This is a genomic window from Idiomarina baltica OS145 (genome assembly GCF_000152885.1).
Lineage (GTDB): Bacteria > Pseudomonadota > Gammaproteobacteria > Enterobacterales > Alteromonadaceae > Idiomarina > Idiomarina baltica.
This window is the reverse complement of the sequence record NZ_CH672405.1, coordinates 276,981-334,651: the sequence shown is the minus strand read 5'-3', so window position 1 is coordinate 334,651 and position 57,671 is coordinate 276,981. Positions and strand designations below refer to the sequence as shown.

Below are 57,671 nucleotides of genomic sequence, written 5' to 3'. Positions count from 1 at the left end.
ACCCTAGGAGTTATCCTATTACTGTTAAGCAACTTGCAGGTCTCAATGATACCGAATCTACCGGGTTCTAAGTAAATAGTAAGTATAATAATTAATATGGCCGAGCTTATTTTGGATGGATTAGGAATTTATATTGAGTGGGGTAATTGAATGAAAATATCTTGGTTTTTAATACTGACTGTGCTCATTCATAGCTCTTTTGCCTGTGCTCCTGTGGCTGGTACTTTCAGTCAGTCTTCAATAAAGAGTGCAGGAGTTGCGTATGACTTAGTCTTAGAAATTGAGCGTGAAAATCAAGACTTAAATAAATCAATATATGATAGTAAACAACAAACACAACCTCATATTAGTTGCATTACTGGTTATAACCTCTTAATTTCAGCCGTGCCTGTTATTTTGGCACCCAACTCAAACTCGGTAGGTTTTGACCAAAGCCTGACTCACCAACCCCCTGTACCTCCACCAAACGCGTAACCGTTAACTTAGACTTTTTAAAACCTATAAGTTAATGGAGAAGCAACATGAAGTATTTATACTTCGTGGCAGCCTTTTGCTTAGGTGCGCTAGTGCCTGTGGCGACGGCTGCGACGACAGATTTAAAGCTGAAAGAAGCGTTACAAAAAACGATCAAGAATAACCCTGAGTTACTGGAGTATGATTATAAAATACGAGCTGCAGGAGCACTGATAGAGCAGGCTGAGTTTTCAGCGAACCCAAGGGTATCTGCGGAAATAGAAAACTTTGCCGGCTCAGGACGGCTAGAAGGTATCAGTAACTCAGAATTGACCGTATCCTTTTCTCAGCTCATAGAGTTAGGGGACAAACGGCAGTTACGAGTTAAAGCTGCAACCGAAAAAGAGAAAGCTCAGCGAGCAGAGTTTGAGTATCGTCAAATTGAGGTTTTGGCAGAAACCACACAGCGTTTCTATGACATTTTAAAACTTCAGCAAGTCGCGCATACCAGCGAGCGTCAAATTCAGCGAACTGAGCGACTGATAAAAGTGGCACAGGAGCGTGTAGAAGCTGGCGCGGTGCCTAAATCCGAGGTTATTCGCATTAAATTACAGTTAGAGCGCCAATACGCTTTCTCTGACGAGTTGAACGGTAAACTGAAAAAGCAACAAGCTGAACTGGCTTCAATGTGGGCAGGCGAGCTCAATTTTACGCGCGTCTCTGGAGACTTTACTTTTCCGCTAAGCCTCCCGGAAAAAGCCAACGTGTTATCGGCTGTTAATCGGGCGCCGGAGTATTTGCGTTTACTGGACTCTGAGCAACTTCTACAAGCGCAAGCCAGAGCGTTAGCAGCGGACTCAAAGTCGGATATTACCGTTGGTGTCGGGGCTCGCTACAATAATGAGTTCGATGATGTAGGTTTAATCGTCCAGGCATCGATGCCATTGCAGTTCACTGACCCTAACGTCGGTCGCATAAAACAAAGCCGATTACTGCATCAGTCTAACCTGGCGCAGCAAAAACAGGTTCGGCAGCAACTAAAATCACTGGCTTTATCGCTAGTGCACAGTTTGCAAACTCACCAAAGTTATCTGCAAAAGATAAATCAGCGACTGATGCCATTATCTGAGCAATTACTTGAACAGACTCAACAGGGTTACGCACGCGGAACGCATTCTTTGTTGCAAGTGTTAGACGCGCAAACGGAGTTAGCCAAACTCGAGTACGAAAAAGTTTCTCGGAAACATGCGATTTACAGCGACATCATCGAATTAGAGCGCATGACCGGACAGCCGTTTTTAGGAGTACAACAATGAAACTCAACACATTGATTACAATTATCTGCATTGCCAGTTTTTCACTGCCCGCATTGGCTTATGAGAAAGAACACGAAGAGCATGAAGCACCCCATACCAATTTAAGTGATGCAGCAATAGAAAACGCGAAATTAACGTTGGCAACAGCGAGCGCTCAAAGCATTCGAGTAAAGCAAACAATTTTCGGTGTAATAGCCCCCAATAATAACAATATTGTGCATATCGGAGCGAAGTACAAAGGTATTGTTACGTCACTAAAGGCCAATATCGGCGATGCCATAAAAGCCGGGCAAACTCTGGCTGTTGTTGAGAATGTTACGACAGGCACGGCATTTGAAGTCATCAGCCCAATTAGCGGAGAGGTAACTGCACGTTTTACCAACGTTGGTGAAGTGGTTGAGCAAAAGCCATTATTTGAAGTCCTGGATCCATCATCGGTCTGGGTAGAGCTTTCAGCGTTCCCGGAGAACATTGAGTCGTTAGAAGAAGAGCAAACGACCTATGTGTACGACTTGCATCATCATAAAACCGTCGAAGGAACTGTGTCTTATATCTCGCCACAAATGACTGGCGGACATATTGCACGCGCACTTATCGAGTTGCCCAATCAGTCGGGGCATTGGCGACCGGGAATGCACGTAAAAGCGGATGTCGTTACAGACAGCTTTAACGCGAGCTTGGCGATAAACAATGATGCTGTTCAACGTTTAGAAGATAACCCCGTTGTTTTTATTAAAGAGGGTAATCGTTTCGAAGCCAGGGAAGTTGAGTTAGGCCGAACTGACGGTGAATACACCGAGGTGTTATCGGGTATTGAAAATGGCGAAAGTTATGTCGTTGAAAACAGCTACTTGATAAAGGCTGACATTCTAAAACAAGGCGCAGGCCACAGCGATTAGGGAGAGTAAACAATGATAGATGCACTCATTCGCTTTGCGGTTGAGCGTCGATGGCTGGTGCTTGCCGCAACTTTGTTAGTAGCAGCTGCGGGCGTTTATAGCACATTAAAGCTACCCATCGATGCTGTGCCGGATATTACCAATGTTCAGGTACAGATAAATTCAGAAGCGCCAGGCTATTCGCCATTAGAAACCGAACAACGTATTTCTTATCCGGTGGAAACCGCGATGGCAGGTTTACCAAAGCTGGACTACACCCGCTCGATCTCACGCTATGGGTTGTCGCAAGTTACCGTGGTGTTTGAAGAGGGCACCGATATTTACTGGGCTAGACAGCAAATCAGTGAGCGATTGCAAAAGGTAAGGGGAGAAGTACCCGACGGTATCGAGCCGACGATGGGGCCAATAGCCTCCGGCCTTGGTGAAATTGTTAATTATGTAGTACGCGCGAAAGAGGGGGCTACCAATGCCGATGGCGAGGCGTATACGCCCGAGCAGTTGCGTACCATCCAGGATTGGATCATTAAGCCGCAACTGGTCAAGGTGCCCGGTGTTACCGAGATTAATAGTGTGGGGGGTTATGAAAAGCAATACCAGGTGGCTCCCATCCCCGGTCGTATGCTGGCCTATAAAGTGACCATGCAGGACCTTTTGGCAGCATTGGATCTTAACAATAGAAACGCTGGTGCCGGTTATATCGAGAAAAATGGTGAGCAATGGTTGGTGCGTTCGCCTGGACAGCTTAAGACACTTGATGATATTCGTGGTGTGGTCGTGACAAAACGTGATGATGCACCGGTGCGCGTGAGTGACGTGGCTGAGGTCAAACTGGGAGAACAATTACGCACTGGCGCTTCAACCTCGGGCGAGAGCGAGGTGGTATTGGGCACGGCCATGATGCTTATTGGCGAAAACAGTCGCATCGTTGCACAGAATGTCGCCAATAAAATTGAGGAGGTGCAACGAAGCTTGCCAGACGGGGTGGTGATTGAAACGGTGTATAACCGTACTTCTCTCGTTGATAAAACTATTGCAACGGTCGAGAAAAACCTGTTTGAAGGTGCGGTGCTGGTTATTGTGGTGCTTTTCATTCTGCTTGGAAATGTCCGTGCAGCACTGATTACGGCGTGCGTTATTCCCTTGAGTATGCTGTTTGCGGTAAGCGGCATGGTCGCCAACAAGGTGTCTGGTAATTTAATGAGCCTGGGCGCAATTGATTTTGGTATTATCGTCGATGGTGCGGTCATTGTGGTTGAAAACGCTTTGCGACGGCTTGGAATTGCACAGCAACGCTTAGGCCGGGTACTTACCACTAAAGAGCGCTTAATTGAAGTAACCCATAGTACTCGTGAGGTATTTAACCCTGCGGTATTTGGTGTGCTTATCATTATGCTGGTGTACTTGCCCATATTTGCGTTAAGTGGTGTTGAAGGCAAAATGTTTCATCCCATGGCGTTTACTGTCGTAGCCGCGCTTTTAGGGGCTCTGATTTTCAGCGTTACCTTTGTACCCGCTGCTATTGCAATATTTGTCCGTGGCAATATTAAGCACGGTGAAAACCGAATAATGCGAGCCGCCCGCAAAGTGTATCAGCCGGTTTTACGGCAAACACTGAAGCTTCCAGTTGTCATTATTTTGCTTGGCTTTGGGCTGTTTGCGGTATCAATGTTTCAGGCGAGTCGCATGGGAACTGAGTTTTTGCCACAGCTTGATGAAGGCGATATTGCCATGCAAGCCTTGCGCATTCCGGGGACTGGCTTGCAGCAATCTATAGCAATGCAAAAAGATGTCGAGTCTGTGGTGTCACGCTTTGACGAAGTTAAACTGGTATTCTCAAAAATTGGTACCCCGGATGTTGCGACCGACCCTATGCCACCGAGCGTCGCTGATACCATTATTATTTTAAAGGAGCGTGAGGACTGGCTAAACCCAGAAAAAACCAAAGAGCAACTGGTTGCTGAAATACGAACTGCTGTGCAAGAGCTTCCCGGTAATAAGTACGAGTTCACTCAACCGATTGAAATGCGGTTTAACGAACTTATTGCAGGCGTTCGAGCTGACTTGGGGGTTCGTATTTATGGCGATGACTTGCAAACGCTTAAACGGTTAGGCGACTCAGCCGCCGCAGTCATTCGCACCGTTAATGGCGCTGCTGATGTTCGGGTTGAACAAATGACGGGTTTATCGACACTCTCAGTGATACCTAAGCGTGATCATTTAGCGTTATTAGGCCTAACAGTCGCTGATGTACAGCGAGCAGTTCAAGCTGCGGTTGGTGGAGTTCAGTCAGGGATTATTTACGAGGGGGATAAACGCTTCAAGCTAATGGTACGTCTCGACAAAGAATGGCGTAAGAGCATTGAACAGCTTAAATCACTGCCTATTGATCTGCCTGCCGGCAACCCTGAGCTGCGCTATGTGCCGTTGGGAGAGGTCGCCGAATTGAGTTTGGAAAGTGGACCGAACCAAATTAACCGAGAAAGCAGCAAACGCAATGTTATTGTGAGTGCGAATGTTGAAGATCGTGATTTGGGCTCTTTTGTGGCAGATGTTCAGGATGCGCTAACGACTGACGTTGATTTGCCAGCAGGTTATTGGGTTAACTACGACGGTACCTTTGAACAGCTGCAATCAGCTTCCCAACGGTTGAGTTTGGTTGTGCCATTAGCGCTGCTATTAATTATTGGCCTGCTATACAGTGCGTTTAATTCGCTGAGCAGTGCACTCGTCATATTCACAGGCGTTCCCTTAGCGCTGACCGGCGGGATATTCGCATTAGCGCTGCGTGATATGCCGCTATCAATTTCCGCTGCAGTCGGCTTCATTGCACTGTCGGGCGTGGCGGTTTTGAACGGCGTGGTCATGCTGACATTCATACGGCAACTGCTGCGCGACGGACTGCCATTGAAAGATGCGGTGTTTGAAGGCGCGCAACAGCGGTTAAGACCTGTACTGATGACTGCTCTCGTAGCTAGCCTGGGCTTTGTCCCTATGGCATTTAATACCGGTGTCGGCGCTGAGGTACAGCGACCACTGGCTACTGTGGTAATCGGCGGCATTGTCTCGTCGACATTATTGACTTTGGTGGTGCTGCCAGCGTTGTACTACACAGTGCAGCGCTTTAATGGAACTGCAAAAGCCTAAGTGGAGGCCTTAGCTAATTGCAAAGCACGCCCCGACTTGGGCGTGCTTTTTTATTGCTATATCGATGAGGAAGGTAAGAAGTTTTTGGCGACTCAGTGCTTAGAGTTGTGTCGTTCAGGTAATACTGATGTGTAATATTCTTAAATATATATTATGCCGAGTGAGCCTCAATTGCTAATGTTCCCAAATTGCAATAACGGGAACAAGCAAACCCACTAAAAACGGGCTATTTCCCCCTTTATACCCTCTTAAGTACTCAAAATCACGTTTTACAGCAAAAAAGGAACTCGATCATGGCCGAAGTGCAAGCGGTTAAAGATCTGGATACCGTAAAGCTGATTAGCTACCTTCTCAAACGAACATACGGTCAGCAAATTGCTGATGTTTGGGATGTGGGCTTGAACCTGGCATTACGGATCTCAGATTTACTATCCATAAAATTTGAAAACATTAACGACGAGCGTCTGACCCTAGTTGAAGGGAAGACGTCGAAACAAGCAACCATTAAATTGAACGACAAAGCACGGTCGATTATTGGTCGCATCAAAGAGGAACACCCTGACCATATTTACCTGTTTCAGTCCTATCGCAACCAATGGTCCAAAGGTTTGGACGAGGCCCCGATTAGCCGCCGTTACGTTTCGCGGGCGTTCGCCGCGATAGGGGAGGAAGTTGGTATTAAACTGGGAACTCACTCAATGCGGAAGACCCGAGGTTATCACCTTTACAAGAATACGAACGACATCGCCAGGGTAATGAAAATGCTGCGTCATAGCTCTGAGGCTGTGACGCTGCGTTACATTGGCATTACTCAGGAAGATGTTGACCGTGACTTTGCTGAATTAGAGCTATAGGGGCTGAGTGCCCCTATTTTTTGATCCGGGCTTTGAATTATGCGTTATTAGCAAAACTCAAAATTTCTGGAGAATCATTGGCGTTCGCGACAATTATCTCTCTTTGAGAAGCGATGTTAACGGCTTCAAAGTACGCTTCTTCAAACCCTTTGTCTGTTGGTTTTTCTACTGCCAGCATCATGTTGTGCGGCAACACTATCTGCTCATGTTGTAAGCGAGTGAGTCTGTCTATCCACTGAGCTGCATGTTCGTACGCCGCTAATGGCGTTTTTCGTTCAAACGCAAGGGGGCGTATTACTTTAATACCACTAGTGCATTTTTTAACGAAAGGCAGTTTGAACTCGCCGAGCTTCGTTTCGACTATTTGAGCCTTAAAGTCTCTTATGTTTTCGCGTTTCAACAGTTGACGAATGTTCTGCTCGATAATGTTTTCTCGATACTTTTCGTTCAAGAAGCTTCTTTCGACATAGTGTTCGTACAAGTCGATGAGCTTATCGTCAATGTTATTAACTACTGCAGTGCTAACCCCTCCAAAAGAGATTACGCCTTCTCGGTGCCGGGTTAACTCTTGAAATAACGTAGCAGTAGTTTTTCCGGGCTTGTCCGTTGCGAATTCTTTTAGCCGATTAAGCTCAGCCTCCAGAAGTTCTAATGCGCTGCCAAACAGCCTGCCATCAAGATCCTCAAAAAACTGATTAACACGACCAAAACGCTTTCGTGCTAGTTTAAACTTTATTTTTCCGGTATCTGGAGCACAGACAACTACGCCAACGTTAGCAAACTCTTGGGTTTCAGCGAACGGCATAAAGCGCACAGTGGCATACATGCATAACGTATTCATTATATCCGCTCCCAGAAGTTATCTTCGTTTATTTGGCTTAATGTTAACCGAATCTGCTTCATAAAGTCATCTGTTAGATTCCACTCATCCGGTACGAGCGAGAATATTTCGTCAAGATGGCGAAGACAGTTACTCGCGCGCTCTTGATAAAGTTCTCGAGATAATAAATCTCGCTGTTGTATCCAAGCGTCCATACCGAGGTGATCTTTAGTAAAGTCGCTAAATTCGAAGCTATCATCAAATGCCAAGTTATGATCTAAAGCCCAAAAGTGCTGCTGAGCAGGCTGATAGAATACATTTGGATTGCCACCTTTCATTGACAAAGTTCTATCGGCGTTACGAACCCACAGGTCAAAGAGAAATAAATTTGCCGCGAGTTCCTGACCAAAGTTCATCATTAGTTGATAGTTGACCTCTTGAAGACCCTCTATAAACTCCGAGGCAAACGCGTCGCCTTCACCTAAAGAGTCTTGTGCCTCTTCGTTGTATTTAATGACTGATGAGTCGATGTATGCAATTTTGAAGTTTGGTAACGGCAAGCTAAAACGTTTTGCCAGATGGGCACATACGAATTCAGAAATTAGTTGCCTGTTCGTCGTTCTTTGCCCTTTAACAACGTATTTTTTGCCATCATCTGCGACACATAGAAAGGGCCGAGTGCTGCCTTGCTCTAGTGGCCTAATAATTTCTCTTATCTCAATCATGGGTGGCTTTTGATCCGTTTAACTCACCAAGGTTCTCAGATTATCGGCTAAATCAAAAAATCACAAACGCACTTCACCATTAGGAATTCAATTCGGCGTTATTCTAACCAACGGAAAACTCAAACGTTTCATGAAACAAAGGCAGACAGGTGATTTGGGGAGAAACTCTTTTACCATCGATAAACCGTCTGGGGTCAACCATGACAAATCCAAAGAATTGCAGAAAGCGATGAATAAAGCGTGATTCAATCAAAACTGCGAACTTGTCTCTATCCGACATGTATTCTTCCTCGTAGAGTTCATTGAGCAAATCAGGGAATGCCTGAATCATCTCATCCACGAGGCGTTGTTGTGACTCATGATGCTGAAGCCGCCAAACCATGAATAACCAGAACTGCTGCAGCGGGATTTCATCTTCCCAAAGGTCAAAGTAACCCCAGTTGTATTTATAGACCGCTGTTTCTAACATCATTGGGAAAAACGATTCCAAGCCAGTTTGCTGGTATTGGCGTTTAGCCCAGGCAGAGACGTGAAACTTATTACTTTTTAGCTTAAAAATACCCGTTATTTCAGCAAGAATGCGGCAGTAATGCAGGGCGTTAAACTTGTCTTCATTAGCACCTGCAAATTCACTAATGCTGATGGCCCGCTCGAATGGAACAACAGCAAATTCGGGTAAAAATGCGCTGGCTTCTTTGACTAGCGCCGCCGGGAGGTTCCCCTTGGCGGTCGCCTTAATCTGCCCACCGTTAGCTAATGCGGTCTCCAGCATCAGTTCTAAATAACGCATGACTGGGCTGGTACTTAAATCAGGTGGCGTATTTATCGTGATGCCGTCTAACTCGGAAAAAGGAGCATAAAGCCAGTTATTTACTTGCCCGGGCGTCAGACCGCAGAAGTCTTTGTGAGGCGTGTTATTAATTTTATTGGATTGGTGCTCGACGATAACATTCAGCTCGTCCATTGAAAGATCAGGATTCATCGCTAACATCTGCTCGATGTTATCAACAAAGTCAGCATGCTGCTTACCAACAGTACTCATACAACAACGCTTATATTTTTTGCCGCTACCGCAAGGGCAGGGTTCATTGCGACCGATCTTTGCCATTAGTCGACACCTTATTTAAATTTATTCTGCCTACCCATTAAAAATCCGCCCAGCCATCTGATCTAGCTGGTTCTTCACACGTTCCCAATCCGGCATAACCCGTCCCATTAGCCGATAAAAACGCTCACTATGGTTGTGTTCGGCTATGTGGCAGAGCTCGTGCAATATGACGTAGTCGATGCATTCGCGGGGGGCTTTTACCAACAGTGGGTTTAGGGTGATGCGTCCGTTAGGAGAGCAGCTTCCCCATTGCGTTTGCATGGTGAGTATTCGCAGAGGAGGGCGTTTATCAACCCACAATGCTTGCTCTAAAACGGCGTCTAAGCGCTTGTGGAAGACGTCTTTGGCTCTGACCTTATACCAGCCTTTTAATGCTGCCTTTACGCGCTCAGCTGTGTACTCACGCACGTTGACTTCAAGTTGACCTCGAAGCAGTTTAACACCGGCTGCCTGGTCGGGTTTTATCAGTACTTTGAGTACGTATTGCTTGCCCAGGTAGTAATGACTTTCACCGCTAACATAACGGCGTGGCGTAATGTGCGTTAGTTGTTTACGAAACTCTCGCAATTGCTGATAAATCCAGCGCGCCCGTTTTTTGGCGGCACGCAATACGTCGTCATCAGAGCTATCAACCGGTGCGGCTACTTTTACCGAGCAATCCGGCAACACTTTGATTTTAATTTTACGATCAGGGCTTTTGGCGGCAACGCGATCAAACTCAATCAGCTCGTCGGCGTAATAAAAGCTGAGTTTATCCCCGTATGGCTGATGCTTCTCAGTAACCTGATTAACAAAACGTATAGCAACGTTCATGGCTTAATGACCTAATTGCCCAACACGAACAACCTGCACAATCGCTTCGACAATCTTTTTCGCCTGTTCGATACCGCCGCCGACGGCCTTGCATTCCGCAAAAATCTTCGGCAGTAGCTTTTTGCGAATATCAGCTTCAATGTTATTCGGGTTAATCGAGTTTTCCGCAACGGACTGGCTAACGATGTTATCGACATCAAACGCAATCTCCACCCATTTATCCTGTGCCTGTTCATCCATTACTGTAAACGCCTCGGGTAGGTGCTTTTTGAACACGCCGTAATAGGCTTGCGCATGATGGTTGCCGGTCAACCGTTCAGGGATATCATCCAGACGACGCTCTTGTACCTGCTCCTCAAATTCGCGGAACAGCATGTACTGTTTCAGCGGGTGGTCAAACAGTTTTTCCGCTTCTTCAATAGCTTCACGCAGGAGCTTAGAAAAGGCTTCTTGAGCGTAAGGGTCATCACCGAGCTCTTGTTCAATCATCTTAGTGACACGGGTTTTAATGATATCAGTTTCGTTACGAGTCTTGTCCTCGCTCCAGTCCTCTGGCTCTTGCTTCTGACCCATTTTACCGACTTCGTAGACGCCTTCCGAGTCACGCACTTCGACACCAACGACGTGTTTATTCAGCAATTTTTTCACCTCGTGCGCGTACTCGTCGTAACTGACACGCTCGCCGGAATCCTGTTGCACAGTTTGGCGAAGGCTGGATAACTGTTTAACCGTTTCTTTGTATTGTCGACGGTCCTTTTCGGTAAAGCTCTTATCGTCAAAGAAGGTAGCCGACTGCAGTGCAACTTTAAGGCAAGTGGCAAAGGCTGTGAGTGCTTCGTAAAAGTCTTCGCGGCGTTTTTGGTTTTTATCCACCATCTCACCGTTAATTTCTTCCATGCGAGGCAACAGGGCATGACGCAGGGCTTCGGTGTCTGATTTATTCTTAACACCGTCAAATATCGCCCATAGCTCTTTATAAAGTTGGGGTAGGCGTTTGTACTCGGTACTCATTTGTTGGTACAGGCCATCAATGTCGTCGATGTCGTACCCGCCTTGTGTACGTGAAGCCAGATCCTGATATTCCTTTATGGTGGTATCCAGTTCGGACAGAATGCCGCGATAATCAATCAGTAGTCCAAACTTCTTGTCGGGGTGTAGGCGGTTAACCCGGGCAATCGCCTGAATGAGGTTATGGCCTTTAAGCGGTTTGTCGATATAGAGCACGGCGTTTTTCGGCTCATCAAAACCGGTTAATAGCTTATCAACCACAATCAACAGCTTCAGCTTCGGGTCTTTATCAAATCGCTCGACCAGCTCTTTGGTGTAATTCTGTTCATCAGATGAGCCGACGTGCTCTTTCCACCACTTACTGACTTCTGGCATGGCTTTCTCGTCAACCGAGGTATTGCCTTCGCGGGTATCGGGCGAGCTCATGACTACAGCGGATTCAAACAGCCCGACTTCGTCCAGGTATTTTTTGTACTTGATGGCGGAGGCTTTGCTATCGCAGCACAGCTGGCCCTTTAAGCCTTCATCGATGTTTTTGTCGAAGTGATGGGCGATGTCGTACGCAATCAGCTTTATGCGCTCGTCTGTGCCATACACCTGACCCCGGCGACTGAACTTTTTCTTTAAATCGCCTTTTTGCTCGTCACTTAAACCATCCGTCATACGCTCGAACCAGGCGTCGATGGCGCGCTCGTTAACATCCAGGTCGGGTATGCGCTCTTCGTAGAGTAGGGGCGTGACGGTTTTATCTTCCACCGCACGTTGCATGGTGTACGCGTGAACGATAGGACCGAACTTGTTGGTCGTTTTATCGTCTTTTAACAGCGGTGTACCGGTAAAGGCGACAAATGACGCATTCGGCAGTGCCTGGTTCATGCGAATGTTGTTTTCGCCGCCCTGGCTGCGGTGGCCCTCATCAATCAGCACAATAATATTCGGGCTGTTGTTATAACACTCAGGCAGTTTGGTGGCTGAGTTAAACTTCTGAATCAGCGTAAAGATAATGCGCTCGTTGCCCTTACCAATTTGCTGAGCCAGGCGTTTACCCGAGGTAGCCATGGCCGCCTCTTTGTCTTTCTTACTGGATAACTCGCCGCCAGAGGCAAAGGTCTTCGAGAGCTGGTTTTCTAAATCAACACGGTCGGTGACAACAATGACCCGGCATTGCTTCAGCTCTTCGTGCAAAATCAGCGCTTTAGATAAAAACACCATGGTGAAGGACTTACCCGAGCCGGTGGTATGCCAGATAACACCACCTTCGCGACCACCTTTACTGTTACGCTTTTGAATACGCTCAAGCAAACGCTTGATGCCAAAGACTTGTTGGTAACGACCCACAATCTTGCCAATTTTTTTATCGAAAATGGTGAAGTAGCGGATCATGTCGAACAGACGATCTTTAGAGAGCAGGCTTATCAACAGTTTATCCTGCCCGGTTACCATCAGCTCACCACCAGCAAGCAGGTTTTGATACCAGCTCAGGTCGCGATTGTCCCGGTGGTCGAACAAATGTTGTAGGGTGGCATCATCCAGCGTTTTATTTTTTAGCGCCAGCATTTCAGCATCGCTGATATCTTCTTCTTTCCAGGCGGCCCAGAACTTTTCCGGGGTCTCGACAGTGCCATAACGCCCATCAATACCGTTAACCGATAATAACAGCTGCGAATAGGCAAACAGGTGAGGGACTTCGTCAGGGCGTTGGTTACGTAGACTCTGTGAAATACCTTCGTTAATCGTTGGGCCTTTCTGGCTGTTGCCGTCAGGGCGTTTGGCTTCAATGACCACCAGTGGCAAGCCATTAACAAAGCAAACCAGGTCAGGGCGGCGACTGTCAAAGCCACCGGCACGTGTCACCGTGTACTCTTCGGTAAAGTGAAATTGGTTGTTGCCTGGATTTTGCCAGTCGATGATGGATACAGTCGGCGTGACCTTTTTGCCGTCGATAAATTCAGTCACCGGGATGCCGTACATTAAATGGTTATAAATCGCTTCGTTGGCATGCTGGAGGCCCTCATTCAGGGCAGGACTGCACAGATGCGAGACAATGTTATCAATGGAGTTTTCGGATAGCGGATAGCTCCTACCGGCATAATGAAAGGTACGCTTGCTCAGTAAATCACGTAATACCTCACGGAGTACCACACGGTCTTGCTTGCCACCACGCAGCGACAGCGCTTCTTGCGGCGATAAAAACGTCCACCCCAAACCGGCTAATAGCGTCATCGCCGGTATTTTAGCGGCGTATTCTTCCTGAAATTTGGGGGCAAACTGTTCCATTGTCTTCTCCGCGTAACGTCACCTGATGGCAACAGACGCTTTTTATTATTTTTAAATCAAAAAATAAGCTACCAGATTAAGTTGTTCGGCGAAACCGAACAACTCAGCTCTACTCAGTAGTAAACACAAAGTTGACTACTGCCTGTTCAGCTATTGTCATTCCTGGTTTTGAGATTCGCTGATATCGTTATCGCGTCCAACGTAATCATCCAGTGTTTGACCGTGTTTGGTTTTCCATTCCTTCCAGCCATTTGTAGCACCAAGGACTAAAAGGCAGGATGCCCCACTGGGCGTTTTGAATAGGTAGTCTTTTTGGAAAACGACGTTGTCACCATCCTTAGCCAACACGCCTTTCTCTAGCAGCGAATCACGCTGGGCTATTAAGCGTGGTTGTGTTGTTTTGCGTTTGGGGACATAAGGCGCTGATGAGCCTTTTAAAATAACCATCCCTTCATTGGTGTAAAAGGCTTTGGCATCGACGCCACCGCGCTGACAGTAAAAGACTTCTTCTGTGGCGGCTTCTTCGGCATCGACCAACGCTTCAAAAATAGGATAGCCCAGTGTGGCCAGTAACAATGAGCCGACACGATGTATTTCATCGCAGTCAGCTTTTAATGGAATTGGGGTATGAGGCTTCTGCCCTCGATTACCGTTGACCAATTCGTAGCGACCGCACTGGCGTGCTTTTTCAATACTTAACGACTCAAGGTAAAGCACGTGGGTTTGTGTCAGGTTATTGGTGAGTGAGATTAACACTAACGCTCGTTCCCAGTCCTTCGAGTCATCTTTTAAGTGCTGACCCAAGCGATGCCCGACATCGCCGGACTGACCGATATAAACTTCGTCCTGGTTCTCTCTGCCAACAAGAAAGTAAAGTCCAACCTGATGCGCTTCCTGCATTTTAAGAAACTCACCAATTTGATTACGCGGTACTTCAATTAACCGAACAATTGAGGTGGTGACTTCAGCAACGCGAATCCCCGATGGATCCCCGTTAGGTAAGAAGATTTGGATGGTTCTTGGTTGCTTATCCGTCATGCTGCCTCCTCATCAACTTTCACGCGACGTTTGCCGGTGAGCAGTTGTTGCATTAGGGATTTTTTTTCCTGTTTTAGAATATCAAGCTTAATTTGAAGTTTCAGAGACGCTTTGTCTATCGCGGATAGTACCTGCGAAATTTTAATTTGCTCGTCCAGCTTTCGGGGTATCCAAACCTTCAATTTTTTCAAATCTGACCCATAAAGATGGATGATTGTTATACCTTGAGCTAAAGAGGCTATTTCGTAACGTTTGATATGAGTAAGAACATGAGCCATAAATTGGGACGATAACTTCGAACGTGGTCGTAAGATATTTATATCACCACCAAGCAATACACCATTCTCCAGGATGGCTGTCGCGTTTGCTAAATCGATACCACTGGTAGTAGTAGAGCTTGGTATCAATATGTCTCCTGATTCCGAGAGTTCTGCTTCATTCTTATCAGTTCTACTGTTTACGTTATCAATGACCTCTGCGTAGCGAGTATACAACTCACCGTATAGCACGCACCGATTCTTGCCTGTCGTGCTAATATCGCTTTTTGATAGGCCTTTACCTCGCTTAAAAGTGAACAAGTCATTTAATGTAAAGCATTCCCACTCCCCACCAAACCGCACACCATTCTCATCCAGCAGGCGCTTTTTGCCGGTGAGCAGTTGTTGCATGAGGGCTTTTTTCTGCTGCTGGCTATTGGCGAGCAGTTGCTCGGTGGTGGTGATGGCCTTATCCCAGGTTGAGAGGATTTGGGCTATTTTCTGTTGCTCGGAAAATGGTGGGGCGAGAACTTTAAGCTTTTTAAAATATGGTAACCCGATAGTTTTTATCGTGGATCCAACAGCTTGGCGTTCAAATTCTGGTTTATTCAGCTGAAGCCAATTATATAAAAACCAACTATGTAACGTTTCTTTATTATCGCATATCCAAGCTATAAAGTGCTGGCTGACAGCCATTGGCTCAGCAAGAACCGCACTTTTACCAATGCCTGCATCTCGAGACAATATAACCGTTTCAGCTGGATGCAACTGAGCTGAGCTATTCTTGATGCCCTCAGCGGAAATCTCTTTATCCGTTTCGTATATATACCCTTGATCCAACCGGTAACTATCTGTCAGGGAGACCCACTTAATACCTCCGTTCCAGTATTCAGGGTATGACTTGCTAGGTGTATGGCCACTGCATCTCGTAGCCATTTTGTCTAATAACTCATACCTCCAACGTTTCGGAACTGATGACTCATCCAATTTACGAGCCATAACCCAACTCCTCCAGATATTTTTCCATCTGGCTTTCCAATTCCTCCAGTTCTACTTTTAGCTTTTGGCGCTCTACTCGAACTGCCATCAAATCGATTTCTTCCTCTTCCTCGAAGGTGTCGACGTAGCGGGGGATGTTCAGGTTGTAATCGTTTTCTTGAATTTCCCCGAGTGTTGCCAGGTACGAGTATTTTTCGACGGTTTCGCGGCTGTGGTAGGTATCGACGATTTTCTGAATATTGTCGTCGCTTAGCTGGTTTTGGTTTTTACCGGATTTAAATTCACGCGAGGCGTCGATGAACAGTACTTTGTCATCGGACTTCGATTTTTTGAACACCAAAATAGCGGCTGGAATGCCGGTGCCGTAGAAAAGCTTCTCGGGTAGGCCGATAACGGCGTCTAATAGGTTTTCGTCAATCAGTTGCTGGCGAATTTTGCCTTCTTTCGAGCCTCGGAATAATACGCCGTGTGGTACAACCACGCCCATGCGGCCCCCGCGTTTCGACGAAGACGCGGGCTTCAGTGTTTCTATCATGTGCAGGATAAACGCATAGTCGCCTTTGGTTTTGGGCGGTACGCCACGACGGAAGCGACTGAACTTGTCGTTCTCTGCGTCATCATGACCCCATTTATCCAGACTAAAAGGTGGGTTAGCGGTGACGATATCAAACAGCATCAGGTCGCCGTTTTTATCCAACAGCTTAGGATTACGAATGGTATCGCCCCATTCAATTTTATGATTATCCTCACCATGCAGGAACATGTTCATTTTGGCTAATGACCAGGTGGAGCCAATAGCTTCCTGACCGAACAGGGCATATTCTTTGCTGTCATGGTTTGCGATAACTTTGCGGCCACACTTCATCAATAAAGAACCGGAGCCACAGGCCGGGTCACAAATGCTGTCACCGGGTTGAGGGTCGAGTAGCTCTGCTATCAAGTCGGATATTTCAGGTGGGGTATAAAACTCACCGGCTTTTTGGCCGCCGCTGGCTGCAAAGTGTTTAATCAGATACTCGTACGCGTTACCGATAACATCCAGTGAACCTACGCGACTGGGTTTTAAGTTAAGCTCTGGCTTGGCGAAGTCTTCGAGCAAGTGTCGGAGAATGTCGTTTTTCTGCTTTTCTTCACCGAGCTTATCGGTATTAAAGCTGATGTCCTGGAACACACTTTTACCAGCGTCTTTTAGCTTGGTGCCGTTGGCTTCTTCAATGGCATGCAGAGCCTGGTCTATACGCTCACCATTACCCGGCTCATAGCGACGGTCATAGAGTGCATAAAAGCTAGCATCACGCGGTAACACAAAGCGTTCGCTCTTCATCATCTCTTCGATGAGCTCAGGCTCATCACCATGCTGGGCTACGTATTGATCGTAATGGTCCTGCCATACATCCGAGATGTATTTAAGGAAAAGCATGGTCAGAAGAAAGTCTTGATAGGTTCCGGCATTTATCGTACCGCGAAAGGTGTCACAAGCGTTCCAAAGTGCTTTATTGATGCTGTCCTGGCTAATCGTTGTCATTGTTATTAACGTCCCCGTACAACCTAGTTCTAAGCGTTATTGTCATCCATTATTTGCAGTCATTATGCCATGGAAAAATCTGATGTCACTGCCAGCAGTATGCACTTAAGATCCGAACTCCAGCTTCGTGGAAGGGAGTGCTTTATTGAGAGCGTAATGCATTGACGTGCAAGTTTGTTTTTAATCAGATTAGTTGTTTACGGGCCTTTGTAGTAGCTAACTCTTGAAGTAGCTTTATTAAAATCCCTAGATTCAAATAATAACCTAAACAAAATTTGTGTGGGAAATTTGGGTTGATCATCTAGAAGATTCAATTTAAATTTATTTCATAATTAAAAAAATATAATAATCAGAACATGGATAACTGCAAAGCATGGATCAACGAGTTTCTTTTTACTCGAGAGCTATTTCAAGGTCCGCAAGGCGAACCGTTATATTCTTACCAAGTTACAGCTGACGAATTTCAGAAGCTTATCTCTCTTTTAACTCATGCAAATCTCATTAAACACCCTCCGAAAGGACTGCCACACTATACGGGCGCAGCATTTTGTCTTTTGGTTGCGGAGTATTATCGTCGACAGTACACCGGTGAATATTCAACCAAGCCTATTGAAGACTTGATTTCACAGAAAATATCTCAACAGAATCGTGCTCAGCTCACGCTAGGTGGATTAGCTTTTTGGCGTCGTGAGCCCATAAAAACCGAGAACCGGATATCGTATTTAGGTTCATTGTTTGCTGAAGGAGGGTTGCCATGGCCTCTCTTAAATAGTGATACTCATGGTTTTGGTCGGGCAATTCGTCGTGGTATTGGTGCTTATTATAAAATTGCCGCAATGGATAAGTCGCTAACGTCATTGATGTTAGATAATCAGGAAGAATTACCGCAAGTATTCCGTACTATTCATACTGCTAAGTTACTCTCAGGTATTGTCGAACGCTTAACTAAGCTTACTGAGGCTTACCCGCTGCGAGAGGTGAAAAACCCAGCTGAATATTTGGATGAGCATGCTAAGGGGTGGAATAAAGATTTTCCTATACCGTTAGATATTGAAAATGGGCGACGCTTGATTAACGATTGGTTAATACAAGCAGAGAAGAGCCGTCATCAAAGTGCACTTGAGAAGAAGCGCCAAGCTGAGCTGTTATCTGAATTCACATCAGACAATTATTTTCAATTATCAAACCGTGGTGTCGATGTGACTTCCGAAGTGGTTATCCCGCGGGAGTTAAAAATTAAGCGCAGTGAGCAAGAGATAATATCTACTCGATTTGAGCCGTTAATTTATGAAGGCAACCGACTTATTTTTCGTGGCTCACCGATATATGCTAGCCTCGATCAGAAGCAAGACTGCATTCAGTTAACTTTCAAACGAACACGAGTTGAGGTTAAGCGCAGTGCCAGTGCCGAGCCACTTACTTTTAAATTAGTTTCACATGGTAGTGTTGTTTTTAATCGCACAATTGAAAATAGTTTGCTTGATTTGGATGCTTCGCCTTTGGTTCTTACTGAGCAGGCTGATCGCTGGTACATCGCTGGTTCTGAGTCCTGTTCTATCGCCGAAACGAGTGCCCGTTTATGGTTACCGAAGCAGTGCCAATTTGGTAAAGGTGAATCGGCTGCGAATTTGATTAAGGTCTATGATTTCGGCACATTGTATGAATTGTCGTCGAATGCATTGATTACAAACGCCGATAATGATGAATTTGAGATCCAACTTTGTAAAGCGCAACCACGTTCATTTATTCGAGTGATAGGGCATGAAACCAATTGGTCGACTTTACCGATTACCACCTATTTTGAATTTCCTAAATTGAACTTAAGTGATGACGCAAACTTTGCACTTGAAGATTTGCGCATATTCGTCAATGACAGGCGTGTTTTGAACCTGAACCATTTGTCTAATATTTATGGTCGTGTTCAGTTGGTTATAAAAGACAATTTCGATAAAACACTATTTCGACGGACCTTCGGTGTCGTTCCTCACGATTTAAAGATTCGTACACGGCCAGCTCGATCAGCAACCCCAGCATTTATTCAGTTTATGACCTCGGCTCGTTGCCAAGTAACGCCTAATGTTGCCAATGGCGCAGCCAACTATGTTGTCATTGATGAATTGGATGCCGGCAAATTCAGTTTGACCACGTGCGATAACAAAGCTCCAGTTTCTTTTAACGTGGATGTTTGCAGTGACAAATGTTCTAAACCAGTAACACTTCGTGTGCCATTTCCGGTCGCTGGAGCACGAATTATTACCCCCATGGGTGACGCGTTTGAGGGTACATCACTGCTGCTTGATGGCTTGTTAGGGCATCGGATTCAATTAACCAATAGTAGTGACAAAAGACAGCGTTTTAATATTGCCTTAAACGTTATGTCGAGAGGGCAGGTTAAGTACGTCAAAGATGATGTCGTATTTGTTGATCATTTGCCGATTGAAATTAGTTTGTTTGGCATGCATCGAGAAATTACCAAGTTGCTTGGTAATTTAAGCGATCAAGATGCGGCTGTGCAGTTAGTTATTCAGCTAGGTCAAACGGTTTTAAAGCGGGTAATCATACAGCGTTATAACGCGTATTTGGAACGTGATGGCTATGACCTTGTTATTAAAGACTATGAATGTAATGACATTCGTGCTCCCATTAATTTACGAGCAATTAATATAATTAACCCTGAACAGCATCCGCTAATTATTGAGCCAATTTTATCGGCTGAAACACCCACTGGACGTTATGCAATCGATAAACTGATCAGTTCGAATACAACATGGATCGTTCATTCAGATGCCGATGCTGAATTGAAAGTTCGGCCCTATGTTCAGCCGGGCGACGAGGTGGAAACCTTGGTGGAATCGGCTGATTTAGGCGCTTTAACATCATTACACTCAGCTTGTAATTTCTTTCACCCAATAGAGCGCCCGAACCTTATTCGCGAACAGATCGAAAAAATGGCAGTGGATTATAATCACTCAGGTTGGAACTATTTAAGTATTTTAAAGCGGAAATACGGCCATCTTCCGCTCTCAAGTTTCGAAGCCTGGCGCGCGTTAGGGTGCAATAGTGATGCGCTTGCTTTAGCTGTATTCCGGCTTGAACTTGATTCAATGTTTTGTGAACGCATTAGCGATGAGCTGGCGGTTGTCTGGGAGTTTATTCCTGTGGATACTTGGCGATCAGCGCGAACGTTATTTGCTAATGCGATAATGAAGTTAGGCGTTCCTGAAAGTTACGCGGACATTACGGTCCGAGAGCGCGAAGTTGCACTTAAAGATATCGTCTCGGCGTTTGAGTACTTGACTGACTATATACAGACCGGTGATGTACAAGCCGTTCGTCAATATCCGTACGAGAGGATTATTCCATGCTGGTATCAAGAACTGCGGCGTTTTTTTGCTGAAAACGATAATTGGCCGATTGATTTGTCACATGAGTTAAAAGCATTTGTGATGGCGTCGAGTTTAGGTGATGGCTTCAAGCAAGTATCTAGTATTGGTTACACCGATGCGGTGGTTTATTTGCCGATGTTTGTTGCCTGTATTACAGCCGGTCTAGCTAGTCCGAAAAGTTTAGGTGTGCCAACATCGCAATTGAAATTTGCAGTGACAAATCTGTCTGATTTTGGTCGTGAAATGTGGTTTAGGCCAGTACATGCAGCTACCACCGCTTATTTAATCGCTAATAATAATAACCCAAATTAAGAGTAAATCATGAATTTTTTCCAGGCATTAATTGAACAATCTCAAAATCGGATTAAAGAAGCGACGTTGGGCGTATTAGGTATACGTAATGAAGGCCTTCGCCGGCATATTGAAAAGCAATTTAGCGATTGTTTAGGTGCAGAAGGTAGTTTTTTGGCCAATCCTGTATTTGAACATACATTTGGCTGGACGCCTGGAAAGAAGAGTTTTGCCGAATTGAGCCCCGAATTATTGCATCCGCAATTAATTAAAACGTTGCACGAAGCACCTAAATACGAGTTCGATAAATCAATCAAACCATATAAACACCAAGTTGAAGCTTGGCAGGTGTTAACCGATAAAAAACCGCGTTCAGCGGTAATTACTACGGGGACAGGCTCAGGTAAAACCGAATGCTTTATGGTACCCATTCTCGATGACTTGATTCGCGAACAAAAAGCAACACAGAGCGCATTAATTGGTGTTCGAGCACTGTTTCTTTATCCGTTAAATGCGCTGATTAACTCACAGCAAGAGCGACTCGATGCGTGGACACGCCAGTTTGAAGGCGATATTCGCTTTTGCTTATATAATGGTAAAACTGAGCACAAAGCCAGCAAATCTGAAGTGCGTAAACGCCAAGCGATATTGAAGAACCAAATACTATCGCGTGAATTACTACGAAAAGAGCCTGCTCCGATTCTAATGACTAACTCTACCATGCTTGAGTACATGCTGGTACGTCAAGTTGATAGTCCTATTTTGGAAATTTCAAAGCAGCAGCAGTCGCTACGCTGGATTGTATTGGACGAAGCTCACACCTATGTTGGTTCGCAAGCAGCGGAGCTATCACTGCTATTGAAGCGGGTGGTGAATGCGTTTGGGCGTCAGTCGAAAGATATTCGCTTTGTGGCGACGTCGGCAACTATTGCTGATGCTAATGCAGAGGAAAAGCTTCAGCATTATTTGGCCGACTTGGCCGGTGTTCCTATTGAGCAGGTTTCGGTCATTACGGGTCGTCGAATTACCCCTCAATTAAGCGGTGGGTGGCTAGAGCAGTCAACCCCGTATACACTTGATGACGTAAATGCAATTGACAGCGCTGAGGAGGTATCTGCGTCGCGTTTCAAAGCTCTATCGTCGAGCGCTATCGCGAGTAAATTACGTGCGACAATTCTTGATACTGACAAGCCTCAGCGACTAGATGACTTAGTGGCGAGTGTAGCGCCTTTATTGGAAGGAAAAACGTTGCAACAGCAACAAGTCGAAGTTCTGAGTTGGTTAGACGTGATGACAGGCACGAAGGGCGATAAGCAAGGCGATCCGTTTTTGAAGGTTCGAGCACACTTTTTTCAACGGATGCTGCATGGCTTATGGGCTTGCGTTGACCATAGCTGCAATGTCAAGCCAGCCGAGCTCAATAGTTTTCCGTTTGGAACCGTTTACGTAACAGAGCGCTCACATTGTGATTGTGGAGCGCCAGTTTTTGAAGTCGTATTTTGTAACGAGTGCAGTGAACCGCATTTATTAGCAGCAGATCAACGCGGAAAATTAACTCATCGAGTTTCTCGGGGTGTTGATGAGTTTTCATTGAACATTGAGCAAGATGATGGTGATGACACTCCTGCCGACGATGAAAAAGAAAGCATTTTACGCGGCGTAAGCTCCAATGTTGTGATTGGTGCTGTGACCTCTGAAAACGAACATTATTGTTTGCAAAGCCTTAATAGACAAACAAGCGAGTTCGCTGTTATTGACGATGAGTACATTTCTATAAAAATAGGGGTAGGCGAGATAGATAACTGTTCGGCTTGCGCTAGTGAGACGGATTCAAAAGGTGACTTTTATCGTGGCGCACATTTAGGTGCACCGTTTTACATAACCAATGCGGTGCCGACCGTTCTTGAGTTTTGCCCTGATGCGGACAAAAAAGATTCAAACAAGCGCAGCCCAGAAGAGCTGCCAGGCCGTGGTAGGAAGCTCATTACATTTACTGACAGTCGTCAAGGGACAGCACGAATGGCTGTGCGCATGCAGCATGAGGCTGAACGCTCGCGTATTCGTGGTCTAGTATTTCAATTACTTCAACAAAAGAACCTAGAGTTAATAGGTGGACAAAAAGCTGCTGAAGTGAACGAAAAAATTGAAGATCTTCGCATGGTTATTGCGTACGCAAAGCAATCAAAGCAGCATGACAAAGCAAGTAAAAAAGAGCAAGAGCTCGAGCGACTACTTAACGAACAGCAAGAGCCTCAGACGGTAAATGTTTTATATACCGATTTGGAGAATCGCTTTATAGAGCAGCATGACATTAAAAGTGCCATGTTAAAATACAATAGGTATGCAAACCCGCGATTATTTGGGGATGAAGGTGGACCACGTCGTCTTACTCAGTTGCTGATGATGCGTGAATTTTCTCGTCGTCCAAAAAAGCAAATCAGTACCGAAACCTTAGGGTTAGTTGCTGTTGGTTATGAGGGTCTTGAGCAGGTTCGCAGCTGCCCCCAATTCTGGGAAGAAACCTTTGCGCATAATGCAACCGGTAATTTGAGAGAGCGCTCCAAGCTTACGCTCGATGATTGGAAGAACTTTCTAAAAGTTGCATTGGATTTCTATGTGCGAGAAAACCGCATGATGCGTATGGACGATGACCTACAGAACTGGATGGGCAGCTTGTCGACGCAAAAGTTTCTGTTTTCGCCTAACGCTGATATTCAAGAAAACCCGCGTATAAGAAAATGGCCGCAGGTGCGAACAGCGAATAAAAACCGATTGGTGAAACTACTTGAATTGGCAACTGGCCTTTCAACCGCTCACGCTGAAGACAAGGACAAAATTAACTTATGGCTGATGCGGGCGTGGACGGATCTAACTCAGCATCAAATACTCAAGCAATCTGGCAGTAACGGGTTCCAGTTAGAATTATCATCGTTGAATTTTTCGTTGCCACGTAAGGCTTGGTTGTGTCCGAATACATATCGGCTAATTGACACCACGTTTAGAGGATTAACACCCTACCTACCGCGCAAGCTTACGGATGCTGATTACCGCTGTGAACTGGTTAAGATGCCCGATTTTACCGAGTTATCTTCTCTTGAGTCTGGTATTGCGCAAATTAGGGAAATACGCGAGAAGTTAAATAGTCATCCGACAGTGCGCGAATTGCGCAGTAAAGGGGTGTGGAATAATCTAAGTGATCGTATTGTCGAAGGGGGCTTTTACTATCGTACAGCTGAACATTCGGCTCAGCAGTCGACAAAAACATTGTCAAACTATGAAAATTTGTTCAAGTTAGGTGATGTCAACGTTTTAAACTGTTCAACAACCATGGAAATGGGCGTCGATATTGGTGGCATATCAGCTGTTGTGATGAATAATTTGCCGCCGCACCCAGCCAATTATTTGCAGCGAGCTGGTCGTGCTGGTCGACGCAAAGAGTCACGGGCAATCGCTTATACTTTGTGTAAGGCCGACCCGCATAACCAGCGTGCTTTTCTTAACCCAATGTGGCCTTTTGTGACAGCTATTCCAGCCCCAAAAGTGATTCTGAGTTCGCGTTCAATTGTTCAGCGCCACGTGAATGCGGTGCTGTTAGCCGCGTTCTTAAGAACGTTACCTGATGAGGGTGATCGTACGCGGTTATCGGCAGAGTCATTTTTTGGGGGCGAACCATCAGAATGCGAAACAATGTTGGCATGGATGGATTATTCACGCGACGAGTTTGCCGATGCCGTTAAGTCAGTGATTAATCAAACTAGCCTAGCAGGTGAGTCATTAAGTCAATTAATTCTAGCCGCGAAAGATAAATTAACTGATATTAAAACCGACTGGTTGGAGGAGCGTCAACGCATTCAAGCGTTGTATGATACCTCGACGGATGAGCCGTACAAGCGTGCACTTGCGTTTGAATTAAGTGCACATAACAGTCAGTTTTTATTGAAGGAATTGATTAGCAGCACGTTTTTACCTGGACATGGCTTCCCAACCAATGTGGTCGAACTAGATCATAAAAACATTGAAGACTTTAAAGAAAGCAAACGACAAAAAGAATTCAAAGAGCGCGAAGACAATGTATTTGTAAACAAAGAAAAACCTTCGCGCAGTCTCAACATTGCGTTACGTGAATATGCTCCTGGCGCAACGTTAGTTATTGATGGGCGTGCTTATCGTTCTGAGGGAATTGTGATAAAAGATTTCACAAATCCAGGCAATAATGATGACATTCATTTTGCGGTAGCTTGGCGTTGTGATAAGTGCGGTACAACAGGAGTTCGTGAAAATGCTTATGCCAATAGCCGCGATCTGTGCTGTTCGAATATGCAATGTCGCGCGTTAATTCCCGAGCGTGAAAAGGTGAGCACCCTGCGCCCCACAGGTTTTTTAACCGACTTCTGGAAGCCGACAAGCAACGATATTCTTACTCAGAAGTTTATTCCGGTGGCTGAACCTCGGGTGAGCCTAATAGGCGAACAAGTTACGCTGCCTAACAAAGACTGCGGCTTTGTGCGGTTTGGCCACAACGGGCAAATTTTCCATCACACCAAAGGAGAGTATGGCTACGGCTTTGCTGTATGTTTAGCATGTGGCCGCGCAGCCTCAATGACCGCGACAGATACAATTCCTAGTGAACTGGACGTGCTGAGAGACCACCGTCCATTAGGTGGGGCCGTTGCCGGTGATTTAAAGGAATCTTGCTCGGGAGGACATGTTAAATCGAATATTGCGCTGGGGTATCAAGTACGCACGGACGTGCTTGAAATATGCTTGCGTAATCCGCTGCAACAACAGTGGTTAACAACCAGTGATGAGCACCATATGGTGGCCGATACGTTGGCGGTTGCCATGCGCGAGGTGCTGGCTGAGCAATTAGGTATTTCGCCAAGTGAAATTGGCTTTTCTACGCGCGAAGAACTGGATTTAGAGAATGGTGCGCCCCGAATGGTAATTCAATTGTTTGATGAAGCAAGCGGTGGGGCTGGTTTCGTTATTACTGCCATAGATGACTTGGTCGGTCTATTACGCGCAACTCGCAAACAGCTTGAATGTCCGAGCCAGTGTGACACGGTCTGTTCTCATTGTTTAGCCGGCAATGATTCAAGTGTCGAGCGTTTTGAACTAGACCGTCGGGCTGCTATTGCTTGGCTTGACGAGAGTCAAATTCTTGAACACCTTGAGTTACCACAAGAGTTTACGCAAATTCCTGATGCGGCGTTTTGCTCATCTGGTGTTTTACGTGCGTTCCATATGTTGAAAAATCGCGCCAAACACACGAACGAATCCATTCGCGTCGTTTTACCAATGAATGGCGATACTGAGCGTTGGGATCTCAGTGCAGATGCGTTTCGTTCCTTTATTTTAAATCTAATTACCATCGATAAGGTTAGTGTAACTTTAGCTTTGAATAGCAGGCAGGTATTGGTTAATGATTTGAAACGCACTTTAAAAAACCTTGAGTATTTAGGTGTAGAAATAAGTTACGGAGAGACGGCTGGTCTGCTCAAAGACGTCACCCTAGGATTTCAATTAATAGCAGGCGACAAAACATTCAGCTTGTTAAGTAACTCGGAACGTACGACTGAAATTAACGACGATTGGTTAACCGATGAGCATGCAGTTTGGGTTAGTTCAATCGAGTTCCCCAAATTACAGCTAACGCCTTGTAATACATCTGATTGGGGTAATTATGAAGGCGCTGTTACTACCAAAATCGTATATGTTAAGCAGGAGCTTGATGGTGCCTTATTGCAGTTGCCACTTCGCATGGTTGGCTTACTTCAACGCGAGTTCCCGTTATTATTGGAGTTAATAAAAAACGATACACTGCTCTCAATAAGCTATTCCGATCGCTATTTGAAAAGCCCATGGGCAGTGATGATGCTTATGAGTTTTATTAAGTTGTTTAGTAGGTGTGAGCCGAAGTCAATTGATATTACAGCATTAAAATCTGAAGCGAACATAGAAGGTCGTTTAGTATTTCATGACTGGAGCTTCGATTATGAGCAGCGAGAATTTATGGAACAACTAATCAGCAGAGCTTGCCCTAGTGTAAATGGCACAACCATTACACTGAAAGATAATGCGCAGGAACTGCAACATTCTCGCAAGCTTGAATTGAAATGGACCTCCGGCCGAATCATTGAAGTGATATTTGATCAAGGTTTTGGTTATTGGAAAGCTTTCAGCAAAAGTTATGAAGCGCGTCAGTTCCCTTTCGAAGGTGACTCTATAATCCAAGTAGATACCTCTATGAAACTAAATGAACACTTAGAAATGCGACACTCGGGCAATTGGCCTACAATTATTACATTCAATGAGGTTCTATCGAGCTAGTAGACGGAGAAAGGATGCCTATTAGTATTGGCAGTATAAACACTAAAACGGCTTGTCGAATACTTGGATCGGCTCGTGGCGCTAAATTCGTAAGCATCGGGTAAACCGCGCGAGCGGCCAAGATAACTGTCGCTGGCGCTTTTATCGCTCTGGAAAAGAGATCCCGATAACGGTAAAAGGGCGCTTTTTTAGTGATGAGAATCGCGCTACGCGACAGGCTGCGCAAAAGGGGCTGGGTATTGGCTTTTTACCTCAGTACTCAGTGACTGATTTAATTATGAGTGGCGAACTCAAACAAATCTTAAGTGCTTATATGCCGCCGCCTACGCCGGTCAGTTTACTATTTGCGAGCCGTCAATATGCCAGTTCAGCGGTTAATGAAACGATTAATTTTCTGGAAAAAAAGTTGGGGTGATGTAGTTCGTGACATCGCTTGTTTATTTCTCTGCACTCGCCATTGCTTTAAACATTTCTGAGAACATCGATTGCCACTCAGCCAGTTGTTCTGAACTGAGAGAATCGAGATCTTTTTCGACTTGGTTGAGATCCATAAATGTTGAGCAACCACCTGTTAAATACAAGTTATCTTGAGTTTTATGGGCAAAAATCAGAAATCGGTTGCCAACCTGAGGAGCAGACCCGCCGCACGAGTTCGTCTCGATGTTAGTTTTGATGAAAACAGATGTAGGCATGCCGTTACCTTTCCAGATTTGTTCTACTTTTATTTTTGTCTTGTAAAATGAGGTATACCAGTCACCTGGTGTTTTTTCAGTTTTAAGCGCAACTCCCATGAAAATGGCATCATGTTCGTTAATGACATCGTTAATACTTTTTGCTGTGCTGACACACGAGCAGCCCATCGCAGTTAACGGTGAAAGAGCAATAACGAGTAAAATAATTTTTAGCATGTACGAGAGACCTTTTGGGTGCAGCTGCACTTACAGCATTGACTATAAAGTAACATAGTACTCAGGGTTGTCTCAGAAAACTTCACAAGGCAGGTGTTTTAAGCTGGGATGATTCCTGGCTTTTTTGGAAACCAATGATGAACAGGCTAACGAATAGAGCCATCGTAAATAAGATGGCTCTCGAGGAAGGAGTTATCGATTTTTAACTGGTCAAAGTATGCATAAACATATAGTTTGGAAGGCAGGTCATTAATGTAAAGGTTTATTATAATGGAGTATGAGCTCAAAAAAATCGACGTTAAACAAAGCGCAAAAGTACTTGCTGCTGTCGCATTGATAATCAATTTATTTATATCAGTATTTGGTTTTATTGCTCTCGTGTTCGGTGTTCAGACGACCGTTTCCTTTGATTACATTATTTCAATTTCCGTGCAAGGTTTAGTTTGGAAAATCGGCCTACTGTTGTTATCCCCGATACTGATGTTTATTCTCGCCTACCTGTCATTTGCAGTCGTGTTTTTGCTGTACAACTACGTTGTTAAATATACGGGTGGTTTAAAGCTACATTGGGTAAATGCAGACAATGATGCGTAATTAACGCTACTCATTAGTACGTAATTGGAAAAATCACTGAGGGCGACTTATGGAATCTATTAATTGGGCTGATTTTGAAAAAGTCGATATTCGTGTTGGTACGATTGTCGATGTTCAACCTTTTCCGGAGGCGCGTAGACCTGCTTATAAGTTACAGGTCGACTTCGGTGACAAAATTGGCATTAAAAAGTCGAGCGCGCAAATCACTGACTTATACGCACCGGATGAGCTACTCGGTAAGCAGGTGTTAGTGGTCGTCAACTTTCCACCAAAGCAAATCGGTCCGTTTATGTCGGAGTGTTTAGTGACCGGACTGCATCGAGCAGATGGCTCTGTCGTTCTGTCGACAGTGGATAGAGATGTACCCAATGGGACTCGGCTGGCATAGCCAATGAAGCACACTAATAAGGAAATCAAATGCCACACAACGCTATCAACTTTAAAGAAAAACTAGGTCTGTTTAACGAACAGTGGTCGCCTAAGGTCATTGCAGAGATGAACGACTATCAATTTAAAGTGGTCAAGCTGCAGGGCGACTTTGTTTGGCATGATCATAAAGATACTGATGAGACTTTTATTGTGCTTGCGGGTAAGCTGCGTATTGACTTTAGAGATGGTCATGTTGAGTTATCCGAGGGTGAAATGTACGTCGTACCCAAAGGCGTCGAGCACAAACCCTATGCTGAGCATGAAGCTCACGTGTTGCTAATTGAACCTCGTGGCGTGGTAAATACTGGCGACGAAGAGGATAGTAAAACGGCGGCGAATGATGTTTGGGTTTAGTTAATCACTTTATTTAGATGGCAACCTGCTATGGCAACAGCGTGTTAACCGAACGTTGTGAATTGAGCAATTTTAATCAAGCCTGACAACCTCAGTTGGGTTTTAATGATGACCTGCTGAGGGGGAATGTGCGGTATGACGAACTATCAACGTCGGTTTTTGGATGTGATCAACTACATAGAAACACACCTTGATACCGATCTTGACGTTAATGCGTTATGTCAGCACGCCTATTTGTCTAAATACCATTTTCATCGCCAGTGCTCGGCATTCTTGGGGATGTCTGTGATTAAGCTCGTGCGGCTACTGCGACTTAAACGGGCGGCTTATCAGCTCGCTTATAGAGAAAATGGCAGTATTTTGGATATCGCACTGGCGAACGGCTACGAGAGTCACGAGGCATTTTCGCGGGCGTTTAAAAAGTATTTTGACAAAAGCCCATCCGATTTTCGGGACACACCGCACTGGGCTCCTTGGCACGCTCAATACGACCCCATATTAACGCTAAGGAACAACATAATGAGTAACACCGATAACTTTAATGTCGATGTGGTTGAGGTTGATGAAATTGCAATTGCTGTGATGCCACATCGTGGCGCCCCGAATCGGTTGGGACAAACGATTCAAAAGTTTATTGAGTGGCGCAAGCTGAATCGACTTCCACCGAGTAAGAGTCGAACGTTCAACTTGGTGTATGATGACCCTAATACGACGGCGCCGGAAGACTACCGATTTGATCTGTGTTGCTCCGCAGAGCAGTCCGCTGAACCCAATGACTATGGTGTTGTCGATAGTGTTATTCCTGCAGGCAAATGTGCGCGAGTGAGACATACGGGTAGCGATGACGCGATAGGTATTGTGGTGAATTTTTTGTACACGCAATGGCTAGCGGATTCAGGTTATGAAATCAGAGATTTTCCGATTTACTTTGAACGGATAAGTTTTTTCCCTGACGTCCCAGAGAGTGAAATGATCACCGACGTGTATTTGCCCATTAAATGAGGAGCTTAACCATGAGCCCACAGACCGTCATCGACTTTTGGTTTTCGGAACTGACGCCTAAAGACTGGTTCACTAAAAGTGATACGTTGGACAATACTATCAAGCAACGCTTTGGCGATACGCTAAAAGCCGCAGCACAGGGAGAATGCTGGCGCTGGCGCGAGAGCGCAGAAGGGCGCCTCGCCGAGATTATTATGTTGGATCAGTTTTCACGTAATATTTTTCGTGATTCGGCGCGGGCATTTAGTCAAGATGCAATGGCGCTGGTTTTAGCCCAAGAGGCGGTCGCTCAAGAAGCTGATGATCTGTTAACTAATGATCAAAAAGCGTTTTTGTATATGCCCTATATGCACAGCGAATCTCCTCTAATTCACGAACAAGCCGTGGCGTTGTTTGACCAGCCAGGATTAGAAAACAACTACAAATTTGAGTTAAAACATAAAGAAATCATTGATAGGTTTGGCCGGTATCCGCATCGCAATGAGGTGCTCGGACGTTCTTCAACTGCTGAGGAGTTGGCGTTTCTTCAGCAGCCGGGTTCGAGCTTCTAAATCCGAACAACGTATTTGTCACTCGCTTGAGCGATTTTCGTGATCCAATACAGTTGATGAAAACTACAATGGAGAACGACTCCCAGTTAAAGGATCACGAACATGACAGACAAGATTAAGGCGCTAAAACTCAAAGACCCTTTTGGTTTAGATAATATCGAGGTTACTGAACTGGACGACCCAGGTCAGCCTGCGGCGGGAGAAATCCGTGTGCGGGTAAAAGCCAGTTCGTTGAATTTTCATGACTATGGTGTTGCCGCTGGTTTTATTCCAACCGAAGATGGGCGCATTCCGATGTCAGATGGTGCAGGTGTTGTCGAGGCCGTGGGCGAGGGTGTTGAAGAGTTTGCTGTGGGCGACCCTGTGGTTTCAACGTTCTTTCCCTACTGGCAAAGTGGTCCAGCGCCCGTGGGTGACTTTAAGCAGACGCCCGGGGATGGCATTGATGGGTATGCCCGTGAAGTGGTCGTGCGCCCTGCGCACTTCTTTACTCACCAACCTAAAGGCTATAGCCATGCTGAATCGGCAACACTGACAACAGCGGGTCTCACGGCTTGGCGCGCGTTGGTCGTCGACGGCGGCATCAAACCCGGCAACTCGGTGTTGGTACTGGGTAGTGGCGGTGTTTCGGTATTTGCGTGCCAGCTCGCGAAGAGCCTGGGTGCGACAGTGTTCGCGACGTCATCGTCGAATGATAAGCTCGAGAAATATAAAGCATTAGGTGCCGATCATCTTATTAACTACAAAGAAGACCCGGAGTGGGGTAAAACAGTTCGCAAGCTGACGGATGGACGCGGTGTTGACCACGTTATTGAGGTGGGCGGCCCCGGTACGTTACCGCAGTCTATCAATGCTGTCGCGATCGCCGGCCATATCGCGTTGATTGGCGTGTTAACCGGCAGTGCGGGTGAAGTACCAACGGCTAAGTTGATGGCAAAGCAAGCGCGTTTGCAGGGACTTATCGTGGGCAGTTGCGATGATCAAAAAGACTTTGTGCGCGCGCTCGAAGCCAATGGCGTGAAACCTGTTATCGATAAGACCTTTGGTCTCGAAGAACTGGCTGACGCATTCCGTTACGAAGAGTCGGGCAAGCACTTTGGCAAGATTTGTTTAGCGTTTTAATTATTTACTCACTCGTTGAAAGCCGTGCAGTGTGAATTCGCACTGCACGGTTTTAACTAAAACGATAACTTACCAAGCGTACTTCACCGACAGCTCAAAATTACGTTCCGCACCGAAGAAGCCTTGATTATAAAAATCGATGCTTGAGTAATATGTTTCGTCAAAGAGGTTATTGACGTTGAGGCTTAAGTCCCACTGAGGTGTCAGTTGGTAGCTTGCCATTGCATTAACCACGGTATAGCTGTCCTGGGTAAATGTCTCCCCATTAGGACCAATGCCGGGGTTTGAGATATCACTTTGCCAATTCGCGTTAACACCCACTTTTAACGCATCAGACGCTTGGAATAGTACGCTCGTTTTGACCATGTTTTCGGGCAAGAACGGGGCATAATCCGAGCCGTCACGATCAGTTGACTCATTGTGCGTGTAGCTTACAAAGATGTTTAGCGCGTCGTTGGGTTTACCGTTTAGTTCAAGCTCATAACCTTCGCTTTCTGCACCAGCAACACCTATTGATGGATAAATGTTGGTGCCCGGTAATGGTTCTGCGGCATCCGGGTCAGTAATGGCTAAGTTATCCTCTTTAACTTTGTAAACGGCAAAACTAGCGGTGAGTGCTTCGTTAAAGAAGTCGCCCTTTATACCGATTTCGCTGTTGGAGCCCTCGACGGGACCGACCAACTCAAAGTTTGCATCAATCGCGCTTTGAGGTTTGAAGATCTCTGTGTAACTCGCGTAAGTCGAGATAATATCCGATATATCGTAAACAATGCCGAAGTACGGGGTGTTCACACCCGAGTGCTTGAAGTCGCTTGGTGAGAAGGGGGACTCCACGGTTGTTTCGTAAGTCGTTAAGCGATTACCAATGATGGTGGTGAGTTCGTCAGTCAGGCTGAGTTGTGCAGCCGCGTAGACACCTTGCTGCTTATATGACTCGAAGGTGCTGTAATTCGGTGTTTGGTTAAAATCGACGGGTTCAACACCGTTGCCCCAGTCAAAGATGCTCGGAACCACAATAGGGTCATTCGTACCGTACGATACCGAATCGACGGTTTGCTTTGAATGCAGGGCACCTGCGGTCAGTTGGTGCTCACGTCCAAACAGCTCAAATGGCCCCGATGCTAAGAATCGCACGGATGTTTGCTCACGGTCGGCGACATAGTGGTTAGGCGAGGTGCCAAGCCCTGTGCCGGTTTCTTTGTCAGGAAAACCCGAGAAGTAGAGCAGGTAGCCATCCATTTTGCCTTCTCGACGCTCAACATCAAACTGAACATCCCAGCCGTTATCAAAGGCGTGTTCGACTTGTACGAACGCGTTTGTGCTTTCACGATCCCAACGGTTCCAAGGAGATGCTGTGGTGGTGCTGACTGGCAGATCGTCTGCTTGGGTGCCATCCGAATAAAATAAAGGTAGCGCGCCCCACATGCTGCCTTTCGGGTTGCGTTCACTGTAATCTGCACCGGCGGTTAAGCGTGTCTGAGTGGTTAGATCAGCGGTTACTACCGCATAAATTTGTGCGTTTTCTTTTTCTGATAGGTCAACGTAGCTGTCGCCTTCCTCGTAAGCCATTGCGACACGTGCTTTGACATTACCCGTCTCTGACAGGGTCTGCGAGTGATCGGCTTCAAAGCGGTAATTGCTCCATGAACCAATACCTAAGCTCGCGTAGCCGCCATCTTCGGCTTTTGGACGCTTACGAATCAGGTTGATGGCTGCGGAGGGTTCGCCTGCACCGGTCAGTAGACCCGTTGCGCCACGAACGATTTCAACGCGTTCGAAAATAACCGAATCCGCGAGCGCTTCACTAAAGAAACTGTTATAGGCGATAGGTACACCATCAAACTGGAAGTTAGTCACATCACGGCCACGCGAGCGGAAGAAAAAGCGGTCAGTCTCGGCCTGTTGTGCTTGTATGCCCGGTGCAAACTGCATGACATCGGCTACGGTGTCCAACGCAAAACCATCGATGAAGCTGCGATCGATGATTGAGATCGACTGTGGCGTTTGTCGCAATGTGAGTGGTAAACCGGTTGCAGTCGTTGCGCGATCAAGCGGGCTGCCCGTGATTTCAATGCGCTCAGACACATCGTTTGATGAATCTGATTGTTGGGTTTCAGTGTCTTGTTGCGCGAACGCGGTAGAGGAGAGAGTGATGCTCGCAACGGCTAATGCGATGCTGCTTTTAGTAAACATGTTCATTAGATATTTTGCCCTACTCGTTAAATAAGCAGTAAATAAGAATGATTATGTTTTTCATTTTAGTTGATAATCATTCTTATTTTCAATAGGCGAAGTGAAATATTTAATGGTTAATCAGCTTAGGTTACCTCTGCGAGATTCAGACATAAATTAAAACTTTAAACGCGAATCGTTTTCATTTATTATGCGTCGCACTTAAACGAGACTGATTTTGAGGGACTCCATGAAAATGCAAAAATCTTTGTTAGCTGTGTGCGTGATGAGTGCATTAACAAGCACCTATGCTTTAGCCGAAGAACCGCAACAGACTGAACAGGTGATTGAGCGTCTAAAGATCACCGGTGAAAAGCAGGAGGGCTATAAGTCTTCTTCAGCGGAAGGTGCGACTAAGCTCGGTTTGACGATAAAAGAAACACCGCAGTCGATTACGGTTATTACCCAGCAGCAAATCAAAGATTTTGGTCTGAATGACATCAACTCCGTATTGAACAGTGCTTCAGCGGTTAACGTTGAGAATGTTGAAACTGATCGTATTTACTACACCTCGCGTGGTTTTGAACTGAATAACTTTCAGATTGATGGTCTTGGCTTGCCGCTCGTGAACAGTAATACCCATGGACGAATCGATACGGCTTTATACGAGCGCGTCGAAGTGATTCATGGCGCGAACGGGATTATGACCGGTGTCGGTAGCCCCGCAGCCACCGTCAACATGGTGCGCAAGCGCCCAACCTCGGAAACACAAATCAGTGTCGAGGGTAGCCTGGGTTCTTGGAGTAGCAAACGTTTAGAAATCGACGCGTCTGGCAAGTTGTCGGATCGTGTGCGTGGTCGTGTGGTTGCGGCGGCGGACAATGGCGAGTCGTATCTTGACCGTTACGAAAATGACACCAAAGTGTTTTACGGTGTTTTTGACTTTGCCTTAACCGACGACACCATGCTGACCGTGGGCCACAGCGAGCATAAGAGCCATACCGATGGCAACATGTGGGGCGCATTGACGCTTTACTATGGTGATGGCACGCCGACGAATTATGATGAATCTACTAACGTTGCGGCGGATTGGTCGCAGTGGGAAGTAAGCGAGAGCCGCAGCTTTATTGATGTTGAAACGGCATTATCCGATAACTGGAACTTGCGTGCGGTTTATAACCGCGTTCGTACCGATGAAGATAGCCTTTTATTTTACACCTATCTCGGCGATGCTGAGCTCGGGTTGGATCCTGAAACGGGGCTTGGTCTCGTCGGTTATGGCAGTGAGTATGACCTAGACGACAAGCAAGATACCTTTGATGTTTACGCTAATGGTACTTTTGAGGCTTGGGGCCAATTACATGAGGTCGTTGTTGGCGCTAACTACTCGCGCTTAGATTATGTTGACGTATCTTTGTACGATTTCCATACAGGTAGTGGCTTCCCTGCGATGCCTTCGCTCGCCGATTGGGATGGTAATACGCCGTTCCCAGAGTTTACTGATGGACGCGATGGCAGTGTTATCGATAACACACAAAAAGCCGTTTACGCGCAGGCACGATTGGCGTTGACGAGCGACTTAAAAGTACTGCTCGGCGGTCGCTATAATGACTTTCAGACCGATGGTGTTGGCTATGGCGTCGACCAATCGCGTGATGACGCGCAGTTTATTCCGTATGTCGGGGTGACGTATGCAGTGAGTGACTCCATTACAACCTATGCCTCTTACACCGAAACGTTCCTCGCACAGTCTGAAGTGGATCGTAACTTCGAGCGTTTGGAGCCACTAACGGGTAAAAACTCAGAAATTGGTATTAAAGCCGACTTGTTTGGTGATAAAGCACTGCTGAGTGCCGCTTATTTCCATATAAAACAGGAAAATCTAGCGGTGGGTGATGGTGATGCTGAAAATCCTTCAACGGGTGTGCTTGAGCCGGTCTATCGTGCAGCTGAGGGGATTACCAGCGAGGGTGTAGAACTTGAGCTCGCCGGCGAACTATTTACGGGTCTGCAAGGTCAAGTGTCGGCAACTGTATTTGATGTCGATGGTGATCAGTTAGTTGAAGATTACACGGCTGAGAAGATGTTCAGAACCTCATTGACCTATCAATTCCAAAGCTTGCCAGACGTACGTGTTGGCGCAACCTATCAGTGGAAAGATGCAACATCGCGTGTGCAAGGTACTGTCGGTCCTGCCTATGACAATGCAGGTGAGACTATCGTGACGCACCAGCCGTCTTATGGCTTACTTGGGTTGATGGCAAGCTGGCAGGTGACGGATAAACTTGCTGTGCGCGTCAACGGTTATAACGTGACCGATGAGAAGTATTTAAATAGCTTGTACTGGGCGCAGGGTTTCTACGGCGCGCCGGCTAACTACTCGGCATCGGTCAGTTATCAGTTCTAATTAGCGTTGACTCGACTTGTTCGAGCCCTGGCGTCGGTGCTTAGCACGGCCAGGGCTTTTTTGTTTGTCACTCGGTGCACCACGAGATTTACGCGGCGGACGTTGCTCGCGCTTCGGTGGAGGTGTTTTGCCGGTCAGTTCGACTTCATCAAACCCGTCAAGCGTGCGACGCTCAATGGGCTGACCGATCAGTTTTTCGATGGCTTTGAGTGTTCTAAATTCTTCGTCCATCACCAAGGAAATGGCGTGACCGACTTGTCCCGCGCGGCCTGTTCGACCGATACGATGAACGTAATCCTCTGCCACTTGAGGCAAGTCGTAGTTAATGACATAGGGTAGCTTTTCGATATCTAAACCACGCGCGGCGATATCGGTTGCCACCAATACTTGCACCGCACCTGATTTAAAATCGCTTAATGCCTTGGTACGCGCGCCTTGGCTCTTGTTGCCGTGTATCGCGGCAGCTAAAAAGCCGTCTTTATCGAGTTGTTTAACCAGCCGGTTGGCGCCATGTTTGGTGCGCGAGAATACAATCACTTGTGGCAAGTTGAGATTGCGTAAGATCTGCATCAGCATACGCGGTTTATGCGTTTTCTCGGCAGCATATAGGGTTTGTTCAATCCGTTCAGCGGTGGCATTCGGCGCTGCGACCGAAATTTCTACGGGGTTGTTCACTAAGCTTTTGGCGAGTTTACGAATCTCATCCGAAAATGTTGCAGAGAACATCAAGTTTTGGCGCTTCGCAGGTAGCAACTTGATGATTTTCTTGATGTCATGGATGAAGCCCATATCGAGCATACGGTCGGCCTCATCTAATACCAACGTTTCGAGCTGTGGAAAGCGAATCGCATTTTGCTGATAAAGGTCGAGCAAACGTCCAGGTGTTGCGACGAGAATATCCACACCTTTGCGTAGCTTCATCATCTGCGGATTGATTTTTACACCACCAAAGACAACAGCGTAACTTAACGGTAAGTCTTTACCGTAGTTGGCTACACTTTCGCCGACCTGAGCAGCAAGTTCACGTGTTGGCGTAAGGATCAAAACGCGCGCGGTATTGGCTTTTGCACGCTCATTGCCTTTGAGCATTTCTAAAATCGGTAAGGTAAAGCCTGCAGTTTTGCCAGTGCCCGTTTGAGCCGCTGCCATCACATCGTTGCCGGCCATGACGGCTGGGATTGCTTGTGCTTGTATAGGAGTAGGTTCGGTGTAACCTTGGCGTGTAAGGGCATTAAGAATTTCAGGGCAAAGTCCGAGTTCAGAAAAAGTCATGTATAAATTGGCAACCTAAACGGAGGATAAGAAGTCAATATTCTACATCACTGAGACCAACAACGCATTGTATTTGATGCTTTAATAATGAATGGGTGAACAAAAACAAACAGACGGATACAGTAGTAAACGCTTTTAAAAAAATATTATAAAGTTTAAACATGCACGTCCAATTATAATAAAAAAAGCGAATGATTTTGGAAAGAAGAACAAAACACCGACGTATCAAAAAACGCGAAAAACTCACCAATGCCTTGCTGTTTAAAATCAGTATTTGGGCAATTTCCATTGTTGTTATTGCGTCGGCAATTACATTTCAAGTCGCTTATGATGATGCAAGACAACGTGTCATTGGGTTGTTGGAACAAGATTTGGCCCCTGCGCTTGAGCGTAACGAAGCGTTTTTTGATCACGTAGAAGAAAACGGCGACATTCTTGCACAGCAGTTTCTATCGAATTACAAACTGATGCGTAATGAGTCGCGCCCTATTGAGCAGTTTAATGATTGGTATGAGGCGACCTCGCCCGGCGTTTTAAGGCTTAAACCGAGCTTTGATCGGGGCGTCATCGCAGGCGGTAAGTATTTTCAACACTTGAGCGCTTTTTTAGGTAAGCGTGACGTTGCGCTGGATGACGAACTCAAGTCACGCGTAATTGCGGCTCAATACACCCTCAATGAACTTGGTCCCGCTTGGCAAAATGAGGTGTCGAATTCACACTTTTCGATGCCCGAAAATATTTTATTAATGTATTCAACTGAATCACCGTGGGGGCTGCTCGCAGATAAGGATTTGGTGATGACGGATTATTCGGTCGTACGGTCGACATTACAGGTCAATAATCCCGAGCGAAAACCTAATTGGACCGGGCTTTACTACGATATTTCAGCCGACATTTTAACCATTACTTATCAAAAGCCTGTCGATCTGGCGGGTAAACATCTCGCGAATGCGAGTTTTGATGTGGTACTCAGTAGTTTAGTGAGCGATTTGACTAAAAAGAAACGCCCAAACGCTGAGCATGTCGTGTTAAACAATAATGGTGACTTGATTGCCGCATCTAACGTCACACAAGACGCTATTATTGCGCGTTCGACACTCACCTCAGAAACCTACAATGAACCTTTGTATCAGCACTTGAGTCAGTTGGTGGTTGATAGAGGCTTTTCAGAGACACCCACTATTTTGAGTGGCGAAGTGGAAGGTCAGTTGCTATTCGTTAATAAGCTGCCGGGCCCAGGTTGGTGGCACATTACCTCATATCCACTTGCTGAGGTGCGTAACCAGGCGATCGTGTTGCCGTTACAGCTTGTTGGTGCAGGCGTGGGGTTGGTGATTTTAATTCTACTGATGAGCTACTGGCTCATTCAACGCGAAGTCAGTCGACCCTTACAAGAAGTCGCTAAAGTGGCTTCGTTGATGGGCCAGCGCAATTATCGCGAGGCGCAAACCCATAAGACAACCAAGATTAAGGCGCGCGGCGAAGTTAAACAAGCGCTGAAGGCGTTCCAAACCATGGCATCACGCTTTATTACAGCGCAAGATGAACTAGAACGAGAGGTGGAGTCCCGTACAGCCGAGTTAGCTGAAGCGAATCGAAAGCTTGATGCCTTAGCTCATATGGATGGTTTAACGGGGCTATTTAATCGTCGGGCGTTTGATCGTGATTTGGACGCGGCTATCTCGTCGGGTAAGCCGTATCATTTGATGATTGCAGATATTGATGAGTTTAAAGCCTATAATGATAACTACGGGCACGAGGCGGGCGATAGCGCAATCAAGGAGATAGCAGAGTGCCTACGCAGTAATACACCGCTCAAAGTGTATCGCTACGGCGGCGAAGAGCTCGCTATGATAGTCCCTTCTGCCTATGACCTTGAAAGCAAACTTAACGAGTTGCGTGACAAGGTGATTGAGTTGAATATTCCGCATCATTATACCAACACGGATCGTTCATGTTTAAGTTTAAGCATGGGAGCTGCACCTATCCAGCGTGATGACGATAGCCGCAGTGCGATTCGACGTGCTGATAAACAACTCTACGCGGCTAAAAGAGCGGGTAAAAACTGTGTTGTTACTGCTTAACTTGTGCCTACTGTTTAAGACGCTTAACCTTATACTTCTAACCAAATACGAAAGAAGTTAATGATAAAGATATCTCAACGGGTTGAAATCCCTGACCAAGAAATCGAGTGGCAATTTATTCGCTCAAGCGGGGCGGGTGGACAAAATGTCAATAAAGTCGCTACCGCGGCACAGTTGATCTTTGATATTCAGTCATCTTCATTGCCCGACTTTTATAAACAGCGTTTACTAAAGTTGTCCGATCATCGGATTACGCAAAGCGGCAAAGTAATTATCAAAGCACAAGAGACGCGCAGCCAAGCGCGCAACAGAGAGCTGGCGCTTGAGCAATTGACCGGCCTAATCCGCAGTGTGTCTTATGTGCAGAAAAAGCGCATCGCAACTAAACCGAGTCGATCAGCAAAAGAAAAGCGTTTAAAAAGTAAAAAACAACAGGGGCAAAAAAAGGCGCTACGCAAGAAGGAGTTTTAGTCGACACGAGTGGAAATTGGCTCAATGTGAATTTATGGGGCTATTATCAATAACCAAAATTATTAAGGTCGCTTATGACAAATACAATTCGTCTGTACCAAGCCGTTATGTTACTCGCGTTAAGTGAAGAGCGCGGCACCATGAACGGTGCTTATGTCGAATATGCAACCGCAGCCGCACTTTTGTCAGAGCTTTTGATGCATGAGAGTATTGCGATTGAAACGGATAATAAAAATAAAGTGTCGGTTGTGGATGACGCCAGTACCGATGATGCGTTATTAGATGAAGCGCTGGACCAAATTAAAGCAGCTAAGCGACAACGCAAGCTGCAGGATTGGGTACAAAAGCTAGGCCAACTTAAAGATTTAAAACACAAAGTTGCCCAGAGTTTGGTGGATGCTCATATCGTTGCAGCAGAAAAGGAAAAGGTTTTATGGCTGTTTGAGCGACGCGTTTATCCCGAGCTTAACCCAGAACCCGAACAGCAAATACGTGAAGCAATGCGCAGTGCTGTGATGAGTGATGATGAGGTTGAACCGCGTGTGGCGATTTTAGTCGCTTTAGCCAACAGCGCTAAGCTGTTGCCGCAAGTGTTCACCAAGCAGGAACTGAAACAGCGCAAAAAGCGCATTGAGCAGCTAGAAAAGGGTGAAATGGTGTCGACCGCGGCAAAACAAGCGGTTGCTGCTATTGAGGCAGCGGTCATGGTGGCTGCGATTATGCCAGCCATCACCGCCGCGAGCACCGCTTCGTGTTCATCAACCTCATGCTAAGTAACTTTGCTCTTAAATTGACTGACGGCATCGAGTACGTGTTTGGCACCTGATTGAATATCTTCCATCACTTTACTCGCTTGAGTCGATAGGCTCAGCGAGTTTTCGACTTCATCCAGACTTTGTTGTATTTGCCGGACGGCCGTTTCAGTTAGATTTTTATTTTTACCCACCACATCAATAATTTTTTCGCTGGTCGTGCTGGTGCGTGATGCCAATGAACGTACTTCGTCGGCTACTACAGCGAAACCGCGTCCTTGCTCTCCGGCGCGTGCTGCTTCAATGGCTGCGTTGAGTGCCAAGAGGTTGGTTTGGGCGGCAATGCCTTGGATACTGTCGACTAACTCAGTGACTTTCGTTGATTGAGTGTTAAGTTCAGCGATGTGGTGACTGGTTTGCTCAATTTTTTGTGCTAACACGCGCATAGCGTCAATGGTTTCTCGAATAACAGCCATACCTTGTTGCGCATGCTTATCTGTTTGAGTCGAGACGTCATGAGCAATATCGGATGTTTCGACGATGGCTTGTTCGCGCTTAACTTGATCGGTGATCACCGACGCGAACTTAACCACTTTGTAGAGGACACCTGCCTCGTTATGCACGGTGGTGCTGATCAACGATATCGTCTAGCCGATAATTCAAAGCATCAAGAAAGTTTTCATTTGCGGTGATGACATGACCATCAAGCGTAAACTCGATGACAGCCGATGAGCGGTTGAGGGCTTTGAGTAAATCCTCTGTCTCGCGCGACTTTGTAATGGTATGCGTGAGCTCACAACCGTAGGCCGCAAATGCTAATTGCGAGTCGTTTCCTAGTTTTTCGGGCTCTAGAATCACGCGTATCCAGATCTCGTGGCCTTGATCATGAATAAATTGAATAGCACCGTGCCAATGTGACTGCGTTTTAATGGCACGCGTCATTTGCTGAATGTGGGGCTTATTTTTAGCCGTTGGTGCAATAAAAGCTGATAACGGTTGATTCAATAATTTAGAACTATCGAGTCCTAAACATGCTTTGAATGACTCATCAGTCTCTACAATGCGACCTTGAGCATCGAGCGCAAAATAGACCATGGCATCCTTCATTGTTTGCCGCATCGCTTTATATGCACTGATTTCATTGGCTTGTTGTTGGTTCAAGTGCTCTAGCTTGTTGTTGAATCCTAGCATGGTGTTCCCCCTAAAGAACGAAGTGCTCGAAGGGAAAGTAACATAAAATTCGAAAAGTTGAATGTATTTTCAATATTATCTTTACACTGTGTTTCTCGACACTTTTCGTTGGTATTTGACAAAAAGTTAGAGGTATTCCAATGTGGATAGGTAGCAATCGACATGCTGTATGGATATCAAATGTCACTTAGAGCATTTTTCGTTTTAGTTATTTTTTCATCGACTTTACTGTTGCCTCAATGGGCAAGCGCAGAGCGTGTGTGCCAGCAAGAAAATGCTCATGCGTGTGAACACGATAACTCGGTGATGCATGACTGTTGCGATGACCTTCTAAGAGTTCACTGTACAGGGCTCTCTATTGCCTATGTTGAGTGTGATGCTTCGATTGAAACTCCGGCAACGGTTTTAGCCGAAAGCGCAAAAAGCCGTGCGGTTACAGAAACTCGACCAAAGCATGGTAGCGAGCTATTTCGCCCTCCGATTTACACAAAACTCTACTGCTAATTTCTACATGGCAGCTATGCCACACAGTTATTAATACACAATTTATTTTTGTGGAGTTTTGTATGAATAATTCTATTGATCCGTCGCGTCGACAGTTTGTTAAATCAGCACTGACAGCGGCTTCCGCTCTTGCGCTTGCCAAAGTGGCACCCGTCTGGGCGTCCCCGCAGGGTAGACATTTTAAAGATTCCGTTTTAGCCACCGACGAGGTGAACTTAACGATTGCACGAAAACCGCTACTCATCGGTCAGAAGGTGGGTCGTCCGATTACCATAAATGGACAAATGCCCGGACCCTTGATCCGTCTACGAGAGGGCCAACCCGCAAAGCTAAATGTCACCAATAAACTGATGGAGGATACGTCTGTTCATTGGCATGGAATCATTTTGCCTGAAAATATGGATGGCGTTCCTGGCGTATCATATGAGGGCATAAAACCAGGTCGAACATTTAAATATCGCTATGATGTGCAGCAAAGCGGTACCTATTGGTATCACAGTCACTCGGGGTTGCAAGAGCAGCTCGGTCACCTAGGTCCGCTTATTATTGACTCCAAAGATGGTGATATCGGTGCCGATCGAGAGCATACGGTGATTCTAACCGACTGGACCTTTTCTGATCCTAATGATGTTTTTCGCAAGCTGAAAGTCGCTGAAGGCTATTATAATTACCATAAGCGCACACTCTTTGACACCTTTGATGATATTCGTCAGCAAGGGTTGGAAAAAACCTGGCAAGAGCGTGAAATGTGGGGGCGGATGCGCATGAGTCCTCGCGACATAGCCGATGTTACTGGTAGTACTTACACGTATTTGATGAATGGCCGCGATTCGCGGATGAACTGGTCTGGGCTTTTTAAGCCCGGAGAAAAAGTGCGCCTTCGTATTATAAACGGTTCAGCGATGAGCTTTTTCGATGTCCGAATTCCTGGCTTGGAAATGACGGTGGTTGCCGCCGATGGCCAACCTGTTCAGCCTGTCACAATAGATGAGTTCCGCATTGGTGTCGCCGAAGCGTACGATGTCATTGTACAACCCAGGGAAAGTAAAGCGTACACGCTGTTTGCTGAGAGCTTCGATAGAAGTGGGTTTGTGCGCGGTACATTAACGCCCGAATTAGGACTTGAAGCGCCCATACCGGAGTTACGGCCCGTACCTGAACGTGGTATGGCGGCTATGGGAATGGCTAACATGAAGATGGAAGGCATGACGGAAGGGTCTATGTCTTCCATGAAATCTGATATGTCCACTAAGCAACCATTACCTGTCGACAATATACAAATTGACCACGCTAATGGTGGCCACGGACCCGGTGCTGCTATGATTGCTAAAAATCCAGTAAGTCGCTTGGACGAACCGGGGCTCGGGCTTGAGAATGTCGATCATCGTGTTCTCGTTTATTCGGACTTAAAAGGAGCTCACGAATGGCCTGACACGCGTGAACCTGAGCGCACCATACAGTTGCATTTGACCGGTAACATGGAACGTTACATGTGGTCTTTTGATGGGAAAAAGTTTACTGAAGTAGACGGACCCATTCAGTTTAATGAGGGGGAAAGGCTTCGTCTCGTGTTGGTTAATGACACGATGATGGACCACCCGATTCATCTGCATGGTATGTGGATGGAGTTAGAAAATGGTCATTATCCTCGCCCGCGTAAGCACACCATCAGCGTAAAGCCAAGCGAAAAGGTATCACTGCTCATCTCAGCGGATGCTCACGGCAGTTGGGCCTTTCATTGTCACCTTCTTTATCACATGAAGGCGGGTATGTTTCGCGTAGTAAATGTTTCTTAAGGAGCGGATGATGAAAAACTTTCTATTATTATTAGGCGGTCTTTTTCCTCTTATTGCGTCAGCAGGACATGCCAAGGATGATTGGCCAGAGCCTGTAAGCGATCACTATACTGGACGCGTTCTTTTTGACCGATTGGAAATCGCGCGAACCAATCAGCATGAACAATCAGCTGTTTGGGATATGATGGCTTGGTATGGTGGAGACTATCATCGACTTGTGTTTAAAACCGAGGGTGAAAATGTACAAAATGATGGCGCACCGACCGATATCGAAAAAGCAGAACTACTCTATGGCTATTTAGTGTCTCCATTTTGGTCCATTCAGGCGGGAGTTGGTGCCCGTGGCGAGCTTTCATCCGATAGCTCGTTTGAGCATTATGCCGTGTTAAGTTTTTCGGGCTTGGCACCTTACTGGTTTGAAATGGATAACTCACTCATGGTGAATGAGGAAGGTGATATACAGTTGCGCTCGGAAACGGAGTATGAGTGGAGATTAAGTCAAACCGCCTATTTGCAACCACGAGTAGAAATCACCGCCAATGTCACCGACTCGGAAAAATACCGGCGTGAATCGGGGCTAAGTAACTTAAGAGTGGGGTTGCGCTATCGACAAGAAATCAGTCGAGAATTTGCGCCGTATATCGGCGTCTATTGGAATCAAGCGCTCGGTAACACCGCAGATCGATTACAGCGAGAAGGGCGGCAAACCCATGAAACGGGCATCGTTGTAGGTGCTAGAGTTTGGTTTTAATACGCTAGTGAGCAAGGACGGACATTGCCGTTCTTGCTCATTAAAAATAATCGTTGACTAATATTTAAACTCGCGTATTGTAGGCGGCGTTGGATAAGAAAGTTAGTTAAACCTCCTCTACGTCGCATTACTTGTAGTCAATCTTCGTCCTGTAGTTTTAAATTTCCGTTTTTACCCGCACCATCCGCTCATGGCATTGGTCGTGGCGGCTTAATATATTATTTTTATCAGGATTACGATTATGTCTAATACAGTAAACGGCACAGTTAAATGGTTTAACGAAGCAAAAGGTTTTGGTTTCATCGAGCAGCAAGGCGGCGCTGACGTATTTGCTCATTTCAGTGCAATCACTGGCGATGGCTTCAAAACGCTTAACGAAGGTCAACGTGTATCGTTCGCGATCACTCAAGGCCCTAAAGGTCCTCAAGCAGAAAACATCGTTGCACTGTAACGACTGCTGAGTAGTACCTATTATCCAAAAGGGAGCTTTCGAGCTCCTTTTTTTGTGTCCAAATTAAATTTGCAAATAAAAATCATTTGCATTAACATGGCGGCATTGGCCTAAACTCTCTCCCTGGCTAATGTTCTCCCCAGCCAAGTGCTGGGGAATTTTTCTCTTCCTGAGTCATTTGACGCATCGTGTGGATGGAGGGCGAACGGCAAAACTACCTTTGCCATTTTAGTGGCGAGTTAGTCGAAACAAGCTTTAAGACCCTCCTGATAAGAGGTGACTGAAAACTCCGGAAATCGCGCCTTGAATTTATCGGATATAAAAACGTTATCGACTTGATAGCGCGGCATTAATTCTTGTGCGTCGCGCAGCGTTTTGCTAAAAACGCTCGCCAATTTTAGTTGCCAAGGTTTCACTATTGAGTAGCGGTAGGGCTTTTGTGTGATTGTTTCAATCGTTTCAACCATGCCGCGATAGGTTAAACGGTTATCGTCACAAGGTAAGTGCCAGGTTTGGTCAAAGGCATCGGGCGTATTGCCCAGTAGTGCCAAGGCGCGGCTAGCGTCTGGCGTGTAGATAAGAGTGCGTTGTGTGTCATCCCTTAAAAAGACCCGTGCTTTTTTACCGCGTTTGAGCGGCTCAATTAGGGTCGACTGAGTGATACTTTGAGTTCTCTCGGGCCCGTAAAACTCTGGAGCGCGCGCAATCAGTGCGACAATATCTTTCTCTGTTTGCGCACAGATCAACTCTTGGGCGATGTCTGCGCGTACTTGACCCTTTCTACCGTGAGGCTCAAAGAGGATGTCCTCAGTTTGGGGCTCGGCCGTTTGCGGATACATATAAGTATTGTCAAAAAACACCAGTTTCGCATTGTGCGTCTTACAGGCATCGATGACGTTGCGCATGATTACCGGCCACTCTTGCTCCCAACGTTCGGTGTCCATTGGCAAACCGACTGTGAGATAGACGATATCTGAGCCCTTGACGGCATGGGCAGTCTGCTCTGCATTCAACAGATTTGCGCTCATAGTGCTATCGGTTGGATTTACTTTACTTGGATTGCGACTGACGATACGAATATCAGTGGTGTAATCACGATGAAGTGCTCGTGCCAACTCGATACCGATTTGACCGCTGGCGCCCAAAATTGTTTGCATACGAAAGAGTTACCGCTGCGTGCTTTAAATTATGGGACTAGCCTATCAAAAGGTTTCGAACAGGTCTTGCTTAATCATTAGGCAAGGCGTATATCGGTCTCCATAAGCTGTTCAAAGCTCTGTGGTTTGTGTAACAAAAAGCCTTGAACTTGATCGATACCTAACTCACGAATACAGTCGAGTGTGCGTTGATCTTCAACACCTTCAGCAACCGTTTTCATGTGTAAAGTACGGGCTATTTCAGCGGTCGACTTAGCAAATGAATGTTCGCTGATATCGTGAATATTCTGAATAAATGATTTGTCGAGTTTTACCTCATCAAAAGGCGCAGTGGTGAGCCTCGCAGCATTAGAGAGTCCTGTTCCATAATCGTCTATCGAAAGTCGCGCACCTTTACCCTTAATGAGTAGTAGGTTTCTTGAAACACTCGAGCGAGTCGAATAGAGCTCATTTTCGGTAAGTTCAAACATCAGCCTTGGATGAGCGATAGGGGCGTCGTTCATGAATGCCTTAAATTGCTCAGAAAAACTGGCTTCGCTAAGCTCCTTTGCTGACAAGTTGACTGCGAGGTTAGCCTCGGAGTAACGAGCAAAAAGCGCATGATGATTTTGTAATGAGTTGCTTAAGGTTGAGCGGGTTAAATGCGTCCAAAGCCCACGTTCATGAATCACGTCGAACACTTCGTTGAGTGGAATGGGCTTATCGTCGTGAATTAATCGGGCTAATGCTTCAAAGGCAACCAGTTCAAGTGAGTCACTTCGAAATTGAACTTGATAATAGACGGTCATTTTTCCCGAAGTGACGAGCTCCTCTATCAAATCTTGATCATAACAAGCATCTGGCTTATTGGAGCGCTGACGTGAGTCTGTACTATGTCGACAAACCCATTCAAGTGCTTGTTCGGTACTTTCGCGACCGTTCACGATGTAGGCATCGAGCCCATAGGAGGTCAATACTTTGTGCATCAGAGTATCTTGTCGTTTGTCGAAAGCCTCTGAGAGAACATAAACTAAGCCTTGAAATTTCTGCTCCTTGAGGTGTTCACAAATATCGAGCAACAGAGTCAAGCTGCAGCGGTTTAACTGTCAGGTTAAGGGTATGGTTGCAAAGACGCTCAAACCTGTCGGACGCCGAATCTGAAAAAATAAAATACATTGCTTGCTCTTAAATTATAATGACCATTCTATAAATGTATGTTTTATCATATAAAATAAAGTGATACCAAGTTTGTGACGTCAATTGACACCGGTTGTGTTCAACGCCCAATTGTAGTCGGTATACCGAATCGGTAATTTTGAATGCGTCAATGATTTCGCATCAGACGCAGAGTCCGTGAGTGCATCAGAATAATGACGTAAAAACGTGTGTATACCGTTGAAGTCATCCCCGTACCATTTGAATATTTTGGACAAATAGATCCCTGCTTCATCAATACCATTTTTATCGCGATCACTTAAAAACAGTCGGGTTTGGTTTTCGAGTTGCTCGTTTAATTGACTAGCCTGATAGGCCTTACTGCGTAACTTGGGACAACTGACAGCCGCGCAGACGAGCGCAAAATGAATGCGTGGCTCATTGAAATCGACGCGAATTTTTTCGTGCTCTAGCCAATCTAAGCTACGTTGTTTGCCGAGTAATTTAAAAAACGACTGCTCCCATGGGCTTTTAAAAAAGCTACCTAAGTCACGGATTGACTGGGCTTCGCCACTATTAAATGCATCGATGTGCTGGATAATTAACTGGATAGTAAAGGCATTGTACGCATTGATTAAAAACGCCAATTGCTGATCGGGGGTCCAAGACGTGTATTGTTGTGGGGTGACTGCCGACAGCTCTGCTACATATTCCTTCAGGGAACCACGTTGCTTAGCAATGGCTTGGTAATCAACCGCTGATTTATGCTGATTGTCGAATACGACAACGTGGCGATTTAATACTTGGTTGAACAGCGCATGGCTATGGTCAAAGGTTGATGAGATAGCCTGGGCGCTATATGAAAGTGCGAAGATCAACGAAGAAAGGATACAACGCAGGTAACACGCGAGAGGTTGCCTTGACATAATTTCAACAAAAGTAGAAAGCCTTAACTAGCTTTACGCTAAAAGCGGCGGAAAGTTCATCAGCCTGTTAAACATAATTTATAACTGCTAAAAACTCAGTTTTACCTGAATAACGATTGATGTAACTATGCGGCTGGGCGGCGTCAAAGCGATACGCTTCACCGGCTTTGATGGTTACCTGTGTTTCGCCTACTACAATATCGAGTCTGCCCGACTGTACATACAACATTTCGAAGGTGCCGCGGCGGTGGGCGTCGGAGTGGCTCTGTGCCCCTTCAGCCATGCACAATTTGTACACCTCTTGCTGGGTCTGAGGATCAAATGCCAGCAGACGCTCGACTTGAATACGCTCATGCGCAAAATCAAATGTCATGGGCTGCTGCTCATCGTTGAGTAACCATGACAGAGATACATTGAAACCAGTAGCCAACTTCCAAAGCGTCGCGAGTGTGGGCGAGGATTCTTGCCGCTCGATTTGTCCGAGCATGGCCTTGCTGACACCGGTGTGTTCGGCGCAGGCTGTTAAGCTCCAACCCTTATCTTTGCGCAGTTTTTTTAATCGGCGCGCCACAGTGTGATGATTATTTTGCATGATTTATCAAATGTTTATGGTTTAGTGTTTGTGCGTTATAACGCACGCTGTTATCTTATGATTAACTTTGTACGTTATAACGCACTATGGGGCATTAAGAAACACCATGATTCGTTTACTGAGCCAAGTATCAGCAGGCGCGACGGCTGTCTTTGTCGGTTATAGCAGTGCTGTTGTACTGATACTCGAAGCAGCATCGCAACTGGACTCATCGCCCGCACTGCAAAGTGCCTGGTTGCTAGCCGTTGGGCTGGCGATGGGCATTTCAACGAGCGCATTATCATTATATTACAAAGCCCCCGTACTGACGGCTTGGTCAACACCGGGCATTGCGTTGCTGATTGGCTCACTCAGTGGTTTAACGGTGGCTGAGGCGGTCGGGGTTTTGTTTTTTCCTCTAGTTTGATTGTTGTGTTTGGAGTTAGTGGTCTTGCTGACCGGATGATGAAATGGGTGCCTAGTCATGTTGCGGCGGCTATTTTGGCAGGCATACTACTTAAGTTTGTGAGTGCAATTCTGCCGGCGCTTATTTCGTTTCCCATTATCGCGGGTGGTCTCATCATCATTTACTTTATCTGCCGTGCGTATACACCGCGATGGGTCTTTTTGTGGTTACTGCTGGCGGCTATCACATTACCGTTTTTTACGGGCAAGCTTAATGAGCAATCGCTAATGGTGGAAGCACCGCAGTGGATTTGGGTGTGGCCCGACTTCAGCTGGCCTGCGCTCATTGGCGTTGGCATTCCGTTATTTGTCGTCACGATGGTTTCACAAAACGTTCCCGGCGTGATGATGCTGCGTGCCAATGGTTACGCACCGCCGACATCGCCACTTATCACAACCACCGGTTTAGCGGGGTTGCTACTGGCGCCGCTGGGCGCTTTTGCGATAAACCTCGCGGCAATTACCGCGGCGATTTGCCAAACAGAGGATGCAGACCCCGATCCGGCGCAGCGCTATAAAGCGGCAGTGGCTGCCGGAGGATTTTATATTCTGATGGGGCTTGCAGGATCACTTATCGTGAGCCTATTCATGATGATGCCGCAAGCGGCAACGGCCACGCTGGCTGGCTTAGCATTATTGCCGGTGATTACGCAGAATCTGCAACGCGCCTTTAGCAGTACATCAGGTGCTTATGCGGCGGCAATCGCGTTCATTGTTACTGTGGCTGATGTGTCATTTTTTAGTATCAGTAGTGCGTTTTGGGGTTTGCTAGTGGGCTGTGTCGTGGCCTTTCTATCTGAACGTACACATCGTATTTAGTTACATTTTAACAATGACTCAACATTATGTGATGTGCGATGATACAACGCATAATAATCATCAGATAATCAGCTATGAGCCGCGTTTTATTTGTTTTTTCTTTTATTGTTTTATTCGTTACCGGGTGTACCTCGAATACTATTCAAGTGATTAATTCGGAACAACAAATAGAGCATCCGAATGACCATCGTTTTGAAAACCTAGATCCCGGTGAAAAACAGTATCCTGCTACGTGTGAAACGGACTGCTACCGTGAGCGTGCCGATATTCAATGCACTGATGAAGCCTGCCGTTACACGGGACCTTATTTACAATCTTCATATGATGAAGCCTTCAAGGTAACGTGGTTCGGGCATGCGCTTTTTCAAATTGAAACACCGAGTGATGCGACGATAATCACCGATCCAGTTTTTGATGAATTTGATTGGCCCATTAATTGGTTGCACGCTTGGTTTAATGGTCAGTACCGTTCTCATCTGCCGAATTTATCGGTTGAACAGGTAAGTCAAGCCGACGCTGTTTTATACTCCCACCTGCATTATGATCATTTTAATAAATCGGATGTCGAGTCCATAGGTGACCATCCTAGCTATCGTGTGCCATTGCGTATGGGGGAAAAATTCCCCGAAATCGGGGCACACATTACCGAAATGGGCTGGTTCTCTGAGGATACATTGAATACTCAAACGAGGGGGACGAATATTACCGCGTTGCCCGCTCACCATTTTAGTAGTCGCACCTATATTCCATTCATTTATGAAGATAACGCGCGCGTTTCATGGAATGGCTGGTTGATAGAGAGCCAAGGCAAAACTTTATTCTATGCAGGTGACACCGGCTATTCTGAGCACTTTCGTGATATCCATGAGCGCTATGGTGCAATCGACGTCTGCTTGCTCCCCATCGCTTCTTATTACTCGCCGACCAGCCCCAAGTGGTATCGCTATGTGCATATGACGCCTGAGGATGCCATTACTGCAGCCAATGAACTGGAGTGCCAAGTAATGATTCCATGGGGTTATGGTAATGCCAGCTGGGGAATGGGCGATGTGTCTTCTCACTCAGCGTTAACACGCTTTTTGAATATGCTTGAAGTGATGCCGCTTAAAGCCAAAGTCATCGTGCTTGATGAGCATGTGTCAGCAAGGTGACAGTGGTCTGTCGTATGCCTGACATATGACTGCCACGCGCCTGGCGTAGGTACTTCTACATTCGACTGCTAGTGTTCTTCCTGCAATAAGGCGATTAAAGGATATTTCACATGAAAGGGTCATTACTAAAAAAACTACACTTCAATTTTGAATTTAAGTTTGAGTACGAAGGGCATGTTATTGAAGCACGTGCCAGTGGGATTTCAGCGAAAGAAGAAGTATTTGTCGACGGTGAGTGCGTAAGTAGTCGACGTAATTTTGGCTTATCAAGCACACACGAATTTTTGATTGAGGGCGAGACATTTAAAATACATTTTGATGTGGGTGGCTTTTTATTATCAACCATTCGTTGCGATTTATTGTTAGGCGATGATGTGGTTCGCACCGAGTCGCAATCGTCACTTAAGGGGCAAAAGGGCTCTTGGAAACTAATTTTATCGTTCTTTGTGATTGGTTTGGCCGCTGGCTTTTTGAGCGCAAAGCTGGCGCTTTGGTTGCTGGGGTAGGTTATGCGTATCAATCAAGACAAAGTCATTGCCTGTCGCTCGCAATGGGATTGGACACAACAACAGCTTGCCGATGCCTGCGGTGTAAGTCTGCGCACGATACAGCGGGTAGAGCGTGATGGCATTGGCTCAAAAGACACCGTGCAGGCATTGTGTGCGGTATGCCAACTCGCACGCGAGGAGCTGGTCGAGGATGCCGACAACAGTGCTCGGACTGAACCTACAACCCAACAAAACAACCATGTACAGCGACCAACGTGGCTCGATGCTCTGCCACTCTTGGTGACACTGGTGGTGGGGATGTTTATTGGCGTAGCTTTAACCTTATTCATCACCCAACGCTGACCGCAAACAATAGCAATAAGGGATACATATCATGAAATTAAAACTCGTCATTGTTACGTTATTGGCATTGCTCTGGAGTACGCTCAGCTCGGCGGAGGTCTTTTATAAGGCCGTGCAGGGCGACAAGACACTTTGGATCATGGGTACGGTACATGCCGCGAAGGGAGACGGTTTTGCACTCTCTGAGCAGGCACAAGACGCACTCGCTCAAAGTAAAGTCATTTGGATGGAAGTGGCGCCCGAAAAATTAAAGAACGCGCAAGCGGCGTTTATGGCTCATGCAATGCGTTCACAAGGCACGCTAGAAGAGAACGTTGATAGTGAGACTTGGCAAGCGTTTACGCAGGTCGCTCAACAATACGGCATTCCAGAGCAAAATCTTAACCCGCTTAATGCCTGGTTCGCACAAATTGTATTAGTTGCTACTGCGGTAAATCACGCCGGCTATGTGCAAGAAGCGGGGGTTGAAAGCAAAATTGAGCAATTTGCAGATGCCAATAGCTTGCCTATTAAAAGCTTGGAAACGGTTGAACGCCAGATTAATGCGTTAGTGCAGGCACAAAGTGATGTGGGTGAGCAAGAAATTATCGAGCAAACGTTGACCGAAATTGATCAGGTCAATGAGGTTTTAGACGGCATTATTGTCAGTTGGCAGCAAGGCGATTTAACGGCATTGGGCAAACTCTTAAATGATTCAATGCCACCTCAAATGGCTGAGGAACTGCTCTATAAGCGCAATCGAGAGTGGATAGAGAGACTTGCCACGGATAATCAAAGTGATAGCGCGTTTATCGCCGTCGGTGCGGGTCATCTGGTGGGAGATGAGGGTTTACTGACGCTGCTTGAGGAAAATGGATATAGTGTAAGTGAGGTGAACTAAACGCCTAAAAACTGGCGAGCCAGCGTCGGCGGGCTCGCCTGAGGTTGTTGGGGTGGCTGTAACCGAGCTTGGCGGCGAGTTCCGCCTGAGTGTGGGGTTTAGCTTCTGAGTGGTAGAGAAAATACTTTAGCCGCGCGTAGTCTGCCAGTCGTTTAAAGTTCATACCTTGTGAGGCGAGTAGCCGCTTGCATGTCGAAGCGCTCATGTTGAGGGCGCTGGACAGCTCTTCCAGTGATGATTCATCCCCCTGCTTTGCTTTTTTTAACATCCAAGAGAGGGCCTCGGTTAAGGGCGCTTGAGCGTCTAAGGTTTCGCATTGCAGCTTGGCAAATGAATGTGCCTGTTGCAGGTCATTGGCTGAGGCGGTGGGGTTTTGCATTGGCAATTGGTGCACGGGAAAAGAAAGACAAGGAATCGGGCGCGAGTCGATCGTGCTAATCCATGTGTGCCAGTTAACGGGGAGGCTCTTTGGATCGTGCACGCCGATTCGCCAGTCGGATAAATTAACTTGGCAAACGCGGGCTGCATGTATTACCAGCGCCAACATCAATTTGTCGCATGCGTCACGGAATGTTTTATTGTGTTTATCGGGCAAGCCCGAAACGGGAAGCCAGTCGATGTGAAGGCGTTGTTGTAACCGCTTAGGGCGCACTAGTATAAAAGGGTGCAACAACGTTTGATAGCGCAGTGAGGCAAGCAGTGCAGCGTTGAATGTGGTGGCATAGCGAATGCAGTCGAATGCGGGACACAGTCTTTGCTGGTGCAGAGATTGAACCACTAACGGCCAGAGTTGAGCATCACCGATGAGCTGTTCTGCCGCAGCAACAATGCGCGCCAGATCTTGCTCGTTACTGCGTCCTGCTGAAAGCTTGAGTTCAGCATCAAATACGTGCGTGCCTTTTAGCAGTTGATGAGCGCTAATACCGCGCCGTTCCGCGATAGGCAATAGCGCTTTAATCAACGGCCGAGCAATGAGCTCGCGTGATTTAATGATGGGCTCGCGACGCATCGGAAATAATCGCTTCTGGTTGCTGCAGTAATTGCTTCATCGCGTGTTTCGGCGACACTTCATTGACGCGTCTTACACGTGTCTTTATCGCCATATAGTGGGGTAAGGCAAGTTGTTCCCGCAGCATGTCGGCCAATAGTCGGATCAGACTGAGCGCTTCAGGAAAGTCTGTCGCGGGTAAAAGTATGAGAAACTGATCACTATGGTAGCGACACAGGCAGTCGCCGGGACGTAAGTACAAAGCGGTCAGCTCACTGACTTTATTCAGTAGTAGGTCGCCTGCTTGCATGCCCATTTCTTCGTTATAACGTGCAAATGCCTGTAAGTTAATGCTGGCCATTACGACGTGTTGCCGATTATGCTTGTGCAGTGCAAGCTCACGCTCAAGTACTTTTTCAAAGTAGGGCAGTGTGTATAAAGTCGTGAGTGGGTCAACCCACTCATGGGCACGTAAGTGTTTCTCTCGGACACCGAGTTGACGACGCACTTGGTGTTGCTCTTTAACCCATTCCTTTGCGCCGAACCCCAAAATAAGTAAGCCAAAGGGTTGTGGTAAGGATTCCAGCCAACTCATAAGTCGTAAGGACTCAGGATAGCTAAAAAACTCATCCAGCAGATCCAGTGATAGTGAAAAAGTGAGTACACAGCCGCCCCAGAAAAACAGTCGGGTGACAATGCCATCGAGTCGTTGCGTCACAATCAGAACCAAGCCGACCAAGACAATCAACAGGGTTGAAAACTCACCGATAATGTCGAGCGGATCGATAGCGGAACGAGGTTTGAGGGAGCCGACTTGACTGGCAAGTAACAGTGAGACTGCAAGTATGGACAACATAAATGGCAGGCGCCAGTCGTAAACCATGCGAGATAAAAGCGTATTGCGCGACATACCTGAGCTCCATGCAGTGCTTATGCTAACGCTCAAGGTACAGGAGCGGCATGACATTTACATGACAGAAATGTCACTTAATTGAGCTGTTCGGACTGCAATCCGAACAGCTCATCAGAACCTGTTCGCACTACATAAAATGAAATGTTTGCCACCTAGAGTATGTGCCTAACATTCACCATCAGGGTACGAACATGATGAAAAAAACTTACCTCGTTTATTGTGTCGCCGCTGCACTTAGCAGCAGTTATGCAGTTGCACAAAGTCAGCAGACGGAATCCACTACATCAAAACAGCAAGCACAAGACGCACCCATTGAAGAAGTACTCACGATTGGCTACCGCGAGTCCGTTAAAAAGGCTGTTCAGCAACAACGTGATGCAGGCGGTATCATCAACGTTCTAAAAAAAGATGATATGGGCAAGTTGCAAGACGACAGCGTCAGCGACGCACTGCAGCGTATGCCCGGTTTGTCGGTAGAGCGCGACCAAGGTGAAGGGCGGTTTATCCGTATTCGTGGTTTGGCGCCGGATCTCAACTCTGTGTCATACAATGGCACGTCATTAGCGGCACCCGAAGCGGGCCGTCGCGCCGTTGCATTGGATGTGATCCCATCCGACTTGCTTGAATCGGTGATTGTAAGCAAAACGCTGACGCCGGATATTCCTGCAGGTAGCTTAGGTGGAAATATTGAACTAAAGAGTATGACGGCGTTTGATCGCGAGGGTGCTTTTTATTCTCTTTCATCGGAGCTGGGCTATAACGCACAGGCGGGTGAGACCAATCCGAAGCTGTCGGCCGTAGCCAGTAATACCTTTGACATCGGCGACAATAAAGATAGTTTGGGTATCGCTATCGCAGGTAGCTATCAAGATCGTTCATTTACCACAGATAACGTTGAAACAGGTGGTAACTGGGATTTTGATGAGCCGGGTTTAGAAGAGTTCGAACAGCGTGCTTATCAAGTGACACGTGAGCGAACGGGCTTGGCATTAAATCTTGACTACCGACCAAGTGATACGTCGCAATATTACCTACGTTCGCTTTACAGCCAGTTTGCAGACACTGAAATTCGCCAAGGTATTATCACTGAGTTTGAAGATCCGCTCGCTCAGAATACTTCAGGTGCTGGTGAAATCACCCGTGAGCTCAAAGATCGTAAAGAGACTCAGGAAATACAGGCCTACATGATAGGTACTGAGCAAACGTGGCAAGATTGGCAACTGACTATCGAACTGGGTACTAGTGAAGCGAGTGAATCGCAGCCGTTTGCGATTGGTGGTGCCCAGTTTGTGCAATCATTTGATGCTGGGTTGGGCTATCGAGGTGTTGAACAACTACAACTACTTGCCCCTGATAGTGCTTATCAAGGTGAGGGATATAGCATTGATGAAGTTGAAGTGAGTGATGCATATACCGAAGAGAATGCAGATAGCCTAAAAGTTGACTTAGCATACGATTGGCTACAACCGAGTTACCAAGTCACGTTCAAAGGCGGTATACGTCTCAGTCAGCGCGAGAAAACCGCACGTGAGGATATCTTCATTGTTGAGGACTTTGCTGACTTAGGTGTCTCGTCACTGACCCTTGCAGACTATGCAACCCGCAACGTTGACTATGGCTTTGATCGGTTTGGCCCAGGCATCTCCGCGGATGCACTGTGGGGTACATTAAATACGTTAGTGTTGACTGACTTCCGTGATGAGGTGGAGTCACGTATTGCGCAGTATCGGATCGATGAAGATATTAATGCTGCGTATTTTAT

The 57,671-nt window shown here is 46.3% G+C and carries 47 protein-coding genes and 1 pseudogene (2 of these 48 cut by a window edge); 29 read left to right on the top strand and 19 right to left on the bottom strand.

Going from position 1 to position 57,671, the window contains the following annotated elements; genetic code table 11:
- The 6 genes from lspA to OS145_RS07385 all read left to right on the top strand — a co-directional run.
- A protein-coding gene (lspA, locus tag OS145_RS07410) for a signal peptidase II (RefSeq protein WP_006955686.1) crosses the window boundary here: on the top strand, positions 1-75 show its 3' end. It extends 429 nt beyond the left edge of the window; 75 of the gene's 504 nt are visible here — the last part of the coding sequence; the start codon falls outside the window, past its left edge; its stop codon occupies positions 73-75.
- A gap of 75 nt (positions 76-150) precedes the next feature.
- Positions 151-474 (top strand): hypothetical protein, encoded by a 324-nt coding sequence (locus tag OS145_RS07405; protein WP_006955685.1) that lies wholly within the window; start codon positions 151-153, stop codon positions 472-474.
- Between the two features lie 47 nt (positions 475-521).
- Positions 522-1,769: a TolC family protein gene (locus OS145_RS07400; RefSeq protein ID WP_006955684.1), complete on the top strand. Its 1,248-nt coding sequence runs from the start codon at positions 522-524 to the stop codon at positions 1,767-1,769.
- Positions 1,766-2,668: an efflux RND transporter periplasmic adaptor subunit gene (locus OS145_RS07395; RefSeq protein WP_006955683.1), complete on the top strand. Its 903-nt coding sequence runs from the start codon at positions 1,766-1,768 to the stop codon at positions 2,666-2,668. Before OS145_RS07400 ends, OS145_RS07395 begins: the two co-directional genes overlap by 4 nt.
- A gap of 12 nt (positions 2,669-2,680) precedes the next feature.
- A complete protein-coding gene (locus tag OS145_RS07390) occupies positions 2,681-5,812 on the top strand; it encodes an efflux RND transporter permease subunit (protein WP_006955682.1) in 3,132 nt (1,043 codons plus the stop codon).
- A 293-nt stretch (positions 5,813-6,105) separates the two neighbouring features.
- The gene (locus OS145_RS07385; RefSeq protein ID WP_006955681.1) at positions 6,106-6,666 is read left to right on the top strand and encodes a tyrosine-type recombinase/integrase; all 561 of its coding nucleotides are present in this window, start codon (positions 6,106-6,108) and stop codon (positions 6,664-6,666) included.
- 37 nt (positions 6,667-6,703) lie between these two features.
- Here the strand turns inward: OS145_RS07385 and OS145_RS07380 are convergent, their stop codons facing one another.
- The 8 genes from OS145_RS07380 to OS145_RS07345 form a co-directional block, all read right to left on the bottom strand.
- A complete protein-coding gene (locus OS145_RS07380; RefSeq protein ID WP_278043236.1) occupies positions 6,704-7,492 on the bottom strand; it encodes a DUF3037 domain-containing protein in 789 nt (262 codons plus the stop codon).
- Positions 7,493-7,506: 14 nt separating this feature from the next.
- On the bottom strand, positions 7,507-8,211 hold the full coding sequence (locus tag OS145_RS07375) for a HipA family kinase (protein WP_006955679.1): 705 nt from the start codon (positions 8,209-8,211) through the stop codon (positions 7,507-7,509).
- A gap of 103 nt (positions 8,212-8,314) precedes the next feature.
- A complete protein-coding gene (locus OS145_RS07370; RefSeq protein ID WP_006955678.1) occupies positions 8,315-9,319 on the bottom strand; it encodes a YecA family protein in 1,005 nt (334 codons plus the stop codon).
- Positions 9,320-9,349: 30 nt separating this feature from the next.
- On the bottom strand, positions 9,350-10,132 hold the full coding sequence (locus tag OS145_RS07365; protein ID WP_006955677.1) for a M48 family metallopeptidase: 783 nt from the start codon (positions 10,130-10,132) through the stop codon (positions 9,350-9,352).
- 3 nt (positions 10,133-10,135) lie between these two features.
- Positions 10,136-13,417 (bottom strand): type I restriction endonuclease subunit R, encoded by a 3,282-nt coding sequence (locus OS145_RS07360; RefSeq protein ID WP_006955676.1) that lies wholly within the window; start codon positions 13,415-13,417, stop codon positions 10,136-10,138.
- 156 nt (positions 13,418-13,573) lie between these two features.
- On the bottom strand, positions 13,574-14,455 hold the full coding sequence (locus OS145_RS07355; RefSeq protein WP_006955675.1) for a GIY-YIG nuclease family protein: 882 nt from the start codon (positions 14,453-14,455) through the stop codon (positions 13,574-13,576).
- A complete protein-coding gene (locus OS145_RS07350; protein WP_006955674.1) occupies positions 14,452-15,711 on the bottom strand; it encodes a restriction endonuclease subunit S in 1,260 nt (419 codons plus the stop codon). Before OS145_RS07350 ends, OS145_RS07355 begins: the two co-directional genes overlap by 4 nt.
- Positions 15,701-17,236 (bottom strand): type I restriction-modification system subunit M, encoded by a 1,536-nt coding sequence (locus OS145_RS07345; protein ID WP_006955673.1) that lies wholly within the window; start codon positions 17,234-17,236, stop codon positions 15,701-15,703. Before OS145_RS07345 ends, OS145_RS07350 begins: the two co-directional genes overlap by 11 nt.
- Before the next feature lie 356 nt (positions 17,237-17,592).
- Here OS145_RS07345 and OS145_RS07340 point away from each other — a divergent pair, with 356 nt between their 5' ends.
- The 3 genes from OS145_RS07340 to OS145_RS13725 all read left to right on the top strand — a co-directional run bounded on the left by OS145_RS07340 (position 17,593) and on the right by OS145_RS13725 (position 27,658).
- On the top strand, positions 17,593-20,934 hold the full coding sequence (locus OS145_RS07340) for an STY4851/ECs_5259 family protein (protein WP_006955672.1): 3,342 nt from the start codon (positions 17,593-17,595) through the stop codon (positions 20,932-20,934).
- 9 nt (positions 20,935-20,943) lie between these two features.
- Complete coding sequence (locus tag OS145_RS07335; protein ID WP_006955671.1) at positions 20,944-27,243, top strand: DEAD/DEAH box helicase; 6,300 nt, start codon at positions 20,944-20,946, stop codon at positions 27,241-27,243.
- 85 nt (positions 27,244-27,328) lie between these two features.
- Positions 27,329-27,658: a LysR substrate-binding domain-containing protein gene (locus tag OS145_RS13725; RefSeq protein WP_083773250.1), complete on the top strand. Its 330-nt coding sequence runs from the start codon at positions 27,329-27,331 to the stop codon at positions 27,656-27,658.
- Between the two features lie 22 nt (positions 27,659-27,680).
- Here OS145_RS13725 and OS145_RS07330 read toward each other — a convergent pair whose 3' ends face one another.
- On the bottom strand, positions 27,681-28,151 hold the full coding sequence (locus tag OS145_RS07330; protein ID WP_006955667.1) for a hypothetical protein: 471 nt from the start codon (positions 28,149-28,151) through the stop codon (positions 27,681-27,683).
- A gap of 270 nt (positions 28,152-28,421) precedes the next feature.
- Between OS145_RS07330 and OS145_RS07325 the strand changes: the two genes are divergently transcribed.
- From OS145_RS07325 to OS145_RS07300, 6 genes are all read left to right on the top strand, one after another.
- Positions 28,422-28,745 (top strand): hypothetical protein, encoded by a 324-nt coding sequence (locus tag OS145_RS07325; protein ID WP_006955665.1) that lies wholly within the window; start codon positions 28,422-28,424, stop codon positions 28,743-28,745.
- 49 nt (positions 28,746-28,794) lie between these two features.
- A complete protein-coding gene (locus OS145_RS07320) occupies positions 28,795-29,133 on the top strand; it encodes a tRNA-binding protein (RefSeq protein WP_006955663.1) in 339 nt (112 codons plus the stop codon).
- Positions 29,134-29,162: 29 nt separating this feature from the next.
- Entirely contained in the window at positions 29,163-29,528 is a 366-nt protein-coding gene (locus OS145_RS07315; protein WP_006955661.1) for a cupin domain-containing protein, read from the top strand.
- A gap of 135 nt (positions 29,529-29,663) precedes the next feature.
- The gene (locus tag OS145_RS07310; protein ID WP_006955659.1) at positions 29,664-30,530 is read left to right on the top strand and encodes an AraC family transcriptional regulator; all 867 of its coding nucleotides are present in this window, start codon (positions 29,664-29,666) and stop codon (positions 30,528-30,530) included.
- An 11-nt stretch (positions 30,531-30,541) separates the two neighbouring features.
- Entirely contained in the window at positions 30,542-31,081 is a 540-nt protein-coding gene (locus tag OS145_RS07305; protein WP_006955657.1) for a DUF924 family protein, read from the top strand.
- 102 nt (positions 31,082-31,183) lie between these two features.
- Entirely contained in the window at positions 31,184-32,203 is a 1,020-nt protein-coding gene (locus OS145_RS07300; protein ID WP_006955655.1) for a zinc-dependent alcohol dehydrogenase family protein, read from the top strand.
- Between the two features lie 69 nt (positions 32,204-32,272).
- Here the strand turns inward: OS145_RS07300 and OS145_RS07295 are convergent, their stop codons facing one another.
- Positions 32,273-34,402: a TonB-dependent siderophore receptor gene (locus OS145_RS07295; RefSeq protein ID WP_006955653.1), complete on the bottom strand. Its 2,130-nt coding sequence runs from the start codon at positions 34,400-34,402 to the stop codon at positions 32,273-32,275.
- Between the two features lie 223 nt (positions 34,403-34,625).
- On the opposite strand from OS145_RS07295, the gene OS145_RS07290 reads away from it, so the two are divergent.
- The gene (locus OS145_RS07290) at positions 34,626-36,782 is read left to right on the top strand and encodes a TonB-dependent siderophore receptor (protein ID WP_006955651.1); all 2,157 of its coding nucleotides are present in this window, start codon (positions 34,626-34,628) and stop codon (positions 36,780-36,782) included.
- Here the strand turns inward: OS145_RS07290 and OS145_RS07285 are convergent, their stop codons facing one another.
- Positions 36,783-38,054 (bottom strand): DEAD/DEAH box helicase, encoded by a 1,272-nt coding sequence (locus OS145_RS07285; protein WP_006955649.1) that lies wholly within the window; start codon positions 38,052-38,054, stop codon positions 36,783-36,785.
- Positions 38,055-38,245: 191 nt separating this feature from the next.
- Between OS145_RS07285 and OS145_RS07280 the strand changes: the two genes are divergently transcribed.
- The 3 genes from OS145_RS07280 (at position 38,246) to OS145_RS07270 (ending at position 41,382) form a co-directional block, all read left to right on the top strand.
- Entirely contained in the window at positions 38,246-40,138 is a 1,893-nt protein-coding gene (locus tag OS145_RS07280; RefSeq protein ID WP_006955647.1) for a GGDEF domain-containing protein, read from the top strand.
- A 60-nt stretch (positions 40,139-40,198) separates the two neighbouring features.
- Entirely contained in the window at positions 40,199-40,609 is a 411-nt protein-coding gene (arfB, locus tag OS145_RS07275; protein WP_006955646.1) for an alternative ribosome rescue aminoacyl-tRNA hydrolase ArfB, read from the top strand.
- A gap of 74 nt (positions 40,610-40,683) precedes the next feature.
- Positions 40,684-41,382 carry a GOLPH3/VPS74 family protein gene (locus OS145_RS07270; RefSeq protein WP_006955644.1) on the top strand — a complete coding sequence of 233 codons (699 nt, stop codon included), beginning with the start codon at positions 40,684-40,686 and terminating at the stop codon, positions 41,380-41,382.
- Here the strand turns inward: OS145_RS07270 and OS145_RS13510 are convergent.
- Together OS145_RS13510 and OS145_RS13505 are read right to left on the bottom strand one after the other, a co-directional pair.
- A complete protein-coding gene (locus OS145_RS13510) occupies positions 41,379-41,837 on the bottom strand; it encodes a methyl-accepting chemotaxis protein (protein ID WP_207328218.1) in 459 nt (152 codons plus the stop codon). The genes OS145_RS07270 and OS145_RS13510 overlap by 4 nt on opposite strands.
- Positions 41,838-41,976: 139 nt before the next feature.
- Positions 41,977-42,552 (bottom strand): PAS domain-containing protein, encoded by a 576-nt coding sequence (locus OS145_RS13505; RefSeq protein WP_006955641.1) that lies wholly within the window; start codon positions 42,550-42,552, stop codon positions 41,977-41,979.
- Between the two features lie 180 nt (positions 42,553-42,732).
- On the opposite strand from OS145_RS13505, the gene OS145_RS07260 reads away from it, so the two are divergent.
- From OS145_RS07260 to OS145_RS07245, 4 genes are all read left to right on the top strand, one after another.
- Positions 42,733-43,056, top strand: coding sequence for a hypothetical protein (locus tag OS145_RS07260; RefSeq protein ID WP_006955639.1), 324 nt, complete (start codon positions 42,733-42,735; stop codon positions 43,054-43,056).
- Positions 43,057-43,118: 62 nt separating this feature from the next.
- A complete protein-coding gene (locus tag OS145_RS07255) occupies positions 43,119-44,852 on the top strand; it encodes a copper resistance system multicopper oxidase (protein WP_006955637.1) in 1,734 nt (577 codons plus the stop codon).
- A 10-nt stretch (positions 44,853-44,862) separates the two neighbouring features.
- Positions 44,863-45,603, top strand: a complete 741-nt coding sequence (locus OS145_RS07250; RefSeq protein ID WP_006955635.1) for a copper resistance protein B — start codon at positions 44,863-44,865, stop codon at positions 45,601-45,603.
- A gap of 241 nt (positions 45,604-45,844) precedes the next feature.
- On the top strand, positions 45,845-46,054 hold the full coding sequence (locus tag OS145_RS07245) for a cold-shock protein (protein WP_006955633.1): 210 nt from the start codon (positions 45,845-45,847) through the stop codon (positions 46,052-46,054).
- A gap of 239 nt (positions 46,055-46,293) precedes the next feature.
- Here OS145_RS07245 and OS145_RS07240 read toward each other — a convergent pair whose 3' ends face one another.
- The 4 genes from OS145_RS07240 to OS145_RS07225 form a co-directional block, all read right to left on the bottom strand.
- Positions 46,294-47,211 (bottom strand): NAD-dependent epimerase/dehydratase family protein, encoded by a 918-nt coding sequence (locus OS145_RS07240; protein ID WP_006955630.1) that lies wholly within the window; start codon positions 47,209-47,211, stop codon positions 46,294-46,296.
- A 77-nt stretch (positions 47,212-47,288) separates the two neighbouring features.
- Positions 47,289-48,176 (bottom strand): EAL domain-containing protein, encoded by an 888-nt coding sequence (locus tag OS145_RS07235; RefSeq protein ID WP_040487893.1) that lies wholly within the window; start codon positions 48,174-48,176, stop codon positions 47,289-47,291.
- A gap of 270 nt (positions 48,177-48,446) precedes the next feature.
- Positions 48,447-49,271: a DUF547 domain-containing protein gene (locus OS145_RS07230; RefSeq protein ID WP_050749987.1), complete on the bottom strand. Its 825-nt coding sequence runs from the start codon at positions 49,269-49,271 to the stop codon at positions 48,447-48,449.
- 67 nt (positions 49,272-49,338) lie between these two features.
- A complete protein-coding gene (locus tag OS145_RS07225; protein ID WP_006955624.1) occupies positions 49,339-49,863 on the bottom strand; it encodes a helix-turn-helix domain-containing protein in 525 nt (174 codons plus the stop codon).
- Between the two features lie 106 nt (positions 49,864-49,969).
- On the opposite strand from OS145_RS07225, the pseudogene OS145_RS07220 reads away from it, so the two are divergent.
- From OS145_RS07220 to OS145_RS07200, 5 genes and pseudogenes are all read left to right on the top strand, one after another.
- Positions 49,970-51,126, top strand: a pseudogene (locus OS145_RS07220) (benzoate/H(+) symporter BenE family transporter).
- A 74-nt stretch (positions 51,127-51,200) separates the two neighbouring features.
- Entirely contained in the window at positions 51,201-52,277 is a 1,077-nt protein-coding gene (locus OS145_RS07215; RefSeq protein WP_006955620.1) for an MBL fold metallo-hydrolase, read from the top strand.
- Positions 52,278-52,387: 110 nt separating this feature from the next.
- Complete coding sequence (locus OS145_RS07210; protein WP_006955619.1) at positions 52,388-52,783, top strand: hypothetical protein; 396 nt, start codon at positions 52,388-52,390, stop codon at positions 52,781-52,783.
- 3 nt (positions 52,784-52,786) lie between these two features.
- Positions 52,787-53,128, top strand: coding sequence for a helix-turn-helix domain-containing protein (locus OS145_RS07205; protein WP_006955618.1), 342 nt, complete (start codon positions 52,787-52,789; stop codon positions 53,126-53,128).
- A 31-nt stretch (positions 53,129-53,159) separates the two neighbouring features.
- Positions 53,160-54,008: a TraB/GumN family protein gene (locus OS145_RS07200; RefSeq protein ID WP_006955617.1), complete on the top strand. Its 849-nt coding sequence runs from the start codon at positions 53,160-53,162 to the stop codon at positions 54,006-54,008.
- Between the two features lie 4 nt (positions 54,009-54,012).
- Here OS145_RS07200 and OS145_RS07195 read toward each other — a convergent pair whose 3' ends face one another.
- Together OS145_RS07195 and OS145_RS07190 are read right to left on the bottom strand one after the other, a co-directional pair.
- Positions 54,013-55,017: a helix-turn-helix domain-containing protein gene (locus OS145_RS07195; RefSeq protein ID WP_006955616.1), complete on the bottom strand. Its 1,005-nt coding sequence runs from the start codon at positions 55,015-55,017 to the stop codon at positions 54,013-54,015.
- A complete protein-coding gene (locus OS145_RS07190) occupies positions 54,995-55,906 on the bottom strand; it encodes a GGDEF domain-containing protein (protein WP_006955615.1) in 912 nt (303 codons plus the stop codon). The genes OS145_RS07195 and OS145_RS07190 overlap by 23 nt, the downstream gene beginning before the upstream one ends.
- A gap of 194 nt (positions 55,907-56,100) precedes the next feature.
- On the opposite strand from OS145_RS07190, the gene OS145_RS07185 reads away from it, so the two are divergent.
- On the top strand, positions 56,101-57,671 hold the 5' portion of the coding sequence (locus OS145_RS07185) for a TonB-dependent receptor (RefSeq protein WP_040487889.1). It continues 973 nt past the right edge of the window; 1,571 of the gene's 2,544 nt are visible here — the first part of the coding sequence; the start codon lies at positions 56,101-56,103; the stop codon falls past the right edge of the window.

Coding starts and splice junctions, on each gene's coding strand:
- OS145_RS07225 (WP_006955624.1), bottom strand. CDS start 49,863: ATGCAAAATAATCATCACACTGTGGCGCGCCGATTAAAAAAACTGCGC.
- OS145_RS07240 (WP_006955630.1), bottom strand. CDS start 47,211: ATGCAAACAATTTTGGGCGCCAGCGGTCAAATCGGTATCGAGTTGGCA.
- OS145_RS07280 (WP_006955647.1), top strand. CDS start 38,246: ATGATTTTGGAAAGAAGAACAAAACACCGACGTATCAAAAAACGCGAA.
- OS145_RS07340 (WP_006955672.1), top strand. CDS start 17,593: ATGGATAACTGCAAAGCATGGATCAACGAGTTTCTTTTTACTCGAGAG.
- OS145_RS07330 (WP_006955667.1), bottom strand. CDS start 28,151: ATGCTAAAAATTATTTTACTCGTTATTGCTCTTTCACCGTTAACTGCG.
- OS145_RS07365 (WP_006955677.1), bottom strand. CDS start 10,132: ATGAACGTTGCTATACGTTTTGTTAATCAGGTTACTGAGAAGCATCAG.
- OS145_RS07230 (WP_050749987.1), bottom strand. CDS start 49,271: ATGTCAAGGCAACCTCTCGCGTGTTACCTGCGTTGTATCCTTTCTTCG.
- OS145_RS07270 (WP_006955644.1), top strand. CDS start 40,684: ATGACAAATACAATTCGTCTGTACCAAGCCGTTATGTTACTCGCGTTA.
- OS145_RS07380 (WP_278043236.1), bottom strand. CDS start 7,492: ATGTATGCCACTGTGCGCTTTATGCCGTTCGCTGAAACCCAAGAGTTT.
- OS145_RS07315 (WP_006955661.1), top strand. CDS start 29,163: ATGCCACACAACGCTATCAACTTTAAAGAAAAACTAGGTCTGTTTAAC.
- OS145_RS07285 (WP_006955649.1), bottom strand. CDS start 38,054: ATGACTTTTTCTGAACTCGGACTTTGCCCTGAAATTCTTAATGCCCTT.
- OS145_RS07320 (WP_006955663.1), top strand. CDS start 28,795: ATGGAATCTATTAATTGGGCTGATTTTGAAAAAGTCGATATTCGTGTT.
- OS145_RS07305 (WP_006955657.1), top strand. CDS start 30,542: ATGAGCCCACAGACCGTCATCGACTTTTGGTTTTCGGAACTGACGCCT.
- OS145_RS07190 (WP_006955615.1), bottom strand. CDS start 55,906: ATGTCGCGCAATACGCTTTTATCTCGCATGGTTTACGACTGGCGCCTG.
- OS145_RS07385 (WP_006955681.1), top strand. CDS start 6,106: ATGGCCGAAGTGCAAGCGGTTAAAGATCTGGATACCGTAAAGCTGATT.
- OS145_RS07400 (WP_006955684.1), top strand. CDS start 522: ATGAAGTATTTATACTTCGTGGCAGCCTTTTGCTTAGGTGCGCTAGTG.
- OS145_RS07250 (WP_006955635.1), top strand. CDS start 44,863: ATGAAAAACTTTCTATTATTATTAGGCGGTCTTTTTCCTCTTATTGCG.
- OS145_RS07355 (WP_006955675.1), bottom strand. CDS start 14,455: ATGACGGATAAGCAACCAAGAACCATCCAAATCTTCTTACCTAACGGG.
- OS145_RS13505 (WP_006955641.1), bottom strand. CDS start 42,552: ATGCTAGGATTCAACAACAAGCTAGAGCACTTGAACCAACAACAAGCC.
- OS145_RS07300 (WP_006955655.1), top strand. CDS start 31,184: ATGACAGACAAGATTAAGGCGCTAAAACTCAAAGACCCTTTTGGTTTA.
- OS145_RS07370 (WP_006955678.1), bottom strand. CDS start 9,319: ATGGCAAAGATCGGTCGCAATGAACCCTGCCCTTGCGGTAGCGGCAAA.
- OS145_RS07215 (WP_006955620.1), top strand. CDS start 51,201: ATGAGCCGCGTTTTATTTGTTTTTTCTTTTATTGTTTTATTCGTTACC.
- OS145_RS07260 (WP_006955639.1), top strand. CDS start 42,733: ATGTCACTTAGAGCATTTTTCGTTTTAGTTATTTTTTCATCGACTTTA.
- OS145_RS07360 (WP_006955676.1), bottom strand. CDS start 13,417: ATGGAACAGTTTGCCCCCAAATTTCAGGAAGAATACGCCGCTAAAATA.
- OS145_RS07295 (WP_006955653.1), bottom strand. CDS start 34,402: ATGAACATGTTTACTAAAAGCAGCATCGCATTAGCCGTTGCGAGCATC.
- OS145_RS07395 (WP_006955683.1), top strand. CDS start 1,766: ATGAAACTCAACACATTGATTACAATTATCTGCATTGCCAGTTTTTCA.
- OS145_RS07405 (WP_006955685.1), top strand. CDS start 151: ATGAAAATATCTTGGTTTTTAATACTGACTGTGCTCATTCATAGCTCT.
- OS145_RS07310 (WP_006955659.1), top strand. CDS start 29,664: ATGACGAACTATCAACGTCGGTTTTTGGATGTGATCAACTACATAGAA.
- arfB (WP_006955646.1), top strand. CDS start 40,199: ATGATAAAGATATCTCAACGGGTTGAAATCCCTGACCAAGAAATCGAG.
- OS145_RS07290 (WP_006955651.1), top strand. CDS start 34,626: ATGAAAATGCAAAAATCTTTGTTAGCTGTGTGCGTGATGAGTGCATTA.
- OS145_RS07235 (WP_040487893.1), bottom strand. CDS start 48,176: ATGCACAAAGTATTGACCTCCTATGGGCTCGATGCCTACATCGTGAAC.
- OS145_RS07390 (WP_006955682.1), top strand. CDS start 2,681: ATGATAGATGCACTCATTCGCTTTGCGGTTGAGCGTCGATGGCTGGTG.
- OS145_RS07345 (WP_006955673.1), bottom strand. CDS start 17,236: ATGACAACGATTAGCCAGGACAGCATCAATAAAGCACTTTGGAACGCT.
- OS145_RS07350 (WP_006955674.1), bottom strand. CDS start 15,711: ATGGCTCGTAAATTGGATGAGTCATCAGTTCCGAAACGTTGGAGGTAT.
- OS145_RS07210 (WP_006955619.1), top strand. CDS start 52,388: ATGAAAGGGTCATTACTAAAAAAACTACACTTCAATTTTGAATTTAAG.
- OS145_RS07245 (WP_006955633.1), top strand. CDS start 45,845: ATGTCTAATACAGTAAACGGCACAGTTAAATGGTTTAACGAAGCAAAA.
- OS145_RS07325 (WP_006955665.1), top strand. CDS start 28,422: ATGGAGTATGAGCTCAAAAAAATCGACGTTAAACAAAGCGCAAAAGTA.
- OS145_RS07255 (WP_006955637.1), top strand. CDS start 43,119: ATGAATAATTCTATTGATCCGTCGCGTCGACAGTTTGTTAAATCAGCA.
- OS145_RS07335 (WP_006955671.1), top strand. CDS start 20,944: ATGAATTTTTTCCAGGCATTAATTGAACAATCTCAAAATCGGATTAAA.
- OS145_RS07375 (WP_006955679.1), bottom strand. CDS start 8,211: ATGATTGAGATAAGAGAAATTATTAGGCCACTAGAGCAAGGCAGCACT.
- OS145_RS13510 (WP_207328218.1), bottom strand. CDS start 41,837: ATGGCTGTTATTCGAGAAACCATTGACGCTATGCGCGTGTTAGCACAA.
- OS145_RS07195 (WP_006955616.1), bottom strand. CDS start 55,017: ATGCGTCGCGAGCCCATCATTAAATCACGCGAGCTCATTGCTCGGCCG.
- OS145_RS07200 (WP_006955617.1), top strand. CDS start 53,160: ATGAAATTAAAACTCGTCATTGTTACGTTATTGGCATTGCTCTGGAGT.
- OS145_RS07205 (WP_006955618.1), top strand. CDS start 52,787: ATGCGTATCAATCAAGACAAAGTCATTGCCTGTCGCTCGCAATGGGAT.